The organism is Endozoicomonas sp. (genome assembly GCF_965196975.1).
In the GTDB taxonomy this organism is placed as follows: domain Bacteria; phylum Pseudomonadota; class Gammaproteobacteria; order Pseudomonadales; family Endozoicomonadaceae; genus Endozoicomonas.
The window spans coordinates 5,837,188-5,890,000 of sequence record NZ_OZ239981.1 but is presented as its reverse complement, the minus strand read 5'-3'; the positions used below and the strand labels follow the sequence as shown (position 1 = coordinate 5,890,000).

The following is a 52,813-nucleotide window of genomic DNA, read 5'->3' as shown; positions in this document are numbered from 1 at the left end:
TGTAAGCATTTTGCGGGAAATGGCAAGACTTGTGAAAAAACTCAAACTAACAGCGAATCAGCTCATCGCTAAGCAACCAGTTAAGGATTTGGGTTTCAAGTCCACAGAAGAACTGGAAAATTACGTCGGTATCCTGGGTCAGGAGCGGGCCACCAGTGCGATTCAGTTTGGTGTCGCCATGCACCGCTCGGGCTATAACATCTACGTCATGGGCGAGTCTGGCACAGGCCGGATGTCCTATCTCCGGAAATACCTTGAAACAGAGGCCAAAAGGCAAAGTTCCTCTGATGACTGGGCCTACGTCAATAACTTTGACAACCCCCGTGAGCCGAAAGCTCTCAGGCTACCCGCTGGTTTGGGTAGCGACCTGCAGAAAGACTTTGAGAGTTTCATTGATAAGCTCTTGATGACCTTTCCTGCTGCGTTTGAAAACCCCACCTATCAGCAAAAGAAAAGCGCCATTGAACGCAGCTTCAATAAGCGCTATGACCAGGCCATTGATCAAATTGAACAGGAAGCTCTCAAAAGAGATATTGCTTTATACCGGGATACCGGTGCACTGAGCTTCACGCCCATGTCTGGTGGCAAGGCGATGGATGAGACCGAGTTCGCTCAATTGCCAGATAAAAAGCGGGAAAAGTTCAATAACGATATCAGTGAACTGGAAACACGTCTGAATGAATCCCTGGTTGAACTGCCACAGTGGAAACGGGAGTCCAACGAAAAGCTTCAGGACCTGAATCAGGACACCATTGACCAGGCTCTGGCTCCGCTGCTGAAGCCCATGCTGAAAAAATACAGCAAAGAGCAGAATATTCTGGATTATCTGGAAGCCGTCAAACAGCACCTGCACCGGACGGTAATTGAATACCTGGCCGATGAGCGGGCAATGGAGTCCAAAGAAGATGCCAGCAAACGGTCTGCACTTGAAGAACTTTACTCTCCCAATCTTGTGGTTGGCCATAAGAATGATGCGGCTGCACCGGTTATCTATGAGTCTCACCCCAACTACAAAAACCTCTTTGGCCGCATAGAATACGCCAGTGAGATGGGAGCCCTGGTCACCAACTTCCGTCAAATCTGCCCCGGCTCTCTGCACCAGGCCAATGGGGGTTATCTGTTGCTTGAAGCCAATAAGCTTCTGGAAGAACCCTTTGTCTGGGAAGCACTGAAACGTGCGCTGAAAGAGCGACAATTAAAAATTGAATCACCTTACTCAGAGATGGGGCTGATGAATACCATCACCCTGACCCCGGAAATTATTCCACTGCATGTGAAAGTGATTCTGGTTGGGTCTAGGGATATTTACTACATCCTTCAGCAGCTTGACCCTGATTTCCACGAAATGTTCCGGGTACTGGTGGACTTTGATGACCAATTGCCGCGTTCTACTGAAACCGTTCAGGCTTTTGCCCAGCTACTGAAAAACCGAGCGGATGATGAAAACTATCCACCACTGTCTGCATCAGCAGTTGCCCGGATGATAGAACAAAGCTCCCGGATGACCGAAAACCAGACTCAGCTATCGGCAAAAATCGGTGAGCTCTTCGATTTGCTGGCCGAGGCTGACTTTATTCGACGAACCAGTAATGGCCGTAAAATCAACCACGATCATATTGACCGGGCACTGGATGCCAAGGCTGAGCGAACTGGCCGGGTCAGTAAGCAGATTCTGGATGATATGCTGGAAGGCAGCATCCTGATTGATACTGACGGTGAGCAGATTGGCAAGATCAATGGTTTAACGGTGCTCTCTGTTGGAGATGCCTGCTTTGGTTCTCCCGCCCGAATTACCGCAGCTGTTTACCCCGGTAGTCAGGGTATTGTGGATATTGAACGTGAGGTAGCCCTGGGTCAGGCAATTCATTCCAAAGGCGTCATGATCCTGACCGGTTATCTTGGCAGCCGCTATGCCCAGAAGTTCCCACTGGCGATTTCTGCCAGTCTGGCGATGGAGCAGTCCTACGGCTATATCGATGGTGACAGTGCCTCCATGGCAGAGCTCTGCTGCCTGCTCTCAGCACTGACCAATACCCCGATCAAGCAATGCTATGCAGTAACGGGCTCCATGAACCAGCATGGTGAAGTTCAGGCTATTGGTGGCGTGAACGAGAAAATCGAAGGGTTCTTTGATCTCTGTAATGCCAGAGGCCTGACCGGTGAGCAGGGTGTGATCATCCCTCAGGCGAACGTTCGCAACCTGATGCTTCACAGTAAGGTAGTGGATGCGGTGAAAGCCAAGAAGTTTAATGTTTATGCCGTTTCTCACGTTGAAGAGGCGCTTGAGCTACTGACAGGCCATCGCCCGGGTGTCATGAACAGCAAAGGCAATTATCCAAAAGGCTCTATCAACCAGAAAGTACTGGAACGTCTGAAAGAAATCGCCGAGCTAACCAAAGAAAACCACAGTTAATGGCATAGTTCTTAAACCAACGTCAACCCGTTGCCTGATAAATCAGGCTGCATTTTTCAGGCAACGGCCCACCAAAAAAGGCATCCTCACCACTTATACATTAAGGTGCTTTTTCTTCCACACGTCCCCCAGAGGCTCCGATAGCATTAATGTAAAATATATACGCCATGTGCGACTTTTAGGTTTGCATAAGGAGACATGACTGATCCTGCTTTCTGCTATTAAAAGCAGTAGAAAGCAAAGAAGGTTTCAGTCATGCCCGTTGAAGAGTTTATCACTACAGTCTACTGCTTGATCGACGATTTGGTAAAAGAGCTTTTTCCTGTACCACTGCGACTTCGAGGGTTTCCACCAAAGCTCACTGATAGTGAAGCGATCACCATGGAAGTTGTCGGTGAATGGCTTGGGCATCATAAGGACACTGAGATTTGGAAGTATTTTACCCGACACTGGCGACACCTGTTTCCTGACATTCCTTCACGCTCGGCATTTGTCAAACAGGCCGCCAACTTATGGCATGTGAAACAACGACTGCAAATTCGTATAGTCCAGATGATGCATGCAGATAATGCAGATATCCATTTAATCGATGGTTTTCCGATTGATGTTGTCGTCAGAACCCGTGCACCACAGAGCCGTATCTTTAAAGCTGAGGCTGGTTATGGTTACTGCGCTTCCAAGGACAAGAAGTTCTATGGCTTTCAGGGGCATTTGCTGGTTGAAGCACGAGGGATTCCTGTGGGTTTTACTCTGACCGCAGCGAACGTAGATGAGCGTGATGCAGCCTATGACATGCTCGAGACCATTTCTGGCCTCTTGCTTGGCGATAAGGGCTATATAAGGCCTGAGTTTAAAGCTGATTGTCAGGAATTAGGTATTGATCTTCAGACGCCACTGAGAAAAAACATGCAAGATGAACGTCCGAAGTCGTTTGTAAAGCTGGTATTACGGGTACGACGGAGAATAGAAACAGTGATAGGTCAATTGACAGAGCGCTTTGAAATAGAAAAGTGCCATTGTCGAGATAGATGGCATATGACATCACGTATCGCTCGGAAGTTACTGGCACATAATATTGGTTCTTATCTGAATATAATTGCTGGTCGTCCTGCAATACAGTTTGAGAACCTTATTTCCGAAGATTAAAAAACGGAAAGCAAATAATTGCGTGATTTTGAAGATACAACTTGGACTTACCATCATGCTAGCCCGGATATTTCATAAACGTGCTCCCGTTCTCGCTTGTCCTTTGCCGCCCTAAGGGAGTTTTGCTCGGTCGACCGTACTCCCCGGTACGGCACTCCCTCACAAAATCCCTTAGGGCGACAAAGTCCTGCCCGAGATTCGGGGCAGTTTATGAAATATCCGGGCTAGTAATTTGAGATAGTTTCAGACAAAGTCGCACATCGCGTAAGGGTGCTCTCTCAATTTGATAACTGACTCATAGGTTAGCTTCAACCTTTCCAGTCATGAACTCAGACCAAAGTTGTTCCCAGCGCCCCTTACTCTGGATCAGTGCTCTTGTTGTCAAAAGCACTTCCGCTCCTGTTGCTTTCCACCTCATTCCAGAACCACATAATCGTTGCTTTACCAGAGTCTTACAAGCCGCTTCAGTAACTCCTGAACCTATTGGCCAATGGCGTTTAAGCGCCTGATGATAATTCATTAACTGGTGATTGTTTGTAAAATAGCTCACAGCTTTGTAGCGCTTCTCTGTCAGTGCGATTGTCTTTTTCGGGAGCTCGGCTGATTCAATTTCCTGAAGGATTTTTTTGGCTGCTCCACGCTTGTTTTTCAAACTATGTAGCCTGTCTTCAAGCCACTGGTGTCGCTTCGCCTTACTGGTTGGAAACAGTGCTTCCGCTGCTCCAGCTAAATATTCAGATGCATGATAAAAATCGAGTATCTGCCCAGAGGTATGTTGTTTCAAATAACTCCAGTTTTCTCTAGCCCCGTCAGCTACCCCGATGTATGTGGCATTTGGGTAGAGTCGTTTTAGATCTGCAATCTCCTCGTCGAGCTTGCTCATAAAGCTTTGTTTACCATACTCTGGCGAACTGGCTGTATATATCGTGTGGAGCCTGTCTCCATCTGCAGAATATAGGCTCAATGTCCCACACATGGCTTCCCTCCAGCCTTCTTCACAAAGCAGCATGCAGGTTCCATCCAGACCAATGGCTATTGTTTCAACAGGCTCTTTTAGTGGAGGAAGGTGGTAGTGAGTGTCTTGCTGGTCTTCAATTAATGCACCTACTCTGTCCGATAAATGCTTGATATAAGAATTTGAAAGCGTCCTTTGATGGTTGGTCTCAAAATCTTCTTTTACCGCAGGCGCTGGCATCTGGCTGTATTTCCAGGCGATAGACTTGGCAAATTTGGGGGTAGCTGAACCAATAATACCGGCACGAAGATCAAGTGCTGCCAGAGTACTGCCACCTCTGACACCCTGATATACGGAGCGCTCCAAAGGTATACGACCGTATAAGGTTTCATAGTGCTTAAGAACCTTTCCTTTGTAGTTCCACTTCTGCTGATTAACGACGATAGGTTCTTTATTGGGTGATTCAAATAGCCCCAATAACTCTTTTGTTCCAAGCTGCCCGGCTTCATTGAGTGCACGCTGTAAACTATCTTCAAGATTCAGCATGTTGCCTGAATCTATAGAAACTTCAATTTGCAAAACGATGCTTTTGGTAGAGCTGGAAATAACAGAAGCGGGCATGACAGTTAACTATTATGAGTGGTGTTCCCATAGTAGCTGTGAAAATAGAGCACTATTGTTTCAATCATTCAGAGAGAGCACCCTCGCGTAATATATTGAAGTTCTAGTTTCTTAACCGTTCTTTATCTATGAGAAAATCAACTAAAGATTCGTTTTTTGAAAGAATCAAACATAATGCGATCTGATTTCGCATCTCCAATTTTTTGTCATTATAAGCAAGAAAATCAAACCTAAGCGCAAGCATTGCAATCAGTTCAGAGACTTTCTCCTCGTTACTAGCCAGCACTCCGAGAAAATTAATCTGCGAATCACTCAGCACTCCTTCCTCTTTAAGATTTTGTATAAAAGAATCAAAGTAGCGTAATGAGGCAGCAAACTCATCAAAATTATCACCTAAAAATGCTTGTCCCTTGACTTTATTTTCTCCTAAAAACTGATGGGTTACTTTGGCCCGTCGATCATTAAGGCTGATTTTGGATTCATGATACTGAGCACTATCACGATTCATATAGAGTCTGGAGACGCTTTCAGCATTTGATCCTTGTTGGCTAGCTCCATCACTCACTGAGTACGCAGAATATGAACAGCCAGACTGACTTTCAACAGTTCTCATAAATAACTCCACTTCCTCATAGCAACCAGACAATCTCAGACAATAGTTCTCAATTAAAATTCAGCAGAAAAACCATGATCCAGCTCTATTTAGCGTCGCTTTTACAGATGGAGTCAAAAGGGACAGTGTGAACAAAGCTCATGCCCCTTAACTATATTACCGCATTGTTAGATCAAGTAAGGGACAAGCGCCTTACGATTCTGAGGATAATCTTCAAACTGCTTTTGGTACCAGCGATGAGTAGCCAGTGCACGGGGAACCAGGTTAGCCATGGTTACCAGAAGAATAAACACACCAGCCAATGACCAGGTAAAGATGGCAAAACCAAGCCATGACAGCATCTCCCCAAGATAACTCGGGCTTGAAACAAAACGGTAGCCACCACCATAGGGAACTTTATAACGTGGTTCATTTGGGTTAGGCACCTTGGACCGCAAGTTACGAACCACCGCATCCGAGTGCACATTTAACATAAATCCAATGGCATAAATGATAATACCAACGATAAACCTCGGATCTGTCAGCCACTCTGGTGTGAGATGTTTTGCATGGTTAGCAATAAAATCAGCGCTGAAGAAGCCGTGTGCTGCGGTAGCAATCCAGCCAAAAATCACCACGGATATATTGAATGATGCTTTACTGCCTTTATGCACACGCATCAACAGTGGATTAATAAAACCCCGGTTACTGTAATGGATAATCCAGATGCCCAGGAAAATCATAGGGACCAATTGATCACTGTTCTGCCCCTGGAAGAACACAATAAGAAATACCAGAGGTGCAGGAAGTTCCATCAAAATCCAGCCAAGGCGTGGCTCAAATTTCACACCTGGTGCCCGCCCACCAAAACGACCATAGGCCGCCTGGCCAAACTTAGAAGCCAGAACAATAATCGTAACTATTCAGCACCCTTCATATAAATCTGGAATTTTCTGATTTTTCGACCATCATCTTATACTCAATTTTTCTAACAAATCTCCAGTATGGAACCAGACTTCCCAGCTACTCCGTTTACCGAAGCTCTCCTTAAAGAGAATGAAGAGCTTCGGACCGAGAATGCGCTTTTACGGGAACGTTGCAGCGAACTGGAAGAAAGGGTTAATAAAAACAGTCAAAACAGTAGTAAGCCACCATCGTCAGATGGTTATCAAAAGCCCAGTAAAAAAGGGAGTGATAAAGGTGATACATCTTCCAAAGAAGCCCCCTGCTCCTCACAGGAAACACCGAACCCCAAAAGCCTTAGACCATCTTCAGGCAATAAACCAGGTGGCCAGAAAGGTCATCAAGGCTCTTGTTTGAGACGTGTCGCCTTACCCGATTATGTCAGGCATCTGAAGGTTGAAAAATGTTGCTGTTGCCAGTCTTCGCTTATCGATATTAAACCCACCAAATACATTGAGCGACAGGTTTTTGATCCAGGTAGACCCGGAGAATTTGAAGTTACCGCGTACTGGGCAGACGTTAAAGTATGTCCTTGTGGTAAACGGAACACCGCTGAGTTTCCCCAAGGAGTGAAAGCCGCTGCTCAATACGGAGAAGTGACTCAGGCAATGGCTGTTCATTTAAACCAGTATCACTTCATCCCATATCACCGGGTGTCTGAGTATTTCAATACTATTTATTGCATGAGTGTCAGCGCAGGCTCTGTTGCCAATTTTGTTGCCTATACCCATGAGAACCTGGCCTCTACTGAGCAGAGTATCCGCGATGCTTTACAAGAAAGTCCGGTTGCAGGAGCGGATGAAACTGGCATGCGGGTTGACGGTTCACTGTGGTGGTTACACATTATGCGAGATGACCAATGGACGCTTTACTACCTCTCAGAAAGGCGAGGTTGTGAAGCAATGGATGCAATGGGCATCCTGCTGACTTTTGCAGGCATTCTGGTTCACGATCATTGGAAGTCCTACTTTGCCTATGCGGCAGTGCATGTGCTTTGTAATGCCCATCATCTGAGAGAGCTTCAGGGAGTTGTCGATAGGGATGCGAATAAGCTGGCTCTGCGGCTGATGAAATTGCTTACGCTCTCCTGGCACTTCTGCAAGAAATACAAAGCAGCCGGTCTGACTCAAATGCCTGGTGCAATACAGCTTCGCATTGAGACGATATACGACCAAATCCTTCAAAGGGCTCTCACGAAGGAAACCGCTTATATGGAAAAACAACGACAGGTGCTTGGACGTAAGAAGGTCAGGAATACCAAGGCCTACAACCTGTTCAAAAGGCTTATTGAGTTTAAGGTTGAAACGTTGCGCTTCATGTCGGACTTTTCAATTCCCTTCGATAACAATGGCAGTGAACGTGATGCCAGGATGGCCAAACTTAAGCAGAAGATCTCAGGCTGCTTCAGAAGCGAAGACGGAGGTACCATGTTTACCCGAATCCGAAGCTATTTATCATCTGCTAAAAAGCAGGGGTTGAACATATTTCAGGCGCTTCTTAAAGCGGTTCGAAATTACAACAATACGCCTTTGCTGGGTGCTGAATAGTTACCAATAATCAACACGTAAGCAAAGCCAGCCAGCAATGCCGTGTCGTAAAACACATCTCCGGTATACCAGGCCATGAGTTTTCCTTCCGTTACTATTTTTATTTGATCAAAGGTTGGTTAACTCATTCTGTAACTTTTCAACGGTGTAATTCTTAGTCCACATGCATGAAATTCAAAATAGAATCACAGATAGCTCAGCACTTACGCAGTTTTTCAAAACTCATCTAGACTCACTCTTTTCCTTATTCATCAGGTAAGAACGTGCTGAATAAAAGTGAAGTCAGACTTGTGGGCATTACCGCTCTTGGAGGGCTACTGGAATATTATGACTTCATTATTTTTGCCTTGATGGCTGGATATCTGGCAAATAATTTTTTCCCAAGCTCCGACCCTCATACCTCCTTACTGACAACATTTGCCACCTTCTCAGTGGGATACCTCTCCCGGCCGTTAGGCGGTTTGCTGTTTGGGCACCTGGGAGACCGTCACGGGCGTAAATATACTTTCGCCGTTACGGTTCTGGTTATGGCGCTTTCTACCACACTGATAGGGTGCCTTCCTTCTTATACAGAAATTGGTATTTGGGCCCCGATACTCTTGATATTCCTTCGATTAATACAGGGCTTCTCGATTGGGGGAGAAATTCCCGGAGCCATTACCTTATTAAGTGAGAGCAACCAGAAACATCCTGGACTTATCATCAGCCTGCTATTGTTCGGCATACTCAATGGCTTGTTATTGGGCCACCTGATCCACAGCCTTTTGACTCACTGCTTAAACCCGCAAAGCATGCAAAACTGGGGATGGCGGCTACCTTTCTGGCTGGGTGGGACGCTGGGCATTTTCAGCTACTTCATTAGAAAACATATTCATGAATCCAAACTGTTTCTAGCACTAGACAGCCAAAAGTTGCGACAACAAATTCCACTGCTGATATTAATTAAATCGCATAAGAAAGCAGTACTGGTAGGCATATTTCTTGTCGCCCCCTCCATTGTCACCATGTCATTGCTATTTCTGTTTTCTCAAAGCTATCTGACCCAACTTATCCACTATGATGCACAAACAGTAACAACGGCTGGATGCCTGGGAATTTTATCCTCTGTCGCTATTGCGATTCTTGCCGGCTGGACTGCCGATAAACGAAAAGAAATCAGTTGGCATATATTATTAATGTCAGCTGCCTGCCTGTTAATTGTTTTTAGCGCCCTCCCAATTTTTAAGGCCTATGCTGATTATCAGTTATCAGCATACACCGTTGCCCTTTTCAGTAGCCTGCTTTTTGGCCCAGTGATGACAATGAGCACTCTGCTGCTCAGTAAAACCTTTCCGATCTCTGTCCGATACTCCGGTATTGCACTTTCCTTTAATGTTGCACTAGCCAGCTTTGGTGGACTGGCACCAGTGATTGCCATGGCACTGATTAAAACCACAGGCAACCTTATTTCGCCGTCTTACTATCTCGCCTTCAGCGGCTTTTGTGGCCTGACTGCCTGCTATCTTTTGAAATCATACCCTTACCGACAAAGCTCTCAGTCTGAACAGGCTGGCTAGAACAATGATCAATAAAAGTGACTCAAAGCTTATCTGGATAACCGCTCTTGGAGGTTTACTGGAATACTATGACTTCAGTGTTTTTGCCTTGATGGCTGGATACCTTGCCGATCAGTTTTTTCCGGGCACGGACCCCCTGACTTCCTTATTGACCACATTTGCGACTTTTTCGGTTGGTTACTTCTCTCGTCCTCTGGGAGGTCTTGTTTTTGGCCATTTTGGCGATCGATATGGCCGGAAACAGACGTTCTCTGTTAGCGTTCTGATTATGGCGGTTTCAACAGCGCTAATGGGATGCCTTCCCACCTATTCACAAATTGGAATCTGGGCACCTTTTCTGATGACACTTCTCAGACTGGCCCAGGGTTTTTCTATTGGCGGTGAAATCCCCGGCGCCATCACTTTTCTCAGTGAAAGCAATCCGAAACATCAGGGGCTTATTATTGGTCTATTAATCTCCGGCTTATTGAGTGGTTTTATCTTTGGGAGCTTTATCCATAGCTCACTTCTCGACACTATTGGCAATGAGGCCATGAAAGAATGGGGCTGGAGAATTCCTTTCTGGGTTGGCGGAGGACTGGGTATTTTCAGTTACTTCATAAGAAAACACATTAATGAGTCGGCCCTCTTTCTGAAGCTGAACAGAGAGAAACAACAGCAACAGATCCCTGCGCTGGTATTACTGAAATATCACAAACGATCCATTGCTACCGGAATACTTTTGATCATTCCAGCCACTGGTTGCATGTCTTTACTATTTTTATTCACCCAAAGTTATCTTACCCAGCTTCTGTTCTACCAAAGCAGCGCGGTAACGGTTGCCAGCATTGCAGGAACTTTGATGTCAATTGCTACGTGCATTTTCACAGGCTGGCTTGCCGATAGAGACCTGCATACAAATCATTCAATCAAACTGATGAGAGGCTTCTGCCTGCTGGTTATTCCACTATCACTCGCCATCTTCCATATTTATGTAAATCAGTTATCACTCTTCACCGCTATCCTGATAAGCGGTCTGGCTTATGGCTCTGTTGCAGTGATTGGGCCACTACTTCTGAGTACTACGTTTCCCGTGAGTATCCGTTATTCCGGGGTAGCACTTTCTTATAACATCTGTCTGGCCACTTTTGGAGGATTAACCCCAGTTATTGCCATGACTCTGATCAAAATGAGCAGCGACCTTTCCGCACCGGTACTCTATCTGATTTTCTGTGCTATATGCGGCCTAGCGGGATGTTATCTGCTGAGAAAAACAAGCTCCACGACAAGTTCGCAGTGCACAGCACCTCAGTGACACCACGACGAACTCATCTACACTGACTAGTTTGCCAACTCTTCTGGTGCAGCAGTGCTTAGAAAAAACGAAATAACATTGGTCTGGATCACCTCACTGGGCGGCCTTCTGGAGTTTTATGACTTCATCATCTACGCGCTGATGGCAGGTTATCTCTCAGAACAGTTCTTCCCCGGTCACGATGCCAACACCTCCCTGCTTGCCACCTTTGCCACCTTTTCTGTGGGTTATTTTTCCAGACCTTTGGGAGGATGTAACTATTCAGCACCCTTCATATAAATCTGGAATTTTCTGATTTTTCGACCATCATCTTATACTCAATTTTTCTAACAAATCTCCAGTATGGAACCAGACTTCCCAGCTACTCCGTTTACCGAAGCTCTCCTTAAAGAGAATGAAGAGCTTCGGACCGAGAATGCGCTTTTACGGGAACGTTGCAGCGAACTGGAAGAAAGGGTTAATAAAAACAGTCAAAACAGTAGTAAGCCACCATCGTCAGATGGTTATCAAAAGCCCAGTAAAAAAGGGAGTGATAAAGGTGATACATCTTCCAAAGAAGCCCCCTGCTCCTCACAGGAAACACCGAACCCCAAAAGCCTTAGACCATCTTCAGGCAATAAACCAGGTGGCCAGAAAGGTCATCAAGGCTCTTGTTTGAGACGTGTCGCCTTACCCGATTATGTCAGGCATCTGAAGGTTGAAAAATGTTGCTGTTGCCAGTCTTCGCTTATCGATATTAAACCCACCAAATACATTGAGCGACAGGTTTTTGATCCAGGTAGACCCGGAGAATTTGAAGTTACCGCGTACTGGGCAGACGTTAAAGTATGTCCTTGTGGTAAACGGAACACCGCTGAGTTTCCCCAAGGAGTGAAAGCCGCTGCTCAATACGGAGAAGTGACTCAGGCAATGGCTGTTCATTTAAACCAGTATCACTTCATCCCATATCACCGGGTGTCTGAGTATTTCAATACTATTTATTGCATGAGTGTCAGCGCAGGCTCTGTTGCCAATTTTGTTGCCTATACCCATGAGAACCTGGCCTCTACTGAGCAGAGTATCCGCGATGCTTTACAAGAAAGTCCGGTTGCAGGAGCGGATGAAACTGGCATGCGGGTTGACGGTTCACTGTGGTGGTTACACATTATGCGAGATGACCAATGGACGCTTTACTACCTCTCAGAAAGGCGAGGTTGTGAAGCAATGGATGCAATGGGCATCCTGCTGACTTTTGCAGGCATTCTGGTTCACGATCATTGGAAGTCCTACTTTGCCTATGCGGCAGTGCATGTGCTTTGTAATGCCCATCATCTGAGAGAGCTTCAGGGAGTTGTCGATAGGGATGCGAATAAGCTGGCTCTGCGGCTGATGAAATTGCTTACGCTCTCCTGGCACTTCTGCAAGAAATACAAAGCAGCCGGTCTGACTCAAATGCCTGGTGCAATACAGCTTCGCATTGAGACGATATACGACCAAATCCTTCAAAGGGCTCTCACGAAGGAAACCGCTTATATGGAAAAACAACGACAGGTGCTTGGACGTAAGAAGGTCAGGAATACCAAGGCCTACAACCTGTTCAAAAGGCTTATTGAGTTTAAGGTTGAAACGTTGCGCTTCATGTCGGACTTTTCAATTCCCTTCGATAACAATGGCAGTGAACGTGATGCCAGGATGGCCAAACTTAAGCAGAAGATCTCAGGCTGCTTCAGAAGCGAAGACGGAGGTACCATGTTTACCCGAATCCGAAGCTATTTATCATCTGCTAAAAAGCAGGGGTTGAACATATTTCAGGCGCTTCTTAAAGCGGTTCGAAATTACAACAATACGCCTTTGCTGGGTGCTGAATAGTTACGGGAGGATTACTGTTTGGCCATCTGGGCGACCGTTATGGCAGAAAAAAAACCTTTGCAGCCACCGTGCTCATTATGGCGCTCTCGACTGCACTTATTGGCTGTTTGCCCACTTATCATCAAATAGGTATCTGGGCTCCCATTCTGATCACTATTCTCAGGTTGATACAGGGATTCTCCATTGGTGGTGAAATTCCCGGCGCCATTACCTACCTCAGCGAGAGCACCGGTAAACACCAGGGGCTGGTGATCAGCCTGCTATTCACGGCCCTGGTCAATGGCTTTGTGCTGGGTTCGATGGTCCACAGTTTCCTAATTGAATGGCTTGGCACTGACACCATGGAGGAATGGGGTTGGCGTCTCCCCTTCTGGTTTGGCGGTATTCTGGGGTTATTCAGCTATCTGGTCAGAAAGCACTTTCATGAATCCCCTTTATTTGCAGAGCTCAACCAAAGCAGGCAGCGCCAGCAAATTCCAGTGCTGATTCTTCTGAAGTCTTATAAAACCAGTATCATGACAGGTATTCTACTGATTGTTCCTGTTGCTGTAGGTATGTCCTTGCTATATCTGTTCACCCAAAGCTATCTGACACGGTTACTAAACTATGAACCGGAAGAGGTCTCTAATGCGAGCAGCCTTGGCATCATCGCCTCAACACTTCTATTTATACTGATTGGGTGGCTGGCAGATCGGCATAACAGTTCGAAGTATAAACTTGCATTAATGGCTGCTGGCAGTTTTACCGTCATTTGTTGTTCACTTCCCATTTTCTCAGCGTATGTGGACTTTCATGCTTCGGTATTCTGGGTCATGTTATTATGCGCTGTGCCAATGGGCACAGTGACGGGGATCGCGCCTTTGCTATTAAGCAAGGTATTTCCCACATCTATTCGCTACTCAGGCGTGGCCTTTTCTTACAATGCCTGCTTTGCCATTTTTGGCGGACTGACACCACTAATAGCCATGGCGCTGATCAATACAACGGGCACGCTCTCAGCACCGGGATACTATCTGGCTTTAAGTGGATTCTGTGGTCTTGCTGCCTGTTATTTATTCCAAGCTACTCAGCCAGCCAACGCGATCCAGACAGAGTAATTTAACCACACAGCCACTTGATATTATAATCGCCGTCATTTTTCATGAGACACGTTTCATGGCAGCAACCTCCTCCCCCAGTGACAGCTTCAATGACCGGTTCGGCGGTATTCGCCGCTTATATGGTAACAGTGCCGTTGAAAAGCTTCGCCAGTCCCATGTCTGCGTCATCGGTATCGGTGGTGTTGGCTCCTGGGCAGCAGAAGCTCTGGCCAGAACGGCGGTGGGTAAAATCACACTGATTGACCTGGATGACATTTGTATCACCAATACCAATCGTCAATTGCATGCTCTGACGGACACCATTGGCCGCTCGAAAGTTGAAGTGATCGCCGAACGTATCGCTCAGATAAACCCCGAGTGTGAATGTCAGACCATTGAAGACTTTATTGCAGAAGATAACCTTCAGGAACTGATTACCAGCGAGTTTGATTATGTGCTGGATGCCATCGACAGCTTTCGGGTTAAGGCGGCGCTGATCGCTCACTGTAAACGCAGCAAAATCAAAATCATCACCACCGGCGGTGCTGGCGGACAGATGGATCCGACGCAGATTCAGATCACCGATCTGACCAAAACCTGGCACGACCCTCTGGCTAGAAAAGTGCGCAACCAGCTTCGTGACCGTCATGGTTTCAGCAAAAATACCAAGCGGAAGTTTGGTGTCGACTGTGTGTTTTCGACAGAGCAGGCCGTTTATCCACAGGCTGATGGCACTATCTGCCAGACCAAACCAAGCGGTGAAGGCTCAATGAAAATGGATTGTTCCAGTGGTTTTGGCGCGGCCACCGCAGTGACCGCCACCTTCGGTTTTGTTGCCGCTGCTCGAATTGTTGAGAAGTTGACCAAGGCTGATTAATAACCGTTCAGAAAAAGGCCTTCATCGTTCCCATGCTCTGCGTGGGAATGACTCCAGATCATCCAGCTGAATTTACATCACGTTTTTCATTCAATGAAATGTTTTAGTCTTAAGCTGCTGAGGGATTAGAAATTGGACACCTTTTTAAGTATAGCCTGGTTACTTTGTTTTATTTTGTTTTTGTGGTTGGTTTATTTATGGAAAAGACTCTATGAAGACTCCAAAGGCAAGAGCGGGTTGTTATCATTTTTTTTCCCGATGTTTTTGATTAACACTTCTCTTTTAAGTGAAAGAGGAAAAAAAGATAGACTTGTTTTTTTTAAAGTGTTCTGCGCGTACCTAATTATTTTTATTACATTATCTGTATGCATTATCTATATTGCAGAATCTAAAGTGGTCTAGTTTTAAAAGCCCAAGTAGTTTTTCTCCACTGAGACACAGAGCAAAGAAAAAACGATTCCTCTGTGCCTCAGTAGCTCTGAGCTTGGAAGGTGACGAACAATTGTCATGAAAAATTCAGCAAGGTTTGATCTACCGATAACGATGAGCAATCGCCTGAATTTCTCTGACAATCGCTTTGAGTCCATTACCTCTGGATGGGCTCAAATGATTAAACAGGTCCAACTCACGAAACCAGTCTTCTATATCCTCCCCTTCAATTTCTTCCGGTGTTTTGCCTGAGAATACGGCCAGAACAATGGCGATGAGCCCCCGGATCACTCTCGCATCGGAGTCAGCGATAAAGTAAAGGCGCATGGTTTCATCATCGTAGTGGTAATGCAGCCAGACACTGCTTTCGCAACCATGGAGTCGAGCGTCATCACTTTTCCACTCACCCGACACTACAGGCAATTCTTTGCCCATCAGCATGATCTGGCGATAGCGTTCCTGCCAGCCTGAAAGCCCACTCAAACGTTCTGCTATCGTGACAAGATCCGGAGCCTGCTGACGAAAGATCTCTGGCAGGTCAGTTGCTTCAGTGATCACGGCCCGGGGACTACCCGATTCATCACCCTTATCACTGTTCGCTTCAGGGTGGGCATTATACAGTGGCGAATGGTGGAGCTTTTCCATGGCATCAACAAAAGCTCTCGCCTCATCTATGGTGTTATAGAGGGCAAAAGAGGCTCGGACCGTCCCATTGAGGTTCAGACTCTCCATCAGGGGCATGGCACAATGATGCCCGGTTCTCACGGCTATTCCCTGTTGATCAAGTATCAGACCGATGTCCTGATTATGATGTTCATTGGATATAAACGACACGACGGGAGCTTTCTGCTCTGCCAGACCAATCAGACGGATGCCGTTTATCTGGATTAAGCCCTCTTCCACCAGCTTACGCAGCTGACTTTCATGAGCATTTACGGCTGCAAAATCAATACCTGCCAAAAACTCCAGCGCTTTGCCTAAACCAATAGCACCAGCAATATTGGGCGTTCCTGCCTCAAATTTGAAAGGTAGGCTATTAAAGCGAGTACCTGAAAAGCTGACACGCTCAATCATCTCACCACCACCCTGCCAGGGAGGCATATTTTCCAATAGCTCCCTTCGCCCATACAGAACACCTATTCCCGTAGAGCCATAGACTTTATGGCCAGAGAAAACATAAAAGTCCGCCCCCAAAGCCTGAACATCGACTTTCTGATGGGCTACAGCCTGAGAGCCGTCCACCAGAACCAGGGCACCGGCATGATGGGCAAACTCAATGAGCTCTTTAACCGGCGTAATGGTACCGATGGCATTTGATGTATGAGCAATTGCCACCAGCCTGGTTTTATCCGACAACAACTGCTGGAACTGTTGCATATCCAGATTGCCAGCATCATCCAGCTCAACCACCCTGATGGTTGCACCCGTAGCTTCAGTCAGCAGTTGCCAGGGAACGATATTGGCATGATGCTCAAGGCGACTCAGAATAATCTCATCATCAGCCTTTAATCTGCGTCCCCAACTGTTGGCCACCAGATTGATGGCCTCAGTCGCCCCCCGGGTCCAGATAATCTCTTCAGCAAAACGGGCATTAATGAAATGGCGGGTGGTTTCTCTGGCTGCTTCAAACGCATGGGTCGTACAGGCACTCAGGAAGTGCGCTGCTCGATGCACGTTGGCATTCTGCTCTCGATAATACCGGTCTACTGACTCAATAACTGTCACCGGCTTCTGTGTGGTAGCTGCATTGTCCAAATAGACCAGCGGATGGCCATGCACTGCCCGTGAAAGCAATGGAAACTGCTGACGGATACTCTCAAGATCCAAAAGAGTGGGTTTCGTGTCGGCCTGGCCTTTCATAGTGACCTTCATGATGATCATGCCCCTGAAATCAGCTGGTCATTTTAAAGGCCGGGTAAACTGAGGCAATACCGTATTTAGAAATCCTTCCAAGTATTGATAATACAGCCATTACATCAGCCACCACTCATAGCACTCATTAGCTGATGACAGATTTAAGACATACCCACAAATAAACTTGGTTATTCAAACAATTACCAGGAACACCCATCAGGGATATCAGGAATTTTTTGCGGAATGATTGGAACGAAAAGAACACTCACCCTGGGGCTTCTCACTTTACTGAACAGCTGCGTTGTTGCGGCCGGCGATTCAGCCAAATCTGAGTCTCTATACAAAGAAGCCATTGGAGCGCCGTTTCTTTTCAGTTCTGAAGACTGGGGAATGGCTTTTGGTGGAGCGGGTGTTGTAAAAGGTCTGATACAGCCTCAGATGACGCTGTTTGGAACCGTGATAGGGTCAAGCAATGGCACCAAAATGGGCTATCTGGGTCTTTATAATGTGATGGTTCCGGGCCTTGACCATTGGCAGATGGATTTCAGTGTTCTGGAATCCAGCCTGGCTGAAACCAATTATTTCCTGCCTGGTAACCCGAACTACCCGAATGAGAAACCAGGGAGTAATGATTCCAGTCTCGAGAACTCAGTCCGCACCGGAGGACGTGAGCAACACTATCAGGCTCATTTCCAGTACATCCTCCCGATTGGCGATGGTAAGGATGGCGCACTTGCGGCCATGGCGAAAAAATCCAGAGGCTATGAAAGCAGCAGAACCTACTGGAACCCATTAACGACCGGAATCACCTCTCTGGAGCTGCAGCCCTATTACAAGAGTCAACGACTTGATGAGTTCCAGCCGGAACATGAAGCCGATGAGTCTGCCGGTATTCGCCTGACTCTGGAGTATGACAACCGTAATTCCAGCCATTTACCCACCCGTGGCAGCCGGACATCATTCACCTATACCTATGACTGGGGCAGTGAAGACCGACCAGACTGGTCTACGGTTGAGTTTGAGTTCAGTAAATTCTTCAGTCTGGGCAGCAACGACCTGATGGACCAGCAGGTACTGGCCTTAAATGCCTGGGTAGCTGATACCCCTACATGGAACGATACGGTAACCGTTAATGGGGAAGACGTCTTCCGACGTCCGCCCTCCTTTGCAGGCATCAATCTGGGTGGCTGGGATAAACTGCGCGGTTATGGCTCAGACCGCTTTTACGGCCGTTCAGCCGTTTCCTACAGCATCGAATATCGCATGATGCCAAAGTGGCAGCCTCTGGAAGACATGCCAATTATTGGTCCACTCTACGATATACCCTGGTGGCAATGGACTCTGTTTATGGATGCAGGGCGAGTTGCCGACGACTTTGACGTTCAAGAGTTGCATCAGGATATGAAAACCAGCTTTGGTGGCGGCATCCGGTTCCGGGTTGAGGGGGTTACCGTTAGAACCGAAATAGCCAGCGGTGATGAAGAGACGTTTTTCCGAGTCTTCGTGAATCAGCCATTTTAAATAACACGGAAGCTAAGATTCTGGCACTGCAAATAATGCTGTGCTATAAAAACCAATACGTTAAGTATTTAAATCTGACAAACGAATTTTGGTAAACAGATCATGCCTTCAGCCCTGAGCCAGCTAGTCATTCTAAACGTGGTGATTATTATCACCGCGGGTGGCTTTGTGGGCTGAAGAAACAGCATCTACAAAACCCCCGCACCGAAAGGTCCGGGGGTTTTTTTATATCTGGAGAAGGAGAAAAGTCATGCTCAACCTGATCATCCTGTCTGTCATTACCCTGCCTGTCATTCTATCTGAAGCGATTACCCTCAGAATCTGGCAGCCAGGGGATAATCGATATGAATGGCGCTGAAGCAATCGTACAAACCCTGGTACACCACGGTGTTGATACCGTTTTTGGTTATCCCGGCGGCACCATTATGCCGGTGTATGACGCTCTTCTTGATTCCCCCATTGAGCACCTTCTCTGCCGCCATGAGCAGGGAGCCGGTTTCTCCGCGATTGGTTATGCTCGCTCAAGCCACCGAACCGGTGTCTGTATTGCCACTTCAGGCCCTGGTGCAACCAACCTGATTACCGCACTGGCGGATGCGATGATGGATTCCGTTCCCATTGTTGCCATTACCGGCCAGGTACCCACCAATGCTATTGGTACTGATGCCTTTCAGGAGATAGACATCCTGGGGCTGTCCATGGCCTGCACCAAGCACAGTTTTCTGGTGACAGAACCAGACATGCTTTGCCAGACCCTTCATCAGGCATTTACTCTGGCTAATTCTGGGCGACCCGGCCCCGTACTTGTGGATATTCCCAAAGATATACAACAGGCTCCCGCCAGCTGGCACCCACCTCTTGATCTGGTTTCGAACGGCTTCACCCCTGATAAGGCAGCCTATGAAAACCTTCATAAAGCTCAGGAACTCATGCTGTCAACATCACGCCCCATCGCCTATATCGGTGGTGGAGTGAATATGGCTCATGCCACGGAAGAACTGCGTCATTTTCTAAAAGTTACCGGTCTGCCGAGTGTCTGTACGTTAAAAGGGCTTGGTACCGTAAATCTGGATAACGAGGGTTATCTTGGAATGCTGGGGATGCATGGCAACCAGGCAGCTAACACTGCAGTACAACTGTGTGATTTATTAATTGTGGTGGGTGCTCGTTTCGATGACCGGGTTACGGGAAAACTGGACACATTTGCCCCTGATGCCAAGGTTATTCACATAGATATTGACCCTGCAGAAGTCCACAAACGCAGAGCTGCAAATGTCGTCTTTCATCAGCCCATGCAATGGGTACTGAAAGAACTGTCGTCTGCTTTACCCGTCAACGAGTGGCTTTGCCACTGTCAGCAACTCAAAGCAGAGTATCAATGGCAATACGACAAACCTGGTGAAGATATTTATGCACCGCATCTGCTCAACCAGTTATCCCGGAAATTACCTGATAATGCCATCATCAGCTGCGATGTAGGGCAGCATCAAATGTGGGTTGCCCAGCATATGGCCTTCCATCACACCCGTAACCATTTGACCAGTGGAGGTCTGGGTACCATGGGCTTTGGTCTGCCTGCCGCCATCGGTGCTGCCATAGCAAGGCCGGGTGATACCGTTACCCTGGTATCCGGTGATGGATCGTTCATGATGAATGTTCAAGAGCTGAACACCATAAGAAGAAGACAGTTGCCAATCAAAATCATTCTGCTGGATAACCAGAAGCTGGGCATGGTACGCCAGTGGCAGGAGCTATTTTATGAAGGCCGTTACAGCGAAACCGATCTTTCTGACAACCCTGACTTTATTACGCTGGCCAATGCCTTTGGCATCGGTGGCAGAACCATAACCCACCGCAATGAAGTGCCTTCCGCTCTGGATGAGATGCTGAATGTGAATGGCCCATGGCTGCTTCACGTTCGCATCGATGCCATGGAAAACGTATGGCCTCTGGTTCCACCAGGAGCCTCTAATCATGAAATGTTGGAGAAACGCTCATGAGTTTCCAGTTACATATGCAATGCCATAAACAACCAGACGTTGTAGAGCGGGTACTCAGAGTCATCCGACACAGGGGGTTCACTCTCAACAGCATGAGCATGGCTCCCTCAAACTGCGGTGAGAAAATTGAGCTATCCATGAGTGTCTCCAGCCTCCGACCAGCTCACCTTCTCATTACTCAGGTTGAAAAACTTCATGATGTGGTTGCCTTGAGATGCATTGATACCGCATCCAATCATGCTGCCATCAGCTATTAATTCACCTCTGGTCAGGCTGTCATGGCTTGGCCAGATATAAACGATACTCACACCAACTCATTTAAAGGGGCTATCAACCATTTCCCCCTGAAACTCGATTTTTTTTCTCAAAATCAGCTCTTCTCGCCGCCCTTGGTGAATAAGACCTGAAGTATCGCCCCGTAATGACTCACTCACTAATAAAGACAGAGCCTCAAGGTATAATATTGCAGTTAAGTCATAAGCCCCTTTGTATAAATGAAGCGGACTTTTCTCACTCTGATTAAAAATACGATTCAGTTTGAACAGTACCCACTGAGATTCAGACAATTTCAACGCCAGCTTGTCGCCATATTGCTTCAGATAACCGCCCATATCATAAAAGCGGACGTACTTTTTATTATGTGAATAAGACTGAACAAGTTCATTGATTTCCTCAACCAAACCATTCTGAAAACAAGGAGGATGGTTTATCCAGTTTTGTATATCTGGCAATTTTTCCATTTCACCGGGTGAAGATAAAAGCCAGAAAGTCAGATAGTGCCGGACCAGTGTCTGGTCATCATTTGGTATAATATTGACCAAAGGCTCATAAATATGGATGCAATTCCCTCTGAGGACTCCTGTTTCCTTAAACTGCTGAGGGAGTCCAACAACCAGAAATACTGCACCAAGCTTTTCTCCCATATTGTCCAGCAGATCTATTGGGTGCTCTCTCAATTTGATAACTGACTCATAGGTTAGCTTCAACCTTTCCAGTCATGAACTCAGACCAAAGTTGTTCCCAGCGCCCCTTACTCTGGATCAGTGCTCTTGTTGTCAAAAGCACTTCCGCTCCTGTTGCTTTCCACCTCATTCCAGAACCACATAATCGTTGCTTTACCAGAGTCTTACAAGCCGCTTCAGTAACTCCTGAACCTATTGGCCAATGGCGTTTAAGCGCCTGATGATAATTCATTAACTGGTGATTGTTTGTAAAATAGCTCACAGCTTTGTAGCGCTTCTCTGTCAGTGCGATTGTCTTTTTCGGGAGCTCGGCTGATTCAATTTCCTGAAGGATTTTTTTGGCTGCTCCACGCTTGTTTTTCAAACTATGTAGCCTGTCTTCAAGCCACTGGTGTCGCTTCGCCTTACTGGTTGGAAACAGTGCTTCCGCTGCTCCAGCTAAATATTCAGATGCATGATAAAAATCGAGTATCTGCCCAGAGGTATGTTGTTTCAAATAACTCCAGTTTTCTCTAGCCCCGTCAGCTACCCCGATGTATGTGGCATTTGGGTAGAGTCGTTTTAGATCTGCAATCTCCTCGTCGAGCTTGCTCATAAAGCTTTGTTTACCATACTCTGGCGAACTGGCTGTATATATCGTGTGGAGCCTGTCTCCATCTGCAGAATATAGGCTCAATGTCCCACACATGGCTTCCCTCCAGCCTTCTTCACAAAGCAGCATGCAGGTTCCATCCAGACCAATGGCTATTGTTTCAACAGGCTCTTTTAGTGGAGGAAGGTGGTAGTGAGTGTCTTGCTGGTCTTCAATTAATGCACCTACTCTGTCCGATAAATGCTTGATATAAGAATTTGAAAGCGTCCTTTGATGGTTGGTCTCAAAATCTTCTTTTACCGCAGGCGCTGGCATCTGGCTGTATTTCCAGGCGATAGACTTGGCAAATTTGGGGGTAGCTGAACCAATAATACCGGCACGAAGATCAAGTGCTGCCAGAGTACTGCCACCTCTGACACCCTGATATACGGAGCGCTCCAAAGGTATACGACCGTATAAGGTTTCATAGTGCTTAAGAACCTTTCCTTTGTAGTTCCACTTCTGCTGATTAACGACGATAGGTTCTTTATTGGGTGATTCAAATAGCCCCAATAACTCTTTTGTTCCAAGCTGCCCGGCTTCATTGAGTGCACGCTGTAAACTATCTTCAAGATTCAGCATGTTGCCTGAATCTATAGAAACTTCAATTTGCAAAACGATGCTTTTGGTAGAGCTGGAAATAACAGAAGCGGGCATGACAGTTAACTATTATGAGTGGTGTTCCCATAGTAGCTGTGAAAATAGAGCACTATTGTTTCAATCATTCAGAGAGAGCACCCGATCTATTGACGCCTTCAGACTACTCTTGATCGCCATACTGCTCTCGGAAATATTTTCAGGCCGATGCCGAAGGTGATAATAAATCGGTCCGAATAATGCTTTCTTGAAATCTCCGAGAAACCCTAACAACGAGGATTCTTCTCTATTGATAAAGGGGTCAAAATCATGTCTTTTGATTTTGCAGAATGAGTCCTGATTATAGGATGTCACCAATCGCAACCAGACAAACTCAGGAAGGATGACCCCAATATAATTTTCCTGATTTTCAGCACGCCTGGCTTTAATAAATTGAAAAAGATCATTCTCAAGAAAATTTGTATAGACAGAATGGTGGGCCATTAGCTTTGGGACCTCGGTAATTTTTTGAGGCCCGAAGTAGATCAGCCGATGAGGGGCATTAACAACGCCGGCATCATGCAGGCCCTGTAAAGCGCCGTTAGTATCAGGATTAGAAATGCCATTTTCTACCCCTGCCGCATGACTGGCTCCAGAGATGATAACCTCAATGGCAGGTTCTGTTGAATAAAGGCGGCAAGAAACAAAAAGAAGAAAGAGCAAATAGCCTTTACCAAACGCTGAAAGCAACTGCATAACAAACTGACCCACCGCTTAATGCCGGAAGCCAAGTATAGTTATCCTGTTACATCCCCCTTTGATTTACAGAGAAAAACCTGAAGAGGTAAAGTGACCACTTGTTAATGGGCAACGATTACCTGCTCATCGTTAATTAACGCATTCTGCCTGTCCATCTCTTTCAGCTTGAGACGAAAACGGTTGATAATGAATTCTCTAAACCAGCGATGCGCTCGGTTATGCTCCCAATACTCAGGCCAAACTACATAGTACTTAACCCTGGGTGGTTTACCGGGCAGAGTCTTCATCTTCATATTCTGTACATAAGTGTTGGACCGAGCCGCTTTCTCCATAGTAATCAGAATATGGCTGGTGTCCTTTACCAGTTGCAACCCAATCGGCAGGTTGGGAGTTTTAGCAACGACACGGATATTCTCACTGAGACCTTCCAGGTAGTCCCTGATGAAATGAGGGCTTCCCATCCATGAAGAGTGGCGAATCACTGAGTAATGCTCAAGATCTTCAATGGTAATCTCTTGATCTACGAGAGGATGATCCTCATGCACCAAGGCACAGATACTATCCTCCATCAGTGGCACATAGCTGAAACCAGCAGGAGGCTTTCCTACATACCCAAGCACTAGGTCAACCTGACCAGCCTCCAGTTTTTTATCCAGTTGCGGGCTGAACTGTAATAGCTCAAAGTTAAAATTAGGTGCCTGCTTCCAGAACTGGTGAAGGATCTGTGGCAGAATTTGTTCAAGAACAATGTAAGTCCCGGCAATTGTGAAGTTTTTTTCGGTAATCCAGGGATCAAACTGCTGATTTTCAAATATGGTACTGGCTTCAGTCACCACACGATTGACATCATCTTTCAATGCCAATGCTTTTTCAGATAGAAAAATGCGATTTCCCTGCCTGACAAGAATCGGATCATTCAGGGCTTCACGCAACTGGGCCAGCGTCCGGCTCATGGCGGACTGAGTGACATGCATCTGCTTTGCCGCAAGAGAAACACTTTGAGTATCGAGTAGTGCCTTAAGGCCTGGCAAAAGATTCAGGTTAAGTCTGTACAAGTTCATACTTTTGTAACAAGCGCCCCAACGGTTGAAAGCACCATCCAAACAACAAAAAAGCTTTAGGCTCTATTGGTGGCCAGTTGAGCCTAGTAAATCTGCTTAGAGAAAAGAACATAGCCGGTGATTAAAGGCTCAAGCCAATCTAACCATGAGACTATAGTCATATCACTTCAACTTCATCAGTATTAATCCCTATACATTCATCGCTAATCAGGTACACTGGAAACAGGAACCAGAGTTATCTCTGGTGAATCTGGCCTTGGCGTCTGACAAATTTCTTGTCAGGCATCAGCTGAAATAGCTGTCAGGAGGGTCTATGAGCCAAAACAAGTACAAGAGTATTCAAGATCTGGTAGACAACTACATTGCGTCTGGCCTTTCTGCCAGAGAGTATGTCGAAGCCCGTGTGGATGCCGGAGATCTTAGTGCTGCCGAAGCCCTGAAACTGCTGTCTATTCTTCGAGAAGCACAGTCCATTACCTTTAAACTGGCCGAAGTCAGTGATGACGAGTTTTCCGGCCTGCAGATGGTTCTAATTCGTAAAGAAGAGGAAGAGCTGGCTGACGATGCTCCTCCTCTGTTCAGTATCGAAATTGATGAAAGCCTGAATAGCAATCGTGATGACGTGATTAATCTTCTGCAGAAATTTGCAAAAGAGCTGGCCGTACTGGCGACACGAGGAGAGCTTGAAGAAGCAGAAGCTGTTGATACGATTGATGACAATCCAGAAGACTGGTTGGATCACCCAAACATTTTACCCGCCAGTGAAACTCGTCACTGAGCTGTAAATTCCTCAACTTCCGATCAAATCCATAAAGAAATAAGCCCGGCATCGCCGGGCTTATTTCTTTCACCTGCACAATATAAAAAATAGTTTTTATATAGCTTATTCTTTAGTCATCAACAGCTTTATTGGTCAAACCACTGAATGACCTGTGGATAACATCCTGACCGCCAGAGCTTTCAAGAAATACAGCTAATTGTTTATTTTTTGAACAATTCCGAGAACAAGCTGACTCAGAGCAACACAGCAGTACGATCTCATAGCATGCCTACAGCCCCCTCCACTGTACAAAGGAACCAATTGACTAAGAATCGGTCGAAATTCCTTTATATTCTGAGAATAGGATCGCAATGAGAAATTTATTCACGAATTTTATCTACATAGCACTGATATCACTTTCCACAAGCGTGTTAGCCCAAAATTTTGAAGCAGAAGAGAGCATCAATGTTGCTTCAGAACCAGAGATCAGCCTCCCCGCTGCTAAGGATCCCGTATTGATAGAAAATGATGGCCATTTGGCTGTCACACAGCCATACAGTATCCGAATTACAACGGACAGTGGTCTATTGGGATACGACTATCAGTTTGAAGATTCACAGAATGGCATCGACAATACCTTGAAGAAACGCACCCTCAGAGTATTTGGTACCTACGACCTCTACAAGAATGATGGTACTTGGGATGCAACCACTGAATTCACCTGGTCAAGCTATGTACCCGTGATGCCGGATATATACTGGCACAGCTACCATGTACGGGGCTCTAACGGTCAGTCTCTGGGGTACATTTTAACAACCCCTGTCACGATGAAAGATGCGAAGTTTTACCTTCAAGACAGTGATCAGCAAACTCTTGCCGCAGCAACTCTTGATCTGAAGAACAAGGAACTGCAAATCTATTCTGCCGAAGCCTCTACAGTTGGTGTTGCGACGCTAAAAAAATCCGTTAACAGTGACAATGAGTGGTTTTTGACAGTTAGCAAGCCAGGCATCGCCGACCATAGACTCATCAAGTTCCTGTCATCCATAGTGATTGACAATTACTTCACGGATAAAACCAGCTTTATCGGAGCCTTAATGGCCGACCCGGACTTACCTGACGACGACTGAGGCCTGCTGCTGTACTGCAGCAGACATTACCAATATGCAAAACCCCAGAGAGCGGTTAAATAAAATCTGCGGATTTAAGAAGAGCTGACACTCTCTGGGTTATTTGTGCTTAATATCCCTTCAACATAGGAGGCGCCATTCTCTGAAAACCCACCCAATAAATCCGTAATAATGCTAATCAGCTTGTGAAAACCATCTTCCCCAGATGTCTTTAACACCGTTTCCTGCAGCGAAGCTTTAGCATTCAATTCTGAGTATTCCACTGCTGGGTCATTCACATATTGTTCAGGCATGGTCTGTTCAAGCACTTCATGAATATCATGGGCTTTATCATAGGCCTGTTGTGAAATTACCGTCACAATATGGCTATCCTCATAAACTCTGGCTGGCTTTTGCCTTGTCAGAGCCTGAATGGTTGGATGCTGAATGTTTTTCTCTTCATAAGCCTGGCTCATCACCAGACTTTGAAAATCTTCAAGCACCGTATGCCGGTTCGATGCCAGTTGAATTGCGTTATTCTGTCCTTCCGGGAAACCCATGATATTCTTCAGCCCAACCCAGAGGGTTTTCATGGTACTGTTTCCCGGCACCGGCATCACATGGTATGGGTTGGAAAAGTCCCCCAGATAATGTAGCCCCCAACCCATAAAACGCCATCCCCAGTAATCATGCCCTTGTTTGAAGGCAAACTCGGAAAGCTGTTTAAATAACTGGATTCGATACTCTGGATAAGTCTGCTTTAAAAAACCACCCAGGGCATAAAGAATCGAAGACTCATGGTAAAACCCCATGTGAAAGGGCGCCTATGTTCCGTACTCCAGGTTTGGATTACCGAAAGGCTGCTTTCCAAACCCATAAATCTTGCCATAATCGGTATTACTGTCAGTAAAGAGGCCTATATCCAGTCCATGATCAGGTTCATCCGTGGCCGTTGTAACGATATCAACAGGTGATGCCTTATCCCCTGGTTTCAGCTGAACCAGCTGCACAGAAACCAGATGATCAAAATTTTTCAGCGTACTGACCGAACCAGGCTTAATGAGTGGAGACAGCCGTTTTTCCCCAGGAAGAAGCTGTAAATACAAAGGCCATTTGGTATTCGGGTTTACACGAATGGCATGGGCAAAGCGGGTTCGGATATCGTCTTTGCTACCCGTTGCTTTGAATGCCAGATCCTGCGGACGCGGAGCATAGTGCCATAAATTGTTCTGCATCCATTGCTCCTGCTGATCCAGAAAAACTTCCAGAGCCTTCTCATTGGCCAGCAGAAAGCTTTCCAGACTTTCAACTTTCACCGGAGCAGAGTCCCGAACCTGTGGAAGTGTAGCCAGTAGCTGATGACTAACCAGAGTGTGGTTGGACCAGGAAAATGCCTGGGCAGATATCAGCAAAGAGATTAGAAAGCATAAGGTACGCATAAGCAGGCTCTGTAACATATAGTTTTTATTAAATTTATGTAACTATTCAGCACCCAGCAAAGGCGTATTGTTGTAATTTCGAACCGCTTTAAGAAGCGCCTGAAATATGTTCAACCCCTGCTTTTTAGCAGATGATAAATAGCTTCGGATTCGGGTAAACATGGTACCTCCGTCTTCGCTTCTGAAGCAGCCTGAGATCTTCTGCTTAAGTTTGGCCATCCTGGCATCACGTTCACTGCCATTGTTATCGAAGGGAATTGAAAAGTCCGACATGAAGCGCAACGTTTCAACCTTAAACTCAATAAGCCTTTTGAACAGGTTGTAGGCCTTGGTATTCCTGACCTTCTTACGTCCAAGCACCTGTCGTTGTTTTTCCATATAAGCGGTTTCCTTCGTGAGAGCCCTTTGAAGGATTTGGTCGTATATCGTCTCAATGCGAAGCTGTATTGCACCAGGCATTTGAGTCAGACCGGCTGCTTTGTATTTCTTGCAGAAGTGCCAGGAGAGCGTAAGCAATTTCATCAGCCGCAGAGCCAGCTTATTCGCATCCCTATCGACAACTCCCTGAAGCTCTCTCAGATGATGGGCATTACAAAGCACATGCACTGCCGCATAGGCAAAGTAGGACTTCCAATGATCGTGAACCAGAATGCCTGCAAAAGTCAGCAGGATGCCCATTGCATCCATTGCTTCACAACCTCGCCTTTCTGAGAGGTAGTAAAGCGTCCATTGGTCATCTCGCATAATGTGTAACCACCACAGTGAACCGTCAACCCGCATGCCAGTTTCATCCGCTCCTGCAACCGGACTTTCTTGTAAAGCATCGCGGATACTCTGCTCAGTAGAGGCCAGGTTCTCATGGGTATAGGCAACAAAATTGGCAACAGAGCCTGCGCTGACACTCATGCAATAAATAGTATTGAAATACTCAGACACCCGGTGATATGGGATGAAGTGATACTGGTTTAAATGAACAGCCATTGCCTGAGTCACTTCTCCGTATTGAGCAGCGGCTTTCACTCCTTGGGGAAACTCAGCGGTGTTCCGTTTACCACAAGGACATACTTTAACGTCTGCCCAGTACGCGGTAACTTCAAATTCTCCGGGTCTACCTGGATCAAAAACCTGTCGCTCAATGTATTTGGTGGGTTTAATATCGATAAGCGAAGACTGGCAACAGCAACATTTTTCAACCTTCAGATGCCTGACATAATCGGGTAAGGCGACACGTCTCAAACAAGAGCCTTGATGACCTTTCTGGCCACCTGGTTTATTGCCTGAAGATGGTCTAAGGCTTTTGGGGTTCGGTGTTTCCTGTGAGGAGCAGGGGGCTTCTTTGGAAGATGTATCACCTTTATCACTCCCTTTTTTACTGGGCTTTTGATAACCATCTGACGATGGTGGCTTACTACTGTTTTGACTGTTTTTATTAACCCTTTCTTCCAGTTCGCTGCAACGTTCCCGTAAAAGCGCATTCTCGGTCCGAAGCTCTTCATTCTCTTTAAGGAGAGCTTCGGTAAACGGAGTAGCTGGGAAGTCTGGTTCCATACTGGAGATTTGTTAGAAAAATTGAGTATAAGATGATGGTCGAAAAATCAGAAAATTCCAGATTTATATGAAGGGTGCTGAATAGTTACAAATTTATTATGCGTATACCATAGCGATTATGAAGGGTTGATGACAAATAGTTATCAACGACAAAATAAGAAAAAAGCCGGAAGATCGGGGATCAGGATGCCTGACTACCAAATTGCCGCCACATTTTTCAGCCTCTCGCTGGCGATGATGACACTATTCCAGGTGTTACCAGGAATACGTGACTGCCGTGCGCTGTGCTTTGCCATGTTGCAGGTGAGCCTTATTGGTTACCTTTTACTCCCTATCGCGGAAGCGTCCACTGAAAACTTCTGGCTAATCTGGCTCTGTACCGCCTTCCGCAATATGATCCCCACATTATTCTGGATGGTTTGCCTCTTGCTATTTGACGATGGTTTTCGTCTGAATAGAAAAACGCTGGCCATCCCCTTCTTTATTATTTTCTCTCCTGCCATTGGTAAGGTTGGCGCCCATCTATTCAGCCTCGATACCTCTTTTATATTCAGCTGGCTGATGTTCCATCTGCCGCAATGGCTGGAATTTGTCCTGATCGCCCATGCACTCACAACCGTTATCCGTAGCATGCGGGACGACCTGGTGGAATCCCGTCGTGAGTTAAGGGTCTGGCTGTTAGGCAGTGTTGGTTTTTATATTGCCGTTGTCGTCACCATGGAACAGTTCTTCAATGGCGGCCCACCGGCATTTAAGCTGGCTCAACCTGTCCTTTTAGCTCTGTTTCTTTTTGCCTTTTATGGCCGCTTACTGAAATTTCGTTCAGGCCTGTTGTTCTCCGAAGCCGGATTGGTGCAGAGTCCTGCGCCAGAAACAGCCTTGAATAATCAGACAGAACAAACTCAGGAAGTCACCAGTGAACCAGAGACTGAACCAGGTAACCTGTGGACTGATAAGCTGAAAGGGATGATGGAAGATCAGAAACTCTATCGACAGGAAGGCATCACCATCAGTGACCTGGCTGAAGCCATGGATATTCAGGAGTACCGACTGCGACAACTGATCAATCAGCAGATGGGGTATCGAAACTTCAACGATTTCCTCAATGGTTATCGAATTCAGGAAGCCTGTCGTCGACTGGTATCTCAGCAAGACTGCCAGCTACCCGTTTTGACCATAGCACTTGATGTCGGTTTTCGATCACTCAGTGCTTTCAACCGGGCTTTTAAGGAGAGAACGGAAAAGACACCCAGCCAATACCGAAAAGAGTACAATCTCCAACAGGATTCCCTACGTGACCACTCTGTATAAATGTGCCCACGGCCTACACAAGACTTGAAACATAAAGTCACTAAGACACGAAGGAATCTATTTTTTAATTACCTAGAACTTACGCATTGACAGCTCTGATAAAAGATGGTCTCAGCCAGTCTTTACCATCAGAGAAGCTCTTAATGAAGTCCCAAATAGCATCCTTGAGCGCATCATTCTTAACGCGATAGATGCTACTGAGAGATTCAGATACTTTCTTGGCCTGAAGGCAGGCATACCCAAAGATAGAGGCAAAAATATGGTTCCTGACCTGCTGCTTTCCTCTCACCTGAAAGCGCTCAATACTGCAGAGTTGTTTCAGCGCCCGGTGATACTCTTCGATCGCCCAATGGTGCAGGTGAAGTTCATTAAAGCCTACCTGTGGTGATACCTCTGATCCAGCATGGGGTGTGTAGACGACGTAATGGCGCAGCTCGTTTTTTAGCCGCGTCCGGTACAAACGCACAGAACCAAAATTACGTAGCCAAACGGTTATTCCCTCTTCAGGAATCTCCAGGCTCTGCACTTGTTGGTAGTCACCCTTTTGGATAGAAACAGTACGGTTGCTTTTAACGGCAAACATAAAACCCAGACCGTTGTTTTTCACAGTCTTCAGGTTTGCGGCACTGCTATACCAGGAATCCCCCGTAACAAATGCAGGTCGTAAGCCCCATACAAGTACTTCTTTCAGCATCTCGAGAAAATAATCATTTTTGGACTTTCCGTCCGCAGAGTCATAGATACGGAAATTGACAGGAAGGCTATAGCCTTTGATATCGGTGTAATAGAGCGTTATGAGATTAATGCCCTTGACGGCTTTATGATGCTTGCCCGAGTAATGATAGCCGATGAATGCCGTGTAGTTACTGTACGGCTTATCCAGCACCGTATCATCAACCGATAGCGTGCCCCCATCAAGAATCAGCCTTGCGGCTACTTCCATGAAAAGGTCATTGGGAGCAAAGTCTTCACGTTGTAGAAAACGGTTAACGCTGTGGTGTGACATATCTCCGATCTCACTAAGGCGAGTACAGGTTGCTGATTTCGGCTCACACAATAGAAACCCTGTATATTTCGGCAAATCACACCCAGCTGTTGTAGGTCTTGTTATCTTTCTACGCACGACGACATCCGCTATTTTTTGCTGATCTAGCAATTTTTACAGCTGCCTGTCAATGCGAAAGTCCTATTACCATAATTAACGGTTGTTACACGAAGCAGCCTATAAGCTTTTTTTCCCCTTGCTCAAGACCGCCAACCGCCTGTAATAGCCCGAATCCAGTAAGAAACATAGGAATTCCCTTGGTATATCAAGGCCTCTATCGAACTTACCAATTTTGAAATTTACTGACTGATTTTAAAATCAGGTGCATTTTTACCATTTCTAGTCAGATTCCCTACATCCCACTGAGTTAATTTAACCTCGCGTTTTGCTTACTTATACAACTCTCTATAAGAACAATAAGAATGAGGACACCCCCTTTGAAAATCCGTTCTGTACTGGCAGTCACTGCCACTGCTTTACTGCTGTCGGCCTGTGGTCAGGATGCTCAGGAAGCAGTCCAGACCACTGAAGCCGCCAAAAACTTCCGAAAAGACCTTCAGGCAAAACTGATCAAGGCAAAACCCGGTGATGTCATTGAGTTACCAGAAGGTACCTACAGTATTGACCGCAGCCTCTCTCTGAATGTAGATGGAGTAACCATCCGAGGTGCCGGTATGGATAAAACCATCCTTTCCTTTAAAGGACAGGTTGCCGGTGCAGAAGGCCTGCTGGTGAATGCCAGCGACTTTGTCGTGGAAGATCTGGCCATCGAAGATACCAAAGGCGATGCCCTCAAAGTTAACCAGGGGGAAAACATTGTTATCCGCCGGGTGCGGGTTGAATGGACCAACGGTCCTGATAATGCCAACGGTGCCTACGGCCTTTACCCGGTACAGACCGAGAACACACTGATCGAAGACTCGGTGGCCATTGGCGCATCCGATGCCGGCATCTATGTTGGCCAGTCCAGAAATGTCATCGTTCGCAACAACCGTGCTGAATATAATGTGGCCGGTATTGAAATTGAAAACACCATCGGTGCTGATGTCTATGGCAATGTAGCGACTAACAATACTGGCGGCGTGCTGGTCTTCAATATGCCTTACCTGAAGCAGCCAGGACATACCACCCGTATTTATGAAAACCAGATCTATGCCAATAACTACGAAAACTTCGGCACCCCTGGCACAGCCGTTGCTGCGGTTCCAGCCGGCTCTGGTGTCCTGATCAACTCAAACGACAATGTTGAAATATTCAACAACGACATCAAAGACAACAAAACTGCCAACGTCATTGTCAGCAGTTATTACACCGCGGGTTACGAGTCGGACTACAAACTGGCCGAAGACTTCGACCCCTACCCTGAAGGTATCTATGTCTACGGTAACCGGTTCGAAGGCGGTGGTGACAGCCCTGACCGGATAGAACTGAAAGCTCTGAAGATCGCTGAGTTTGGCTTCAGTGGCAGTCTTCCTGATGTGCTCTGGGATGGCATCGTCAACCCAAAGAGCAAGACTCCGGCACTGTGTATTGACAACGGGGAAAGTGGCGTTGTAAACGTGGATGCGGGTAATAACTTCAGCAATATCAGTACAGACATTGCTCCGCACCGTTGCTCACTGCCCAAGCTGGCAGCTATTTCTCTGCCCGAATCGCTGATAACAAAAGACGAGGGTTGATTTATGGTTGCTGTTATCAGGGTACCTGCCTTGATCAAGAGGGTCTCGGAAAAGGTAGCGAGCGCAGGCAAGACAAGGCAAAAAATGGCGAGTAAGCGCAGTTTACAAGTAGTAAATGAGCATTTTGAGCCGTTTTTTAACGCCGGATTGTCAAGCGCAGCCCTTTTACGACAGCCTCTTCGGGTGTTCGCAGTATGGCTGATGGCTCTGGTATTAGCAGGCTGTGGTGAAAAGTCACAACCTCTGCTGATGACCTCGGGAGATAACTACCCGGATAATCTCAGCCAGTGGCAGATTTTGTCCATCAATGGCAATTCAATGGAACTGGCGGACACGGTGGTTCCCTATGAATTAAACACACCGTTGTTTACCGATTACGCCAGCAAGTTGAGAACGCTCTGGATTCCCCAGGGACAGCAGGCCAGCGTTGTGGATGATGAGATTCAGTATCCCGTAGGAACCGTCATCAGCAAAACCTTTTATTATCCGGTTGCCAATGGCGCTACGCTTCAGGCTTCGGAAGGCGAAAAATCACTCTTTTCACCCGAAAAAGGCCTGCCACTGGACAAGGTGCGATTGGTTGAAACCCGCCTGCTTGTCCATCAGGAAGATGGCTGGGTTGCCCTACCCTATGTCTGGAATGAGCAGCAGACGGATGCGGTACTGGAGTGGGCTGGTGACAGTATGCAGTTAACTGTCACTGGCATTGATGGCTCAACAGAGGAAAAGCCGTTTGCCTACATCATTCCCGATGCCAACCAGTGTGCCGGCTGTCATGCAGAAGACGACAGTCGACAAGCAGTAAAACCCCTGGGTCCAAAGATTCGTCACCTTAACCGGAACTTTACCTATGCCTACGGAGAAGAAAACCAGCTGACACACCTGATAAAAGCTGGCCTGCTCACGGGTTTGGATGACGTCAAAAGTGCATCACAAAATGCCCTGTGGCCTAATGGCAGACCTGACGAAACCCTGGCTCATCGAGCACGCAGCTACCTGGATGCCAATTGCAGCCACTGCCATAACCCAAAAGGTGCAGCAAGAACCAGTGGACTGTTCTTAACCATGGATACACCACTGGATGCCACCCTTGGTTTGTGTAAACGCCCCATTGCAGCAGGTAAAGGGGCAGGCAACCGGCCTGTGGATATCTTGCCGGGCCATGCAGAGCAATCCATCCTGACCTATCGAATGGAGACTCTGGAGCCCGGCGAAATGATGCCGGAACTGGGTCGATCACTCAGCCACACCAAAGGTGTAGCGCTGGTCAGTGAGTGGATCAATCAGATGGACTCTGACGATACCCCCTGTGCGGGTGGAGGTTACAGTTACTGATTATTTTTAATACCGATAAATGCTCTCGCTCCCACAACCTCGTGGGAACGAGGAATCGCAAAAAGAGCACAAAGCTCATTAAAACAAGAACTCAAACCAGGTTGTCACATCATGTGTGACAACCAGACAGCTCATTCTGATATGAAGAAAAACCCTGTAAAACAGGGAAAAAATGATTCAGGAGGAAGTTTAAAAAACAGGGTATAAATTTCTTGCATACCAATATGCACTTTAGTACAAATAGACAGGCCGAAACACAAAACAATAACAATAATACCAAGGATAATTTCTAACCATCGTCGTAAACATTGCGAACTCCGGTTCAAGTTCAGACGAAATAACTGGTCATAGTGGGGACTATTACCAAGGGATCCAAGGCTGTACTGGAACCCGGGTTATCAGCGCAATAGCGCAGTTAGATTAATCCATTGGTAGACAAAATAACTCTAATAATAAACGGCAAGGATACAGCCCCTCATGTTGAATCGACTGCAGCTCGCACCAGCTACCGCTGGCTTTATGTTAACGGGCACACTACTTCTCTCTGCTTCTGCCCAGGCTTTCGAGTTTGAGGCAATGGATGGAGAAGTACAGGGAACCCTCAACACCACTATCACTCTGGGTGCCAAGTACGATCTTGAAGGTTACGAAACACCAGACTCCAACGAACAGTTGGAAAATGATGGTGATCGTTCATTTAAAAGAGGCTTTGTCAGCAAAGCGCTGAAAGTTACCTCCGAATTGGATGTGAAAAAAGACAACTACGGCTTCTTCGGTCGCGCCACTGCCTATTACGATCATGTCCTAATGAATGGCACCAACCACTGGCAGGAAAATAACGACGCTGACGTTGCTAAAGGTCTCTTTGATGAGAGCGGTACATTTCCAGGCTGGTCCGATGAAGTCAAAGACAATCAGGGTCGTGGCGTTAAACTGCAAAGCGCTTATATTTTTGCCGACTGGCAGTTTGATGGTGGCCAGAAGCTCAGCCTGAAGCTGGGTGACCAAACCCATAACTGGGGGGAAACCATTTTCTACGGCGGCGGCATGATGGATTTGAACGCCTACGATATGGCGTTATCCACCGTTCCTGGTTCAGATGGGGACTTGAACCTGGCTCAAGGAATGGTTATGGCTGATCTTCAGTTTAATGATCAGATGACTCTATCCGGCTTTGTACAGTATGACTGGGATCGCTCAATTATGCCTGGCCGTGGTACCTATGGTTCAGGTGAAGATATTTTTGTTCCAGGATCTGATTTCGCACACTACGATTTAGCATCCTTTAGCCTAGATTCGGCACCAGATGCAGTTCTAGATGCTGCGGGAATAAATCATACAGGTGACTACGCAGTAGTAGCAGACGTATCAGGTGTTGATAGTGCCAAAGACTCAGGTCAGTGGGGTCTACGATTTACAATTAATCCAGAGTCAATGCCTGATACAGAGTTTGCTTTGTATTATGCAAATTATCACTCTAGTCTCCCTTTTATTGATGCCTATGTAAGCTCCAGTGATGCTGCAAATGGTCTCGTACTTGCAGGACTCACTCCAGCTCCGATGGATCCGACTGTTGACGCGTTCTTGGATAATATCTCGACAGACCCCAATGACCCAACACGTCAAGCACTAGCGGGGAGCATAGCTGCGCTCCATATGCTCTCAAATGGCACTTATGCCAAGGTGGTTTATCCTGAAGATATAAAGGTATGGGGGGCAAGTTTCCACACTAAAATTTGGGGTTATACGCAAATAGCCGGAGAGCTAACATACCGTGAAAACGCTCCAATTTGGGTAGATCACCCGGAAGATCTGCTCACAAAAGCTACTCTAGGGACAGGAAGTATAGGCCAAGGGCAGGACTATGATGCATCCCAAGCTGACCCATCAAAAACAGCAAGTCCAGATGAATGGTTTGCTAACTATGAACGCACACCAATGTGGGATGCTTCTCTCTCCGTCATTCAACCTTTTGGTGCGGTTCTTGGAACAGACCTGATGTACGTTGTTGGGGAAGCTGCATTCCAGCAAGTTTCCGGCTTAGATAACTACGAACGGTACGTTGCGAAAGGCTCAAGCGACTGGGCAGGGGAAGATGTTTCTGAAAATGCTGATGAGCGCCTGGACCGCTTCAGCTGGGGTTACAACGTTATGCTCGGCGCCAACTGGAACGATGTAGCCATGCCTGGCCTAAATCTGGAATCTACTTTCCGTTTTACTCACGACGTTGATGGTAATTCCCATATGACCGGTCGTTTTGAAGAAGGCGAGAAGAAGATCAATATGGGTCTGACCGCCAAGTACGACGATATGATGGCTAAAGTCACCTGGGGTGGGGATGCCGACAACGTTCTGCGTAAAGGCACCATTACCGGAACGGTTGGTTACACCTTCTAAGCCCAGTTAGCTCCTACAACCAGGGTAAATCATTAGCTAAAAGCAACCTTAAAAAAAGCCGGTACCTGATGAAGGTAACCGGCTTTTTCACATCCTCTGCCATCAGTCTCTCCAGAAACCAATCAACAGAACCGAACCCGAATGAAGCTCAAAAGCAAAACAATCATTTTGATTTTTGTGAATTTAAAGCCCTTGAGGTTCAAATATATATCAGGCATTTGGGTCAATAATCACCCGAGCGCCTTTTTCCGAAGCAATTTTACGACATTCTTTGAAATCACGAGCACTTGAGATATAGAAAGTAGGCGTAACATTTACCGACAGGTTTGGAGACATATCACCCTGGGCAGAAGGCAACGCATTGGTATCTTGTTGCACAACCGAGGTACTGCCCATTGAATAGCAGACCAGCCCCTGTTTCTCATTATCTGAACCACTTTCAGCAGCCTGAACACTTCCGGCCAGCAACATTCCCGCTACAGCAACAGCAATTACTTTCATCATTTCAGTCCTTTATAAACGTTTAAGGAACTGTTGTTATCGGCCTCATCAGTAATCATTTAGCAGGCTATCGATTTTTCCCGAAAACTCATCAGGGACACCAATAACAACGCCTGTAATAAAGTATATTTAGCTTTTCAGTTTTCACTGGTCGATACCGATATTCTGTCTTTTCAGGCACTTCAATGGTCTTGACACGACCTTTCATTACCCACGATACGCAGCCTTTACCCAGTATCACTTGACCCGCAGCAACAAACCGCCCGTTAGTTCTGTGATTTACTCATCATTAACTCAATTTTTAGTTATAAATCAGAATTAAAATATTATTTCTTACAATATTATTACATTAAGATAATGGGTCCCATTCCATCAGGCCTTTTCAAAAATGGTATGATCTACAAAAATAGCTCTAACAACCATTAATTACATTGGACGTTATTCATGAAAAAACTTCTGGCCATTGCTGCAACGGCATTGATACTTCCACTCAGCAGTCAAGCGGCATCACTGGATCAAGAGCAACAACAGCAAGTTAAAGAGCTAGTTCGTGAGGCATTGCTCGAAAACCCTGAAATCTTTATTGAGGTGGTCAATGAGCTCAAAAAAAGAGAGGAAGCCACCAGAGTCAAGGCTCAAAGCTCTACGTTAGCCAGTAGTCAGGCGGAACTTTTTGAGAATAGTAACGACCCATTTTCTGGCGCCATCAAGCCAAAACTCAGTATCGTTTACTTTGGCGATGTAAACTGCGGTTTCTGTAAGCAGCAAGACCCTGTACTGGAAGCGCTGGTAAAAGCCTATCCAGAGATAAGAATCATCTACAAAGATCTTCCTATACTGGGACCAAGTTCGAGAGAAGCAGCTGCTATCTCTCTCGCCGCTAAAGCGAAAAGTAACGAAAGCTATCTGTCACTGCACAAACAGCTTATAACGCATCCAGCACGTCATGACTCAGACTCCATTGCCAGCATTGTAAAAGCACAGGGCCTGAACCTTGAAGAATTAAAAAAAGCAATAGATGATGACATCAATCAGCAGTTGGATAGAAACATCATGCTGGCCCAAAGTCTTGGTATAACTGGCACACCTGCATTGGTTTTTCCTGATGAAGTTGTTGGAGGATTTACTAATGAAGATGAGCTGAAGAAGATGATTGAAAAGCGTCTGAAAAGAAAATAAAAATTTAAGAATCTCTGTTATAGAGAATATATAAGGCCCTTTTCAGAAAAGGGCCTTTTTTTAAAGCCAGTTATAGCTCAGAAACAATACAGGCTTTACGATCTTTACCAGTACGCTCAAGATAGGCCGAGAAGTCAGCTGGGATACGGCCAGTTGTGGCTCCCTCCCAATCAACAGATGCACCATCGACACTTTCATAACGGAATAAGTAACGCTGACGAGTCTTGCCTTTACGCCCATCACTGCTCTTATCATCAACCAGACCTTTGATATCACCCAGAGATAGCCCAAGCTCTTTCATCTGTTTAACGACTTCATCTAAAGCGTCTTTCTTACGGGCCTGCTCTTCTTCAACCTCCATTTGAGCCATCAGCTTCTCTTCGTAAATCGCTTCAATACGGCCAATGACTCGCTGGAGATCTTCAGCATGCATATCATGGAACAGCTTACGAACCTGAACTTTAGACTTCAGAACACTGAGCGCTTCATCAAAAATATTCATTGTTTGAAACCAATCTAACCAATAGAAATGTCAATTAAAAGTTGAATTCAATAATTTATGGAAAAACTTAACATTGACGCCTCTGCCTGTAAATAGAGAGAATTCCGCACCTTCTGAAGAAAAACGAATGCGCATAATATCTCAGTATCTTTCACGAAACACTTTCTCTGATCATCATCTCATATAACTCCCGTACACATGGTAACGTAATTTGGAGTAAGTGGTGAGAACACTGGTTTGACAATATGAGCCTAGAGTGATCCATTAAAGATTAACAACCAATATAGAAAACCGCATAAAAAAATGGGAAACCGCCAAGGACTTCGTATTAAAGATCAAGGTACCACCGACATAAAAAACCAGTCTCACTAAGCTAATCGAAGAACTAGATTTTTAGATTGGAAAATGAAAAACCTAGAATCTTAGTTTACGTCATATTTTTAAATACGCCAAAAAAAACCGTTATATACGTAATTAGCATGTATAAAAGCGGTATATCATAGCAAAATATATGCTCTAAATTTATTCCACTTTTATGTAACAACTTATTTCTCAGTTGGCATAAAATATGATAACCAAGTTATGACTCTTGAAAAATAATACTGACATTTTTTAAAAAACTGTTCATTAAAAAAACAAAGTAAACCAATAATCAATTAATAAGATTTAATAAAACACCTGCTAAAATCAAAAAATAAAAGAAAGTAATAAATGCCAAACCATCTAAGTACTTAAGTCATTTCAAAGCCCCAGTAGAATAATGGGGCTTTGAAGGTAAGATTAATCAGGAGGCAGCTTCCCGTTTCTGCATCTCTTCTGCACGGAGGTCCTTACGCAAAATCTTACCAACAGGAGTCATTGGCAGTACGTCACGAAACTCAACCTGTTTTGGCACCTTATAAGCAGTCAGGTTGAGCCGACAGTACTCATTCACTTCCTCTGCCGTTAAGCTCTTGTCTCCGGGAATGATAAAGAGTTTGACAGCCTCACCGGTTTTCTCATCAGGAACCCCAATAACTGCACAGTTTTGCACTTTATCATGTTTGGAGACAATGTCTTCGACTTCGTTGGGATAGACATTAAAGCCTGAGACCAGCACCATATCCTTAACCCGGTCTACGATTCTCACGTAACCCTCTTCATCAATAATGGCCACATCTCCGGTTTTGAACCAGCCTTCATCATCAATTACTTCAGCCGTAGCTTCAGGGCGCTTCCAATACCCTTTCATCACCTGAGGTCCTTTGACACAAAGCTCCCCACGCTCTCCCAACAACAACTCATTACCTTCGTCATCAATGGTTTTCAGAGCCGTACTGGACATAGGCAAGCCGACTGTCCCCAGTTTTGAGTAACTGCCAGCGGGGTTAAGAGAGACCACAGGTGAAGTTTCAGAAAGGCCATAACCCTCAGAAATGGTACATCCTGTCATACCTTTCCACCGGTTAGCCACCGCAGCCTGAAGAGCGGTACCACCCGACATAGTCAGCTGCAGTTCGGAAAAGTCGAGGTCTTTGAACTCTGGATGATTCATCAAGCCAACAAACAACGTATTCAAGCCAATAAAGATATTCATCTTGTGGGGCTTCAAAGCCTTAACAAACGTATCCATATCCCGAGGGTTGGCAATCAAAACACTGTGCCCACCCAGCTGAAAGAATGCCATCAGATGCACTGTGAAAGCATAAATATGATAAAGAGGCAGGGGCGCAATCGCTGTATTTCCATCCGGTTTTGCCAGTGGAACACCATTATCATCCGTCTGAGACAACACGCTGGCCGTCTGCAGCACATTACTGACCAAGTTGCGTTGAGTCAGCATAGCCCCCTTGGCTACCCCTGTCGTTCCACCTGTGTACTGAAGCACTGCCACATCATCAGGATTCGGAGGTAGAGGTTTACTGAACTGGGCTTTGGCACCCAGTTTCATGGCCTGATTGAAGCCCAGTGCCTGTGGCAGCTTGTAAGAGGGAACCATCTTCTTGACGTGCTTTACGGCAAGATTAATCAGCGATCTTTTCGGCCAGGGAAGCAGATCCGCCAACTCAGTGACAATCAGATGCTTTATTGGCGTATCCTGAATGATTTCCTCTACCAGATGGCCTACAACATTCAGACAGACCAGTGCCTTCGCTCCTGAGTCTGTAAACTGATGCTTCATCTCCCTGGCAGTGTAGAGAGGGTTTGTATTGACAATGATAAGGCCGGCCTTAATTGCGCCATAAACGACAACGGGATACTGAATAAGGTTCGGCAGCTGAATCGCAATACTGTCACCAGGCTTCAGTGTCGTATGGTTCTGAATATAGGCAGCAAACTGTGTACTAAGCCTGTCTATTTCGTTGAAGGAAACCGTTTTACCCATGCTGGTATAAGCTGGCCGGTCGCCGTATTTATGGACTGCATGTTCAATGACTTCACCCAGGTTTTTGAACTTTTCAAGATCAATTTGGTCAGCAACACCGGGGGCACGCTTGCCATCCCAAAAACTGGCTTCCATGAACACCTCATATTTATTTTTTGTTGTTATCCGAAGGCAATGAAACAGTAGTATTTATCTACCCTGTGTCTTACAAAGATCCTTCCTGCTTCATTCATTTTTTGTGAATCATACTATCTAAACGTTCAACCTTGAACCCAAAATGATACTTTATGCTTCTTTTTGTTCTAAAAAGCCATAAACCTCTCAGAAGGGTCAAGAAGTAAGGCTCGTGTTTTCCCTTAACTGACTTCCACACCTGTGATTTTCTTGAGGCGAGAAAAGACGTGCCATAGAGGCAATAAAGACACAAAGAGAATAGAGCACGTCTACACTGTAGAAATGAGGTAGCTGGCAAGGTATTTCATGAGCTAAACAGTCGCAAATAACTTTCCAGACCAAAGCTCACAACAATTCTGGTGTGAAGAAATCAAACCCAGCTTTTGTGATCGAGTTAACTTCTTGATAGCGGCTTCCCTTCGGCTGGCAGATGAGCGATCGTGGGCATCTTCAAGATAAACCAGCTCTTTAGGCTTCCGCCCCCTGAAATATTTAGCGCCCCTGACGGCACTGCAATGCTGACGCCAACGTCGTTCAATATCAGTAGTAATTCCAGTATAGAGTGTATTGTCACTAGCTAGAATAATATAAACGACCCAACATCCATCCGACATTCTTTGCTCTTCCTGAACGATCACGAATGACTTTTATAGCACTGAAGCTGTGTCTGCAATAGAGATGAAGCCGAAGCATCAAATCTCGAGTGCCCATACCACACTGTCAGCAGCTACGTTAATACAAATGGAACACTTATACACCACTGTGCAGGTGCCATATCTTCAATCCCTCATCCGTCATCCTTAATGCATATGACGAGCGAACGATGACATTTCTAACACTCTGCCCTGAATTCTTTTCGCTGCACCGAACATTCCAGTAGCAGGCACAGCATATCAGGTCTTCCCTCTTAATTTCAGAAGCCAGATTGTATTCCATTCTGTCAACCTCCCAGCGACTGAACATAAAGCGGAACCAACCAAGGATCTCTTCCCGTCCATGAAGATCACTGCCACAAGCTTCCCAGAAAATGGCTTTCTCGGTAAATTTTGCCACCAGTCCCTGGGCATCCCCCCTTATGTGATAATCTGCGTACTCCAGAAAAAAACCATCCAGATTCATAAGGGGCATAGGACTACTCCATTTTTCTGATTAGAGGTGGAAAATAGACCATTTTAAATGGCTATCAGCCAATAGAAGGTAATACTCCACTTATCACACCAAACTGGGCCGTTATGACCAGAAGCCCAATAATGATAGCTATTGTCAGGGCCGGAATGCCGCCGGCAACTTGATAAGGCTCCTCCATATGAAGCTTTCGCACCTTCCAGACCAGGGCGACAGGAATAAACACAGCCAGAATCACCAAAGCCACCGCTGCATACCCAAGCGCGGTAACAAAGCTCCCTGGCATGAAAATGGCCGCCAATAGGGGAATCAACAGAGTCAGGGTGATCGTTTCAATCCTCCCCCACACTCCATGGGAGCGGCCAAACACTTCTGCCAGATAATCAAATAACCCAAGCGCCACTCCCAAAAAGGATGTCCCCAGGGCAAAGGCAGCAAATGCGCTGATCATATAATCGAAGCTGGACGTATTGGAATGATTGCCAATGGCATCCATTAATGATGTTACACCATCTGAGCTGTGCGCCATGGTAACGACCACGGTAGAGGAGACCACACCTATGACTACCGCCATCCAGATGACATAAATACTGAAAGGCAGAGCACTGCCACCAATCAGGGCATAGCGAAATCGATGAGGCTTTCCCTGAACATACTGGACAACGGTAGGTACGGCACAATGATAACCAAATGATGTATACAAAACCGGCAGAGCTGCAAAAAGAACACTTGGAGCGCTGTTTTCCAGTTTGAGGTTGCTCAAACTGACCTCAGGCAATAGTGACAATACAATATAAAGCAGCAAGGCCAACATGAGAGCAAACATCACCCGATTGACCACATCAACAACCCGCGTACCCGTAACCACCAGCACTGCAACCAATAAAACCACTACCGTCGCTGTTATTCGAAAAGGAAGATGAATTCCCTCTTTTGCCAGCAAGCTACCAAGCACGTTAGCTCCACCTGAAATATAGGCTGCACACAGAGAGTAATAGAGAAACAGCATGGCGACGACAGCAACCCCCTGACCAACTGGCCCCATCAAACGCCCCATAACACCATGAAGGTTCTCTGCTTCCGGGCAGGCCCGGCAGGCCTCGGCGATCAACAGTCCCCCATAGGTTGATAACCCCCACATCAAAAACATCAGGAATACGCCCCAGCCCAGACCTGTCAATGCTGACACCAGAGGTAATGCCAGCATGCCCGCACCAATCGAAGTACCGGCTACCAGGAGGCTGCTACCTAACGTCTGACTTTTCATATTCGGTCCACCTGATTGATAAAACAAAAGCCACTAAAAGCGGCTTTTGAAAGTAGGAGGCTTATTAAGATAGGTTGACAAGCTGACTCTATAAATAACCTATCTGCACTAATAATGGACCGAATTATAATTTTTTCTACTTATCAGGTGTTTTTTTCAACAATCAGAGGGCTTTCAGCCAGGTTATCAACCACAGCACTTCTTATATTTTTTTCCACTACCACAAACACATGGGTCGTTTCGACCAGGCACTTTTTCCAGAACCGCTGTTTTAGGGGTATCCTTCAGTAACTGCAAAGCGGACGAATCTTCTGGCGCGTCCTCATCGACTTCAATATGACAGAACCAGCCGTTATCGATAAACTCTTTTTCCAACTCAGCCTTACGCTCTTCTGACTGCACAGAAATGACAGCAGGGTTTTTCTCAGTACCAAGTCGAGCCTGCTTCTTACCGTCGAATACCCGGTAAGCCTGCTTGTCGTCAATCTGAAGATTAGTCTGGGTATAAAATTTGCCCATTTGATCACCTGCTAAGCTGGGAAAATTGACCTCTCGGAACGAGAGCAAGATGAAATGCAAAACCGAAGCAGTTTACTGGAAGTCCCTGCCTTTAGCCATAAGCTCATTTCTTCCGGTTTCCACTTTCAAACAGAAGAAGCAGCCCTGAAGCATAAAAAATTAAACTAGAATTCCTCTGTTTGCCTCATCAACTGCTTCCAGCCACTTCTACTTTACTCAGACACATACCACTTCATTTATTGCTTCGGAGGAAATATGGGAATCATCGATATCCTTGTTTTTCTAATTGTTGGAGCCATTGCTGGCTTTCTTGCAGGGCAATTATTCAAAGGAAGGAGCTTTGGTCTGACCTGGAATATGATTATCGGAATTATCGGTTCCGTCATTGGTGGGCTGGTCTTTGGTATTCTGGGATTTGCAACCACCAGCCTGCTGGGAAGCATCATTAGTGCAACGGTTGGAGCGATATTACTGCTAATGATTATTCAAAAAATAAAAGCCTGATAATCTCCTGAACATAAAAAACTGAAAATCGCTAGCGGTTTTCCCAGAAGGTCGTATGAAAGCCGCCAGTGTTAAATAAAAGGCTACACTTTACCCCTTATCAACTGATAGTCCATAAATAGTCCAAGTCCCGAATGATGATCACAGAACACTCATACTCTCTGGAAAAACTGGATACCCCCTCTCTGGTTGTTGACTTGGATGTCATGGAGAAAAACCTGAAACGAATGCAGGCATTTGCAAGTCAACATTCACTGGCTCTTCGTCCTCACACCAAGGCACATAAAATCCCTGCACTCGCAGCTATACAAGTTAGTTTGGGAGCTCAAGGTATCTGCGTAGCCAAGCTGGGTGAAGCTGAGGTAATGCTGGCAGGCGGAATAAAGGACATCCTGATTACCACCCCAATTGCCAACTCCATCAAGCTGGAACGATTGACCAACTTATACCTTAAGTATCCTGACGCGCGCATTATCCAGGTTATTGATCATTCAGCCCATGCTATCGCCATCGATCATATTGCCGCCAAACACGGGGTATTGGTTGAGGTACTCATTGAGGCTGAGTGTGGGCAACAGCGTTGTGGTGTTGAGGCTGGTCCTGAGCTGCTGTCACTGATTGAGCTGGTCAATAAGCTACCTGCAGTTAAATATTCAGGAATACAAGCTTATACCGGCCACTTGCAACATGTACGAGATTACCAGGAAAGAGTTCATCTTGCCCGATCTTCTGTGAAGCCTATTTTTGACTTTATAAGCAACCGCTTGACCACCCCAGAGTTAAAACCTGAGATTATTTCCGGTGGAGGCAGTGGTACCTATGATGCCTACGACAACATCCCTTTGACAGAGCTACAGGCTGGCTCATACCTTTTTATGGACTGGGACTATCACTCAATTGGTTCGTCCGACGGGTCAGCATTTTATAAGGATTTTGACTGTGCCCTTAAAGTGTGGACCACCGTGATCAGTCGGCCAGCGCCTGACCGGGCAGTCGTTGATGCTGGCATGAAATGCCTGTCCATTGATTCTGGAATGCCCCATGTAGAGGGCCATGAGGATATCCAGTACCAAACAGGGGGCGATGAGCATGGTATTCTGCACTTTTCTGAGAATAGTCAAAACCTGAGCCTGAACATCGGCGATAGAATCATGATGATTCCAAGTCATTGCGATACAACGCTGAATCAGTTTGACAAACTGTACGGCATTCGCGATGGCATGGTTGAAAAGTGTTGGATCATTGAGGGTCGTGGGCGGAGCGATTAACGCTCCACCTGCAAAGCTTATAAAAGACGAATACCATCTTCATCAATACGAATCAGGCGTTCTTTGTACAGCCCGCCAATCGCCATTTTGAACACACGTTTACTGACCGAGAACTCCCTTTTGACAACAGCAGGGTCAGTACGATCATTAAAAGGCAAAAAGCCCTGCTCAGCCTTCAGCCTTTCAAGAATCTCGGTGCTCAGATCACTCATTCCCTGTTTATCAAAGCCCGGCTTTTTCAGGCATAAATCCAGTTTCTGATCAGGCCGGACTCGTTTAATAAAACCATCAAACTTCATCCCCATCCGAATTGGCCTGTCGATATCCTGGTCAAAAATAACACCCAGGTATTTATTGTCGACTATCGCCGTATAACCAATATCGGTACGGTCACAAATCATCAGTGAAACCGCCTGACCATTACTATATCGATGGGGTTTTGTACTCAGAAATTTACTGATTTTTGAAGACGCAACGATACGGTAACTCTGCTGTTCCTGATAGATATAAACTACATAGAACTGATCTTTGACCATACGATCTTTCTGTTCACTGAAAGGAACCAGCAGCTCTTTTGGCATATTCCAGTCAAGAAAAGCACCAACCCTATTGGTATCAGTAACTTTCAGACAGGCAAACTCCCCCACCTGCGCCTTGGGGCGGAGCGTCGTCGCAATGGGCACATCATCAGAATCCAGGTAGATAAACACATCAAGTTCATCACCTACCTGACACCCTTCGGGTACAAAACGTTTAGGCAGCAAGATATCTTCCAGCATACCCCCATCGAGAAATGCACCAAAATCCAGAAGATTGACCACCTTCAGGTGATTCATTCGACCTATTCTAACCATGAACCTGTCCGACAATAAAAGCGGGTGCGAATTGTATCATTTCAGTGGAAACTCTGCTGTCATCAGTACCATAAATAACGCTACTGTTTTTGCCAGATCAGTGTGCGGTTGTTAGCAGGCATCTCACAATCCGCCAGTAAAATCAGCCCTTGAGAGTCAGCCTCAGCGGTAACTGATTCAAAGTCACGTATTCCCATATGGGAAGCCCTCTGCTTCAAATGCTGGTCAAAGTGGGCATTACTTGGGCTGGTATAGTGCCCCTGATAGTTGAATGGACCGTACAGGCAGAAAACTCCACCACTGGCCAGTAGCTCCCCAATCCGATGAAACATGGCCTGCACTTCAGACCAGGCCATAATATGCGCGGTATTGGCCGAAAAAACACCATCTACACCATCAACAAGCCATTCAATACTGGACACATCCAGTTCAACAGGGGCATAGAGGTTATCCAGCTTTGCTTCAGACAACCAGGAGACAATTCCCGGATGATTCTCTTGTAAATCTGATGTTTGCCACTGAAGCCAGGGCATTTGGCTCGCAAAAAAAACAGCATGCTGGCCAGTACCACTGCCAATTTCCAAAATATGGGAGCACGCTTTAAAGTATGGGAATATCACATCCAGAATGGCTTTCTTGTTATTTTCACAAGCCTGTGAATATGGCTTTTGCATCTTATCTCCGAACAGCAAAATAATTTACCCGCCATTTATGGCGTGAGAATTGCCTTATTAGTGTCATATCAATTAACCAAAATAAACCGTTTTTATTATTAACCAAGCAAGGAGCATCAGGATGAAGTATTTTTCACGCCGCGCCGTAAAACCCGGTGACCTCAACCCTGCATACCGACTGTTTGGCGGCACATTGCTTGCCTGGATAGATGAGGAAGCTGGCATTTATGCTTCCTGCAAAATGGGCCCAGGTAAATTACTGGTGACAAAATACATGTCAGAAATCGACTTTGTCAGCTCTGCAGCCTGTGGCGATATTCTTGAGTTTGGTCTTGAAGTCGTCAGTACTGGTACGACTTCTCTAACACTGTGCTGTGTCGTACGCAATAAAGTAACCAGACAGGTTATTATTGTTATTGATCGTATTGTTTTTGTCTGTGTTGACGAGATGGGCAACCCAGCCGCTCACAATATTGGTGCAGAAAAAGACTCCGGAATGGAAAAAATGTATTAAAACAGTGCAGACAAGACCTGCAGGCACCAAAACGGTGCCTGTAGGTCCTACAATATTATCTGGACTCACCATCCTCAGAGTTTGCTGATTTCAACTCAACTGAAGACTTCACTGCTGATACAAACATCACCTGCCCATTCTGAATTACCTCAGCCAGCACTTCATAATTGCTATCTGGATTAACCAGTTCAGGTGCATAATTCACCATATAATCAACAACATCGACATTCCTGCCGACCTGAATTCGCTCAATGCCAATAATGCCTGCAGGATCATTTGGCATCGAGCTGTCCTGAAGAACAACAATTATCTCGGAACCCGGAGCGAAGGAGCCCTCACTGGCAGCAATCTGGCCATTAATACTGGCAGACTCAGCAACATAAGTCAGTTTCTGATCACCACCGCGATCATTCAGCATAAGGCCATTTGCTTTAAATTCGATGTTATCCAGCTTTGGAAAAGTCGCCAGATACTCTGCCTCCTTGGTCATGAAAGGAGCAGGACAAGCAGCCCGACTTCCCCCCATCGGCGTAAAATGAATCTTGCCATCAGTCACCTGATAACTGCCAAAATAGCGATTACACTGAGCCTGACCACCTATTCTCCCGTCCTGAGCAGTAGCAGGCCGAAGCTCCATGGTGACTCTTGGACCAGAGGCTTTCTGACCATTCATCGACGTCAACACCCAGGTTTTATTTTCCACAAGTTTTGGGTCAACGCTGGTCAGTTTATTGGAGCTGCATCCAAACAAGGCTGCTCCAGCAGCCAAAACGATACAAGATTGAATCAACCTTTTCATGTCATACTCCAGCTACGGGAATAAAGAAAAATCAGGGGAAGACCATCAACGATAGTCTGTAGCGGATGAATGCCTGGGACATCATGGTCTAACATCCATAAAGCATGGCTCTTTAATCAGCCATCAAAACAGAAGCTGATAGAAATAAAGTAGTCGATCATCTGGCATTGCTGCCATTCTAATTTATTGGTTTATAAAACTTTTCACTAGCACCATACACTTTTGCACCTCATCTCATACAAGGCCTGAACCCCATCAAAAAGTAAGTAGTGATTTTTACACTATATTCCTGAATGCTTTCACTGGCAGGTTGTGAGTTTTCAGCTAGATGAGAATAATTCCTATACATTCAGGAGCAAGATTCAGTATCATCAGATGCACTGGCACAGAATCAACAACCGGTATATGACTCTGAAATCTACTGCAGGAAACAAGTTTATCAGTCGGGGTTACAGCCTGGCTGAAGAGATTGCCAATAGTATTACTCATGGACTGGGTGCCCTCTTGAGTGTTGCAGGCCTGACGCTACTGGTAACGTTTGCAGCCCATCAGGCGGATGTATGGCGAGTAGTCAGCTTCAGTATTTACGGTACCACCATGATTCTGTTGTTCCTGGCCTCCACGCTATACCATAGCTTTCAACACCCAAAAACCAAGAAAGTCTTCAAAGTACTGGATCACTGCTCCATCTATCTTTTAATTGCCGGAACTTACACGCCTTTTCTTCTGGTTAGCATGAGAAGCGTAACCGGCTGGATCCTTTTTGCTGTGATATGGACCCTTGCAGCATTAGGCATCATCTTCAAAGTCGTGTTTGGGTCAAAATACAAAAAGCTATCAGTAAGCACTTACATTCTTATGGGTTGGCTGGTTCTGGTTGCATCTGGTGAATTGGCAGATAATTTATCAACCGGTGGAATATATTGGCTGGTTGCCGGAGGGCTCCTTTATACCTTTGGTGTAATTTTTTATTTGTGGAAAAAGCTGCCCTTTAATCATGCGATCTGGCATCTCTTTGTATTAGGAGGATCTGCCTGTCACTTTTTTTCTGTTTTGTTTCATGTGTTACCGCCTGCCTGATTGAATTGAAAGGCTCGTATGAATTTTATGTAAGATTAATGCGAACCTTTCTGAATTTTCTATTGTCGAACTATCACTTTAAATCACTTCATAGAATTAACTTATTGAGCCTTCAGCTGCACCAATAACCAAAGCAAATATTAATCTTCAAGGCGGCCAACCAATTAAGGCAGAAAGTAAAGAAGAACAACGTTCCCTTCCGTGTAAAGTGGGGAGCCATAGCATAAGATCGACAGAGCAGTCATTATGCGCGCCCAGAATTGAGATAAACTCTGCCAATTCATTTGATCAAGCAAGACCTTTAGATGCCAGACAGGGCTCTTGTTGTGACTCAATATCCCCTACTTTCAGACTATGCTCACAAGCTCCTCCCGACAAAGATAATGGTCAGCAGGCTACTCTTGAGCACTTTGAAAAAGAACTGATGTCACTTGCAGGTATAGCTCCTTCAAATTACCCAAGACGCTATCCCCCAGCTGGTAATACTACTCAGCACATATCAAGAACCCCCAAAACAAATGCAAAGTTTGCCGCTGTACATCAGCAGTTAAGGCAGTATTTTGAAAAGGAGCTATCATCCAGTGAATTCGTTGAATACCGGAGAGTTCGTAACATACCGGAGAATTACAACGACTCTTCATTTTCAGACGTATTAAAACTTGAAGCCAGTGTTGGCTTTATATTTCGCCACCACCCAACTTTACAGCGCTTAAGCTTCAGCGGTACTCGTCCCCACATTCTCCTTTTCGCAGATGCTGGCATTAAACATATGTATGATTTAGTACTCGATAGGAGTGCTAGCATAGTGGGAGTAGAAATATTCTACAGTCCAAACAACAAGCCAATCATTCAACAAAAAAATGCATACCCAGAAAATAGTGCTGCAGCTGTAGCTGCCATGCTTGCTTATGAAAGAGGGAAAACCGTTGATCTAAACCGGCTATGCTCAGGAACAGCACTAAACTTAGCAGAAATGATAAAAGAATTGAGGTTTTACGGTCTTGACTATCGTGAAGCTGATACCAGAAAGCCCCTATCCCTTTCTCAGTTATCTAAAGCTGTAGAAGCAAATGGACCAGCAGCAGTTTTACTGAAATACAAAGATGTACATTCAATATGGATTATCGTAGATAATATCGATACAGAATCAGGCAACGTTAGGTGCAGAAACCCTTACAACTGTGAAGAAGTTGATGTTGAGCTGCGGCTATTTTGTAGTATGTGGTTCAACGAAGAAGGTTTTGTACAAGTTAAAGCGGAGAATGAACAAAAATAATATTAAAAAGGGAATTTGCTGGTGGCACTGATAGCCACCAGCAGAGAAATCAACGATTTCCGTTATTATCGCGACGTGGACGACGATCACCACCACGACCGCCTTCACGACGGGCACCACCTTCACGGCGGCCACGACCACCGTCACGACGGCCGCCACGGCGCTCTGCTTGAGGCTCGTCACCAGTCCACAGTTTCAACTCCATTGGGCGGTTGCGAATCTTAGCTCCTTTCAAGGCTTCAATAACACTCTTGTCCATCCCTTCTGGCAGGTAGACTGACGAGCAGTTATCAAACAAACGGATATGACCAATGCTCTGTCCGGAGATTTTACCTTCATTAGCAATGGCACCGACCAGATCACCCGGATTGATTCCCTGGTCACGACCCAGTTCCACACGGTAGCGAACCATTCCATCATTGTTACGCTCACGACCACGCTCACCACGTCTGTCACCATCACGGCGTCTTTCACCGCGATCATGACGATCGCCTCTTTCTCCACGCTCACGGCCTTCACGACGAGGTTGTTCCGGCTCTTTGGCATCCGGGAATGGACGCTCTCTCTGAGCCATAAAGCAAAGTGCTGCCGCCATATCTTCGTAGCTCAGAGCATTTTCCTGTTCGAGCTCCGCAACAATCTCACGGAACACATCCAGCTCTTCGCCCATTTCCATCGCTTTGATGACATCTTCCTTGAACTGACGGATACGAATATCACGTACGTCACTCATGGAAGGCAGGCGCATAGTATCAATGCGCTGTCGTGTAGCACTTTCGATGGCACGAAGCATTCTGCGCTCACGATGCGTAGCAAACAGAATGGCTGTACCTTCACGACCCGCACGGCCAGTACGACCAATACGGTGAACATAGGCTTCCGTATCGTAAGGAATGTCGTAGTTT

At 46.0% G+C, this 52,813-nt stretch carries 47 protein-coding genes (1 of these 47 cut by a window edge); 24 read left to right on the top strand and 23 right to left on the bottom strand.

The window, feature by feature from the left end:
* Positions 1 to 88: 88 nt before the first annotated feature.
* Together ACOCLE_RS26010 and ACOCLE_RS26005 are read left to right on the top strand one after the other, a co-directional pair.
* Complete coding sequence (locus ACOCLE_RS26010; protein ID WP_419534883.1) at positions 89 to 2,413, top strand: Lon protease family protein; 2,325 nt, start codon at positions 89 to 91, stop codon at positions 2,411 to 2,413.
* Positions 2,414 to 2,668: 255 nt separating this feature from the next.
* Positions 2,669 to 3,559 carry an IS982 family transposase gene (locus ACOCLE_RS26005; RefSeq protein ID WP_419533099.1) on the top strand — a complete coding sequence of 297 codons (891 nt, stop codon included), beginning with the start codon at positions 2,669 to 2,671 and terminating at the stop codon, positions 3,557 to 3,559.
* 295 nt (positions 3,560 to 3,854) lie between these two features.
* On the opposite strand, the gene ACOCLE_RS26000 is transcribed toward ACOCLE_RS26005, so the two are convergent.
* From ACOCLE_RS26000 to ACOCLE_RS25990, 3 genes are all read right to left on the bottom strand, one after another.
* Entirely contained in the window at positions 3,855 to 5,135 is a 1,281-nt protein-coding gene (locus tag ACOCLE_RS26000) for an ISKra4 family transposase (RefSeq protein ID WP_419532972.1), read from the bottom strand.
* A gap of 103 nt (positions 5,136 to 5,238) precedes the next feature.
* Positions 5,239 to 5,748 carry a hypothetical protein gene (locus tag ACOCLE_RS25995; protein WP_419534882.1) on the bottom strand — a complete coding sequence of 170 codons (510 nt, stop codon included), beginning with the start codon at positions 5,746 to 5,748 and terminating at the stop codon, positions 5,239 to 5,241.
* A 167-nt stretch (positions 5,749 to 5,915) separates the two neighbouring features.
* Complete coding sequence (locus ACOCLE_RS25990; protein ID WP_419534881.1) at positions 5,916 to 6,542, bottom strand: methyltransferase; 627 nt, start codon at positions 6,540 to 6,542, stop codon at positions 5,916 to 5,918.
* A gap of 189 nt (positions 6,543 to 6,731) precedes the next feature.
* Between ACOCLE_RS25990 and tnpC (ACOCLE_RS25985) the strand changes: the two genes are divergently transcribed.
* The 7 genes from tnpC (ACOCLE_RS25985) (at position 6,732) to tcdA (ending at position 14,891) form a co-directional block, all read left to right on the top strand.
* The gene (tnpC, locus tag ACOCLE_RS25985) at positions 6,732 to 8,237 is read left to right on the top strand and encodes an IS66 family transposase (RefSeq protein ID WP_419532963.1); all 1,506 of its coding nucleotides are present in this window, start codon (positions 6,732 to 6,734) and stop codon (positions 8,235 to 8,237) included.
* A gap of 263 nt (positions 8,238 to 8,500) precedes the next feature.
* Positions 8,501 to 9,793: an MFS transporter gene (locus ACOCLE_RS25980; protein WP_419534880.1), complete on the top strand. Its 1,293-nt coding sequence runs from the start codon at positions 8,501 to 8,503 to the stop codon at positions 9,791 to 9,793.
* Between the two features lie 4 nt (positions 9,794 to 9,797).
* Complete coding sequence (locus tag ACOCLE_RS25975; RefSeq protein ID WP_419534879.1) at positions 9,798 to 11,087, top strand: MFS transporter; 1,290 nt, start codon at positions 9,798 to 9,800, stop codon at positions 11,085 to 11,087.
* A gap of 78 nt (positions 11,088 to 11,165) precedes the next feature.
* A complete protein-coding gene (locus ACOCLE_RS25970) occupies positions 11,166 to 11,366 on the top strand; it encodes a hypothetical protein (RefSeq protein ID WP_419534878.1) in 201 nt (66 codons plus the stop codon).
* A 63-nt stretch (positions 11,367 to 11,429) separates the two neighbouring features.
* A complete protein-coding gene (gene tnpC, locus ACOCLE_RS25965) occupies positions 11,430 to 12,935 on the top strand; it encodes an IS66 family transposase (protein ID WP_419532963.1) in 1,506 nt (501 codons plus the stop codon).
* Entirely contained in the window at positions 12,932 to 14,032 is a 1,101-nt protein-coding gene (locus tag ACOCLE_RS25960; RefSeq protein WP_419537268.1) for an MFS transporter, read from the top strand. Before tnpC (ACOCLE_RS25965) ends, ACOCLE_RS25960 begins: the two co-directional genes overlap by 4 nt.
* 58 nt (positions 14,033 to 14,090) lie before the next feature.
* On the top strand, positions 14,091 to 14,891 hold the full coding sequence (gene tcdA, locus ACOCLE_RS25955; RefSeq protein WP_419534877.1) for a tRNA cyclic N6-threonylcarbamoyladenosine(37) synthase TcdA: 801 nt from the start codon (positions 14,091 to 14,093) through the stop codon (positions 14,889 to 14,891).
* 531 nt (positions 14,892 to 15,422) lie between these two features.
* On the opposite strand, the gene ACOCLE_RS25950 is transcribed toward tcdA, so the two are convergent.
* Positions 15,423 to 17,192, bottom strand: a complete 1,770-nt coding sequence (locus ACOCLE_RS25950) for a SufS family cysteine desulfurase (RefSeq protein WP_419534876.1) — start codon at positions 17,190 to 17,192, stop codon at positions 15,423 to 15,425.
* Positions 17,193 to 17,417: 225 nt separating this feature from the next.
* On the opposite strand from ACOCLE_RS25950, the gene ACOCLE_RS25945 reads away from it, so the two are divergent.
* The 3 genes from ACOCLE_RS25945 to ilvM all read left to right on the top strand — a co-directional run bounded on the left by ACOCLE_RS25945 (position 17,418) and on the right by ilvM (position 20,952).
* Positions 17,418 to 18,695 carry a BamA/TamA family outer membrane protein gene (locus tag ACOCLE_RS25945; protein WP_419534875.1) on the top strand — a complete coding sequence of 426 codons (1,278 nt, stop codon included), beginning with the start codon at positions 17,418 to 17,420 and terminating at the stop codon, positions 18,693 to 18,695.
* Positions 18,696 to 19,039: 344 nt separating this feature from the next.
* Positions 19,040 to 20,695 carry an acetolactate synthase 2 catalytic subunit gene (gene ilvG / locus ACOCLE_RS25940; RefSeq protein ID WP_419534874.1) on the top strand — a complete coding sequence of 552 codons (1,656 nt, stop codon included), beginning with the start codon at positions 19,040 to 19,042 and terminating at the stop codon, positions 20,693 to 20,695.
* Positions 20,692 to 20,952, top strand: coding sequence for an acetolactate synthase 2 small subunit (gene ilvM / locus ACOCLE_RS25935; protein WP_419534873.1), 261 nt, complete (start codon positions 20,692 to 20,694; stop codon positions 20,950 to 20,952). The genes ilvG and ilvM overlap by 4 nt, the downstream gene beginning before the upstream one ends.
* A 57-nt stretch (positions 20,953 to 21,009) precedes the next feature.
* Here the strand turns inward: ilvM and ACOCLE_RS25930 are convergent, their stop codons facing one another.
* The 4 genes from ACOCLE_RS25930 to ACOCLE_RS25915 form a co-directional block, all read right to left on the bottom strand.
* Positions 21,010 to 21,618: a hypothetical protein gene (locus tag ACOCLE_RS25930; RefSeq protein ID WP_419534872.1), complete on the bottom strand. Its 609-nt coding sequence runs from the start codon at positions 21,616 to 21,618 to the stop codon at positions 21,010 to 21,012.
* Between the two features lie 46 nt (positions 21,619 to 21,664).
* Entirely contained in the window at positions 21,665 to 22,945 is a 1,281-nt protein-coding gene (locus tag ACOCLE_RS25925; RefSeq protein ID WP_419532972.1) for an ISKra4 family transposase, read from the bottom strand.
* Between the two features lie 60 nt (positions 22,946 to 23,005).
* Positions 23,006 to 23,635, bottom strand: a complete 630-nt coding sequence (locus ACOCLE_RS25920; RefSeq protein WP_419534871.1) for a hypothetical protein — start codon at positions 23,633 to 23,635, stop codon at positions 23,006 to 23,008.
* An 89-nt stretch (positions 23,636 to 23,724) separates the two neighbouring features.
* Positions 23,725 to 24,684 (bottom strand): LysR family transcriptional regulator, encoded by a 960-nt coding sequence (locus ACOCLE_RS25915; protein WP_419534870.1) that lies wholly within the window; start codon positions 24,682 to 24,684, stop codon positions 23,725 to 23,727.
* Between the two features lie 313 nt (positions 24,685 to 24,997).
* On the opposite strand from ACOCLE_RS25915, the gene ACOCLE_RS25910 reads away from it, so the two are divergent.
* On the top strand, positions 24,998 to 25,462 hold the full coding sequence (locus ACOCLE_RS25910) for a hypothetical protein (protein WP_419534869.1): 465 nt from the start codon (positions 24,998 to 25,000) through the stop codon (positions 25,460 to 25,462).
* A 353-nt stretch (positions 25,463 to 25,815) separates the two neighbouring features.
* Entirely contained in the window at positions 25,816 to 26,574 is a 759-nt protein-coding gene (locus tag ACOCLE_RS25905; RefSeq protein WP_419534868.1) for a hypothetical protein, read from the top strand.
* Between the two features lie 74 nt (positions 26,575 to 26,648).
* Here the strand turns inward: ACOCLE_RS25905 and ACOCLE_RS25900 are convergent, their stop codons facing one another.
* The 3 genes from ACOCLE_RS25900 to tnpC (ACOCLE_RS25890) all read right to left on the bottom strand — a co-directional run bounded on the left by ACOCLE_RS25900 (position 26,649) and on the right by tnpC (ACOCLE_RS25890) (position 29,540).
* On the bottom strand, positions 26,649 to 27,146 hold the full coding sequence (locus ACOCLE_RS25900) for a hypothetical protein (RefSeq protein ID WP_419534867.1): 498 nt from the start codon (positions 27,144 to 27,146) through the stop codon (positions 26,649 to 26,651).
* A gap of 231 nt (positions 27,147 to 27,377) precedes the next feature.
* Positions 27,378 to 27,992: a hypothetical protein gene (locus ACOCLE_RS25895; protein ID WP_419534866.1), complete on the bottom strand. Its 615-nt coding sequence runs from the start codon at positions 27,990 to 27,992 to the stop codon at positions 27,378 to 27,380.
* Between the two features lie 42 nt (positions 27,993 to 28,034).
* Positions 28,035 to 29,540: an IS66 family transposase gene (tnpC, locus tag ACOCLE_RS25890; protein WP_419532963.1), complete on the bottom strand. Its 1,506-nt coding sequence runs from the start codon at positions 29,538 to 29,540 to the stop codon at positions 28,035 to 28,037.
* A 129-nt stretch (positions 29,541 to 29,669) separates the two neighbouring features.
* Between tnpC (ACOCLE_RS25890) and ACOCLE_RS25885 the strand changes: the two genes are divergently transcribed.
* Positions 29,670 to 30,851: a helix-turn-helix domain-containing protein gene (locus ACOCLE_RS25885; protein ID WP_419534865.1), complete on the top strand. Its 1,182-nt coding sequence runs from the start codon at positions 29,670 to 29,672 to the stop codon at positions 30,849 to 30,851.
* A gap of 79 nt (positions 30,852 to 30,930) precedes the next feature.
* Here ACOCLE_RS25885 and ACOCLE_RS25880 read toward each other — a convergent pair whose 3' ends face one another.
* Positions 30,931 to 31,974 carry a transposase gene (locus ACOCLE_RS25880; RefSeq protein WP_419533005.1) on the bottom strand — a complete coding sequence of 348 codons (1,044 nt, stop codon included), beginning with the start codon at positions 31,972 to 31,974 and terminating at the stop codon, positions 30,931 to 30,933.
* 359 nt (positions 31,975 to 32,333) lie between these two features.
* Between ACOCLE_RS25880 and ACOCLE_RS25875 the strand changes: the two genes are divergently transcribed.
* The 3 genes from ACOCLE_RS25875 to ACOCLE_RS25865 all read left to right on the top strand — a co-directional run bounded on the left by ACOCLE_RS25875 (position 32,334) and on the right by ACOCLE_RS25865 (position 37,307).
* On the top strand, positions 32,334 to 33,575 hold the full coding sequence (locus ACOCLE_RS25875) for a parallel beta-helix domain-containing protein (protein WP_419534864.1): 1,242 nt from the start codon (positions 32,334 to 32,336) through the stop codon (positions 33,573 to 33,575).
* 183 nt (positions 33,576 to 33,758) lie between these two features.
* Complete coding sequence (locus ACOCLE_RS25870; protein ID WP_419534863.1) at positions 33,759 to 34,910, top strand: SO2930 family diheme c-type cytochrome; 1,152 nt, start codon at positions 33,759 to 33,761, stop codon at positions 34,908 to 34,910.
* Positions 34,911 to 35,387: 477 nt separating this feature from the next.
* The gene (locus ACOCLE_RS25865; RefSeq protein ID WP_419534862.1) at positions 35,388 to 37,307 is read left to right on the top strand and encodes a DUF1302 domain-containing protein; all 1,920 of its coding nucleotides are present in this window, start codon (positions 35,388 to 35,390) and stop codon (positions 37,305 to 37,307) included.
* A gap of 210 nt (positions 37,308 to 37,517) precedes the next feature.
* On the opposite strand, the gene ACOCLE_RS25860 is transcribed toward ACOCLE_RS25865, so the two are convergent.
* Positions 37,518 to 37,811, bottom strand: a complete 294-nt coding sequence (locus tag ACOCLE_RS25860; protein WP_419534861.1) for a hypothetical protein — start codon at positions 37,809 to 37,811, stop codon at positions 37,518 to 37,520.
* A gap of 441 nt (positions 37,812 to 38,252) precedes the next feature.
* On the opposite strand from ACOCLE_RS25860, the gene ACOCLE_RS25855 reads away from it, so the two are divergent.
* Positions 38,253 to 38,987, top strand: a complete 735-nt coding sequence (locus ACOCLE_RS25855) for a DsbA family protein (protein ID WP_419534860.1) — start codon at positions 38,253 to 38,255, stop codon at positions 38,985 to 38,987.
* 70 nt (positions 38,988 to 39,057) lie between these two features.
* Here the strand turns inward: ACOCLE_RS25855 and ACOCLE_RS25850 are convergent, their stop codons facing one another.
* From ACOCLE_RS25850 to ACOCLE_RS25825, 6 genes are all read right to left on the bottom strand, one after another.
* Positions 39,058 to 39,489, bottom strand: a complete 432-nt coding sequence (locus ACOCLE_RS25850) for a hypothetical protein (RefSeq protein ID WP_419534859.1) — start codon at positions 39,487 to 39,489, stop codon at positions 39,058 to 39,060.
* 784 nt (positions 39,490 to 40,273) lie between these two features.
* Entirely contained in the window at positions 40,274 to 41,989 is a 1,716-nt protein-coding gene (locus ACOCLE_RS25845; protein WP_419534858.1) for an AMP-binding protein, read from the bottom strand.
* A gap of 350 nt (positions 41,990 to 42,339) precedes the next feature.
* Complete coding sequence (locus tag ACOCLE_RS25840; RefSeq protein WP_419534857.1) at positions 42,340 to 42,666, bottom strand: GIY-YIG nuclease family protein; 327 nt, start codon at positions 42,664 to 42,666, stop codon at positions 42,340 to 42,342.
* Positions 42,667 to 42,778: 112 nt separating this feature from the next.
* Positions 42,779 to 43,156: a nuclear transport factor 2 family protein gene (locus ACOCLE_RS25835; RefSeq protein WP_419534856.1), complete on the bottom strand. Its 378-nt coding sequence runs from the start codon at positions 43,154 to 43,156 to the stop codon at positions 42,779 to 42,781.
* 55 nt (positions 43,157 to 43,211) lie between these two features.
* Positions 43,212 to 44,420 (bottom strand): aromatic amino acid transport family protein, encoded by a 1,209-nt coding sequence (locus tag ACOCLE_RS25830; protein ID WP_419534855.1) that lies wholly within the window; start codon positions 44,418 to 44,420, stop codon positions 43,212 to 43,214.
* A 186-nt stretch (positions 44,421 to 44,606) separates the two neighbouring features.
* Positions 44,607 to 44,939 (bottom strand): PBPRA1643 family SWIM/SEC-C metal-binding motif protein, encoded by a 333-nt coding sequence (locus tag ACOCLE_RS25825; RefSeq protein ID WP_419534854.1) that lies wholly within the window; start codon positions 44,937 to 44,939, stop codon positions 44,607 to 44,609.
* 255 nt (positions 44,940 to 45,194) lie between these two features.
* On the opposite strand from ACOCLE_RS25825, the gene ACOCLE_RS25820 reads away from it, so the two are divergent.
* Complete coding sequence (locus ACOCLE_RS25820; RefSeq protein ID WP_419534853.1) at positions 45,195 to 45,443, top strand: GlsB/YeaQ/YmgE family stress response membrane protein; 249 nt, start codon at positions 45,195 to 45,197, stop codon at positions 45,441 to 45,443.
* A 206-nt stretch (positions 45,444 to 45,649) separates the two neighbouring features.
* Entirely contained in the window at positions 45,650 to 46,711 is a 1,062-nt protein-coding gene (locus tag ACOCLE_RS25815; protein WP_419537267.1) for a DSD1 family PLP-dependent enzyme, read from the top strand.
* Positions 46,712 to 46,728: 17 nt separating this feature from the next.
* Here the strand turns inward: ACOCLE_RS25815 and ACOCLE_RS25810 are convergent, their stop codons facing one another.
* The gene (locus tag ACOCLE_RS25810; RefSeq protein ID WP_419534852.1) at positions 46,729 to 47,547 is read right to left on the bottom strand and encodes a S1 RNA-binding domain-containing protein; all 819 of its coding nucleotides are present in this window, start codon (positions 47,545 to 47,547) and stop codon (positions 46,729 to 46,731) included.
* A 98-nt stretch (positions 47,548 to 47,645) separates the two neighbouring features.
* Positions 47,646 to 48,239, bottom strand: coding sequence for a DUF938 domain-containing protein (locus ACOCLE_RS25805; protein ID WP_419534851.1), 594 nt, complete (start codon positions 48,237 to 48,239; stop codon positions 47,646 to 47,648).
* 121 nt (positions 48,240 to 48,360) lie between these two features.
* Here ACOCLE_RS25805 and ACOCLE_RS25800 point away from each other — a divergent pair, with 121 nt between their 5' ends.
* Complete coding sequence (locus ACOCLE_RS25800; RefSeq protein ID WP_419534850.1) at positions 48,361 to 48,753, top strand: acyl-CoA thioesterase; 393 nt, start codon at positions 48,361 to 48,363, stop codon at positions 48,751 to 48,753.
* Between the two features lie 55 nt (positions 48,754 to 48,808).
* Here the strand turns inward: ACOCLE_RS25800 and ACOCLE_RS25795 are convergent, their stop codons facing one another.
* Positions 48,809 to 49,552 (bottom strand): META domain-containing protein, encoded by a 744-nt coding sequence (locus ACOCLE_RS25795; RefSeq protein ID WP_419534849.1) that lies wholly within the window; start codon positions 49,550 to 49,552, stop codon positions 48,809 to 48,811.
* Positions 49,553 to 49,957: 405 nt separating this feature from the next.
* On the opposite strand from ACOCLE_RS25795, the gene trhA reads away from it, so the two are divergent.
* Both trhA and ACOCLE_RS25785 read left to right on the top strand, forming a co-directional pair.
* Positions 49,958 to 50,632, top strand: a complete 675-nt coding sequence (gene trhA / locus ACOCLE_RS25790; RefSeq protein WP_419534848.1) for a PAQR family membrane homeostasis protein TrhA — start codon at positions 49,958 to 49,960, stop codon at positions 50,630 to 50,632.
* A 424-nt stretch (positions 50,633 to 51,056) separates the two neighbouring features.
* The gene (locus tag ACOCLE_RS25785) at positions 51,057 to 51,908 is read left to right on the top strand and encodes a hypothetical protein (protein WP_419534847.1); all 852 of its coding nucleotides are present in this window, start codon (positions 51,057 to 51,059) and stop codon (positions 51,906 to 51,908) included.
* A gap of 49 nt (positions 51,909 to 51,957) precedes the next feature.
* Here ACOCLE_RS25785 and ACOCLE_RS25780 read toward each other — a convergent pair whose 3' ends face one another.
* On the bottom strand, positions 51,958 to 52,813 hold the end of the coding sequence (locus ACOCLE_RS25780; protein WP_419534846.1) for a DEAD/DEAH box helicase. Its footprint extends 959 nt past the window's final position; only the last 856 of its 1,815 coding nucleotides appear in the window; the start codon falls outside the window, past its right edge; its stop codon occupies positions 51,958 to 51,960.

Bases quoted from the DNA above. Each gene is read 5' to 3' on its own strand.
- ACOCLE_RS25930 (WP_419534872.1), bottom strand. From the start codon at position 21,618: ATGGGAGAAAAGCTTGGTGCAGTATTTCTGGTTGTTGGACTCCCTCAG.
- ilvM (WP_419534873.1), top strand. From the start codon at position 20,692: ATGAGTTTCCAGTTACATATGCAATGCCATAAACAACCAGACGTTGTA.
- ACOCLE_RS25795 (WP_419534849.1), bottom strand. From the start codon at position 49,552: ATGAAAAGGTTGATTCAATCTTGTATCGTTTTGGCTGCTGGAGCAGCC.
- ACOCLE_RS25850 (WP_419534859.1), bottom strand. From the start codon at position 39,489: ATGAATATTTTTGATGAAGCGCTCAGTGTTCTGAAGTCTAAAGTTCAG.
- ACOCLE_RS25860 (WP_419534861.1), bottom strand. From the start codon at position 37,811: ATGATGAAAGTAATTGCTGTTGCTGTAGCGGGAATGTTGCTGGCCGGA.
- ACOCLE_RS25945 (WP_419534875.1), top strand. From the start codon at position 17,418: ATGATTGGAACGAAAAGAACACTCACCCTGGGGCTTCTCACTTTACTG.
- ACOCLE_RS26005 (WP_419533099.1), top strand. From the start codon at position 2,669: ATGCCCGTTGAAGAGTTTATCACTACAGTCTACTGCTTGATCGACGAT.
- tnpC (WP_419532963.1), top strand. From the start codon at position 11,430: ATGGAACCAGACTTCCCAGCTACTCCGTTTACCGAAGCTCTCCTTAAA.
- trhA (WP_419534848.1), top strand. From the start codon at position 49,958: ATGACTCTGAAATCTACTGCAGGAAACAAGTTTATCAGTCGGGGTTAC.
- ACOCLE_RS25990 (WP_419534881.1), bottom strand. From the start codon at position 6,542: ATGGAACTTCCTGCACCTCTGGTATTTCTTATTGTGTTCTTCCAGGGG.
- ACOCLE_RS25925 (WP_419532972.1), bottom strand. From the start codon at position 22,945: ATGCCCGCTTCTGTTATTTCCAGCTCTACCAAAAGCATCGTTTTGCAA.
- ACOCLE_RS25885 (WP_419534865.1), top strand. From the start codon at position 29,670: ATGACAAATAGTTATCAACGACAAAATAAGAAAAAAGCCGGAAGATCG.
- ACOCLE_RS25855 (WP_419534860.1), top strand. From the start codon at position 38,253: ATGAAAAAACTTCTGGCCATTGCTGCAACGGCATTGATACTTCCACTC.
- ACOCLE_RS25830 (WP_419534855.1), bottom strand. From the start codon at position 44,420: ATGAAAAGTCAGACGTTAGGTAGCAGCCTCCTGGTAGCCGGTACTTCG.
- ACOCLE_RS25975 (WP_419534879.1), top strand. From the start codon at position 9,798: ATGATCAATAAAAGTGACTCAAAGCTTATCTGGATAACCGCTCTTGGA.
- ACOCLE_RS25825 (WP_419534854.1), bottom strand. From the start codon at position 44,939: ATGGGCAAATTTTATACCCAGACTAATCTTCAGATTGACGACAAGCAG.
- ilvG (WP_419534874.1), top strand. From the start codon at position 19,040: ATGAATGGCGCTGAAGCAATCGTACAAACCCTGGTACACCACGGTGTT.
- ACOCLE_RS25800 (WP_419534850.1), top strand. From the start codon at position 48,361: ATGAAGTATTTTTCACGCCGCGCCGTAAAACCCGGTGACCTCAACCCT.
- ACOCLE_RS25905 (WP_419534868.1), top strand. From the start codon at position 25,816: ATGAGAAATTTATTCACGAATTTTATCTACATAGCACTGATATCACTT.
- ACOCLE_RS25915 (WP_419534870.1), bottom strand. From the start codon at position 24,684: ATGAACTTGTACAGACTTAACCTGAATCTTTTGCCAGGCCTTAAGGCA.
- ACOCLE_RS25900 (WP_419534867.1), bottom strand. From the start codon at position 27,146: ATGAAAACCCTCTGGGTTGGGCTGAAGAATATCATGGGTTTCCCGGAA.
- ACOCLE_RS25805 (WP_419534851.1), bottom strand. From the start codon at position 48,239: ATGCAAAAGCCATATTCACAGGCTTGTGAAAATAACAAGAAAGCCATT.
- ACOCLE_RS25810 (WP_419534852.1), bottom strand. From the start codon at position 47,547: ATGAATCACCTGAAGGTGGTCAATCTTCTGGATTTTGGTGCATTTCTC.
- ACOCLE_RS25845 (WP_419534858.1), bottom strand. From the start codon at position 41,989: ATGGAAGCCAGTTTTTGGGATGGCAAGCGTGCCCCCGGTGTTGCTGAC.
- ACOCLE_RS25910 (WP_419534869.1), top strand. From the start codon at position 24,998: ATGAGCCAAAACAAGTACAAGAGTATTCAAGATCTGGTAGACAACTAC.
- ACOCLE_RS25995 (WP_419534882.1), bottom strand. From the start codon at position 5,748: ATGAGAACTGTTGAAAGTCAGTCTGGCTGTTCATATTCTGCGTACTCA.
- tnpC (WP_419532963.1), top strand. From the start codon at position 6,732: ATGGAACCAGACTTCCCAGCTACTCCGTTTACCGAAGCTCTCCTTAAA.
- ACOCLE_RS25895 (WP_419534866.1), bottom strand. From the start codon at position 27,992: ATGCGTACCTTATGCTTTCTAATCTCTTTGCTGATATCTGCCCAGGCA.
- tnpC (WP_419532963.1), bottom strand. From the start codon at position 29,540: ATGGAACCAGACTTCCCAGCTACTCCGTTTACCGAAGCTCTCCTTAAA.
- ACOCLE_RS25835 (WP_419534856.1), bottom strand. From the start codon at position 43,156: ATGCCCCTTATGAATCTGGATGGTTTTTTTCTGGAGTACGCAGATTAT.
- ACOCLE_RS25865 (WP_419534862.1), top strand. From the start codon at position 35,388: ATGTTGAATCGACTGCAGCTCGCACCAGCTACCGCTGGCTTTATGTTA.
- tcdA (WP_419534877.1), top strand. From the start codon at position 14,091: ATGGCAGCAACCTCCTCCCCCAGTGACAGCTTCAATGACCGGTTCGGC.
- ACOCLE_RS25950 (WP_419534876.1), bottom strand. From the start codon at position 17,192: ATGAAGGTCACTATGAAAGGCCAGGCCGACACGAAACCCACTCTTTTG.
- ACOCLE_RS25820 (WP_419534853.1), top strand. From the start codon at position 45,195: ATGGGAATCATCGATATCCTTGTTTTTCTAATTGTTGGAGCCATTGCT.
- ACOCLE_RS25785 (WP_419534847.1), top strand. From the start codon at position 51,057: ATGTCACTTGCAGGTATAGCTCCTTCAAATTACCCAAGACGCTATCCC.
- ACOCLE_RS26000 (WP_419532972.1), bottom strand. From the start codon at position 5,135: ATGCCCGCTTCTGTTATTTCCAGCTCTACCAAAAGCATCGTTTTGCAA.
- ACOCLE_RS25815 (WP_419537267.1), top strand. From the start codon at position 45,650: ATGGAGAAAAACCTGAAACGAATGCAGGCATTTGCAAGTCAACATTCA.